The 55,221-nt window shown below is 67.0% G+C and carries 61 protein-coding genes and 2 pseudogenes (1 of these 63 only partly in view); 15 read left to right on the top strand and 48 right to left on the bottom strand.

Translation table 11 applies throughout. The features are described 5' to 3' along the window. Positions 1–331 carry the 3' end of an MmgE/PrpD family protein gene (locus tag ACFE87_RS03580; protein ID WP_375458241.1) on the top strand. The gene continues 968 nt to the left of window position 1, outside the view, so the window shows 331 of its 1,299 coding nt (coding positions 969–1,299); its start codon lies off the left edge, out of view; the stop codon is at positions 329–331. A gap of 280 nt (positions 332–611) precedes the next feature. Here the strand turns inward: ACFE87_RS03580 and ACFE87_RS03575 are convergent, their stop codons facing one another. After that, positions 612–2,015 (bottom strand): amidase family protein, encoded by a 1,404-nt coding sequence (locus tag ACFE87_RS03575; protein ID WP_375458240.1) that lies wholly within the window; start codon positions 2,013–2,015, stop codon positions 612–614. Between the two features lie 12 nt (positions 2,016–2,027). After that, entirely contained in the window at positions 2,028–4,061 is a 2,034-nt protein-coding gene (locus ACFE87_RS03570; protein WP_375458239.1) for a molybdopterin-dependent oxidoreductase, read from the bottom strand. Between the two features lie 297 nt (positions 4,062–4,358). On the opposite strand from ACFE87_RS03570, the gene ACFE87_RS03565 reads away from it, so the two are divergent. Further along, positions 4,359–4,664, top strand: coding sequence for a hypothetical protein (locus tag ACFE87_RS03565; protein ID WP_375458238.1), 306 nt, complete (start codon positions 4,359–4,361; stop codon positions 4,662–4,664). Positions 4,665–4,707: 43 nt separating this feature from the next. Here ACFE87_RS03565 and ACFE87_RS03560 read toward each other — a convergent pair whose 3' ends face one another. The 7 genes from ACFE87_RS03560 to ACFE87_RS03530 all read right to left on the bottom strand — a co-directional run bounded on the left by ACFE87_RS03560 (position 4,708) and on the right by ACFE87_RS03530 (position 11,114). Beyond that, positions 4,708–4,950, bottom strand: a complete 243-nt coding sequence (locus tag ACFE87_RS03560) for a hypothetical protein (protein ID WP_375458354.1) — start codon at positions 4,948–4,950, stop codon at positions 4,708–4,710. Between the two features lie 56 nt (positions 4,951–5,006). Further along, positions 5,007–6,527 (bottom strand): Asp-tRNA(Asn)/Glu-tRNA(Gln) amidotransferase subunit GatA, encoded by a 1,521-nt coding sequence (gatA, locus tag ACFE87_RS03555; RefSeq protein WP_375458237.1) that lies wholly within the window; start codon positions 6,525–6,527, stop codon positions 5,007–5,009. Positions 6,528–6,568: 41 nt separating this feature from the next. Next, a complete protein-coding gene (locus tag ACFE87_RS03550; RefSeq protein WP_375458236.1) occupies positions 6,569–7,978 on the bottom strand; it encodes a serine hydrolase domain-containing protein in 1,410 nt (469 codons plus the stop codon). Between the two features lie 11 nt (positions 7,979–7,989). Continuing rightward, positions 7,990–8,277: an Asp-tRNA(Asn)/Glu-tRNA(Gln) amidotransferase subunit GatC gene (gene gatC / locus ACFE87_RS03545; RefSeq protein WP_375458235.1), complete on the bottom strand. Its 288-nt coding sequence runs from the start codon at positions 8,275–8,277 to the stop codon at positions 7,990–7,992. A gap of 168 nt (positions 8,278–8,445) precedes the next feature. Next, positions 8,446–9,597: a hypothetical protein gene (locus ACFE87_RS03540; protein WP_375458234.1), complete on the bottom strand. Its 1,152-nt coding sequence runs from the start codon at positions 9,595–9,597 to the stop codon at positions 8,446–8,448. Positions 9,598–9,813: 216 nt separating this feature from the next. After that, complete coding sequence (locus tag ACFE87_RS03535) at positions 9,814–10,128, bottom strand: hypothetical protein (RefSeq protein WP_375458233.1); 315 nt, start codon at positions 10,126–10,128, stop codon at positions 9,814–9,816. A gap of 287 nt (positions 10,129–10,415) precedes the next feature. Then, the gene (locus ACFE87_RS03530) at positions 10,416–11,114 is read right to left on the bottom strand and encodes a metal-dependent hydrolase (RefSeq protein ID WP_375458232.1); all 699 of its coding nucleotides are present in this window, start codon (positions 11,112–11,114) and stop codon (positions 10,416–10,418) included. A gap of 77 nt (positions 11,115–11,191) precedes the next feature. Between ACFE87_RS03530 and ruvX the strand changes: the two genes are divergently transcribed. Both ruvX and ACFE87_RS03520 read left to right on the top strand, forming a co-directional pair. Beyond that, positions 11,192–11,671, top strand: a complete 480-nt coding sequence (ruvX, locus tag ACFE87_RS03525) for a Holliday junction resolvase RuvX (RefSeq protein ID WP_375458231.1) — start codon at positions 11,192–11,194, stop codon at positions 11,669–11,671. A 72-nt stretch (positions 11,672–11,743) separates the two neighbouring features. Continuing rightward, on the top strand, positions 11,744–11,992 hold the full coding sequence (locus tag ACFE87_RS03520) for a hypothetical protein (protein WP_375458230.1): 249 nt from the start codon (positions 11,744–11,746) through the stop codon (positions 11,990–11,992). 15 nt (positions 11,993–12,007) lie between these two features. Here ACFE87_RS03520 and dprA read toward each other — a convergent pair whose 3' ends face one another. The 6 genes from dprA to ACFE87_RS03490 all read right to left on the bottom strand — a co-directional run bounded on the left by dprA (position 12,008) and on the right by ACFE87_RS03490 (position 16,644). Continuing rightward, positions 12,008–13,210, bottom strand: coding sequence for a DNA-processing protein DprA (dprA, locus tag ACFE87_RS03515; RefSeq protein WP_375458353.1), 1,203 nt, complete (start codon positions 13,208–13,210; stop codon positions 12,008–12,010). Positions 13,211–13,215: 5 nt separating this feature from the next. Further along, complete coding sequence (gene plsY, locus ACFE87_RS03510) at positions 13,216–13,818, bottom strand: glycerol-3-phosphate 1-O-acyltransferase PlsY (protein WP_375458229.1); 603 nt, start codon at positions 13,816–13,818, stop codon at positions 13,216–13,218. Further along, positions 13,815–15,131, bottom strand: a complete 1,317-nt coding sequence (locus tag ACFE87_RS03505) for a dihydroorotase (protein ID WP_375458228.1) — start codon at positions 15,129–15,131, stop codon at positions 13,815–13,817. Before ACFE87_RS03505 ends, plsY begins: the two co-directional genes overlap by 4 nt. Beyond that, positions 15,128–15,397, bottom strand: coding sequence for a type II toxin-antitoxin system RelE/ParE family toxin (locus ACFE87_RS03500; protein ID WP_375458227.1), 270 nt, complete (start codon positions 15,395–15,397; stop codon positions 15,128–15,130). The genes ACFE87_RS03505 and ACFE87_RS03500 overlap by 4 nt, the downstream gene beginning before the upstream one ends. After that, positions 15,381–15,605: a CopG family transcriptional regulator gene (locus tag ACFE87_RS03495; protein WP_375458226.1), complete on the bottom strand. Its 225-nt coding sequence runs from the start codon at positions 15,603–15,605 to the stop codon at positions 15,381–15,383. Before ACFE87_RS03495 ends, ACFE87_RS03500 begins: the two co-directional genes overlap by 17 nt. Before the next feature lie 100 nt (positions 15,606–15,705). Beyond that, entirely contained in the window at positions 15,706–16,644 is a 939-nt protein-coding gene (locus tag ACFE87_RS03490; protein WP_375458225.1) for an aspartate carbamoyltransferase catalytic subunit, read from the bottom strand. A gap of 177 nt (positions 16,645–16,821) precedes the next feature. On the opposite strand from ACFE87_RS03490, the gene topA reads away from it, so the two are divergent. From topA to parE, 3 genes are all read left to right on the top strand, one after another. Next, positions 16,822–19,506 carry a type I DNA topoisomerase gene (gene topA, locus ACFE87_RS03485; RefSeq protein WP_375458224.1) on the top strand — a complete coding sequence of 895 codons (2,685 nt, stop codon included), beginning with the start codon at positions 16,822–16,824 and terminating at the stop codon, positions 19,504–19,506. A gap of 10 nt (positions 19,507–19,516) precedes the next feature. Next, on the top strand, positions 19,517–20,305 hold the full coding sequence (locus ACFE87_RS03480; protein ID WP_375458223.1) for an enoyl-CoA hydratase/isomerase family protein: 789 nt from the start codon (positions 19,517–19,519) through the stop codon (positions 20,303–20,305). A gap of 104 nt (positions 20,306–20,409) precedes the next feature. Next, on the top strand, positions 20,410–22,473 hold the full coding sequence (parE, locus tag ACFE87_RS03475; RefSeq protein WP_375458222.1) for a DNA topoisomerase IV subunit B: 2,064 nt from the start codon (positions 20,410–20,412) through the stop codon (positions 22,471–22,473). On the opposite strand, the gene ACFE87_RS03470 is transcribed toward parE, so the two are convergent. Beyond that, the gene (locus ACFE87_RS03470) at positions 22,470–22,958 is read right to left on the bottom strand and encodes a GNAT family N-acetyltransferase (protein WP_375458221.1); all 489 of its coding nucleotides are present in this window, start codon (positions 22,956–22,958) and stop codon (positions 22,470–22,472) included. The genes parE and ACFE87_RS03470 overlap by 4 nt on opposite strands. 87 nt (positions 22,959–23,045) lie before the next feature. Then, the gene (locus ACFE87_RS03465) at positions 23,046–23,816 is read right to left on the bottom strand and encodes an outer membrane protein (protein ID WP_375458220.1); all 771 of its coding nucleotides are present in this window, start codon (positions 23,814–23,816) and stop codon (positions 23,046–23,048) included. Between the two features lie 266 nt (positions 23,817–24,082). Here ACFE87_RS03465 and ACFE87_RS03460 point away from each other — a divergent pair, with 266 nt between their 5' ends. From ACFE87_RS03460 to ACFE87_RS03435, 6 genes are all read left to right on the top strand, one after another. Then, positions 24,083–24,328 carry a hypothetical protein gene (locus ACFE87_RS03460; RefSeq protein ID WP_375458219.1) on the top strand — a complete coding sequence of 82 codons (246 nt, stop codon included), beginning with the start codon at positions 24,083–24,085 and terminating at the stop codon, positions 24,326–24,328. Positions 24,329–24,526: 198 nt separating this feature from the next. Beyond that, a complete protein-coding gene (ileS, locus tag ACFE87_RS03455; protein ID WP_375458218.1) occupies positions 24,527–27,505 on the top strand; it encodes an isoleucine--tRNA ligase in 2,979 nt (992 codons plus the stop codon). Positions 27,506–27,520: 15 nt separating this feature from the next. Then, the gene (lspA, locus tag ACFE87_RS03450; protein ID WP_375458217.1) at positions 27,521–28,006 is read left to right on the top strand and encodes a signal peptidase II; all 486 of its coding nucleotides are present in this window, start codon (positions 27,521–27,523) and stop codon (positions 28,004–28,006) included. 89 nt (positions 28,007–28,095) lie between these two features. Further along, positions 28,096–28,767, top strand: coding sequence for a hypothetical protein (locus ACFE87_RS03445; RefSeq protein ID WP_375458216.1), 672 nt, complete (start codon positions 28,096–28,098; stop codon positions 28,765–28,767). Continuing rightward, positions 28,757–30,133, top strand: coding sequence for a M16 family metallopeptidase (locus ACFE87_RS03440; protein ID WP_375458352.1), 1,377 nt, complete (start codon positions 28,757–28,759; stop codon positions 30,131–30,133). Before ACFE87_RS03445 ends, ACFE87_RS03440 begins: the two co-directional genes overlap by 11 nt. Positions 30,134–30,161: 28 nt before the next feature. Further along, positions 30,162–31,436 carry a M16 family metallopeptidase gene (locus ACFE87_RS03435; protein ID WP_375458215.1) on the top strand — a complete coding sequence of 425 codons (1,275 nt, stop codon included), beginning with the start codon at positions 30,162–30,164 and terminating at the stop codon, positions 31,434–31,436. Positions 31,437–32,699: 1,263 nt separating this feature from the next. Here the strand turns inward: ACFE87_RS03435 and ACFE87_RS03430 are convergent. Together ACFE87_RS03430 and ettA are read right to left on the bottom strand one after the other, a co-directional pair. Further along, positions 32,700–33,221: a hypothetical protein gene (locus tag ACFE87_RS03430; RefSeq protein ID WP_375458214.1), complete on the bottom strand. Its 522-nt coding sequence runs from the start codon at positions 33,219–33,221 to the stop codon at positions 32,700–32,702. Between the two features lie 774 nt (positions 33,222–33,995). After that, positions 33,996–35,648 carry an energy-dependent translational throttle protein EttA gene (ettA, locus tag ACFE87_RS03425; RefSeq protein ID WP_375458213.1) on the bottom strand — a complete coding sequence of 551 codons (1,653 nt, stop codon included), beginning with the start codon at positions 35,646–35,648 and terminating at the stop codon, positions 33,996–33,998. A 210-nt stretch (positions 35,649–35,858) separates the two neighbouring features. On the opposite strand from ettA, the gene ACFE87_RS03420 reads away from it, so the two are divergent. Both ACFE87_RS03420 and ACFE87_RS03415 read left to right on the top strand, forming a co-directional pair. Beyond that, entirely contained in the window at positions 35,859–36,317 is a 459-nt protein-coding gene (locus tag ACFE87_RS03420; RefSeq protein ID WP_375458212.1) for a hypothetical protein, read from the top strand. A gap of 358 nt (positions 36,318–36,675) precedes the next feature. Next, the gene (locus ACFE87_RS03415) at positions 36,676–37,347 is read left to right on the top strand and encodes a nitroreductase (RefSeq protein ID WP_375458211.1); all 672 of its coding nucleotides are present in this window, start codon (positions 36,676–36,678) and stop codon (positions 37,345–37,347) included. Between the two features lie 9 nt (positions 37,348–37,356). Here the strand turns inward: ACFE87_RS03415 and ACFE87_RS03410 are convergent, their stop codons facing one another. From ACFE87_RS03410 to ACFE87_RS03270, 29 genes and pseudogenes are all read right to left on the bottom strand, one after another. Next, the gene (locus ACFE87_RS03410) at positions 37,357–37,851 is read right to left on the bottom strand and encodes a carboxypeptidase regulatory-like domain-containing protein (RefSeq protein WP_375458210.1); all 495 of its coding nucleotides are present in this window, start codon (positions 37,849–37,851) and stop codon (positions 37,357–37,359) included. A gap of 52 nt (positions 37,852–37,903) precedes the next feature. Then, entirely contained in the window at positions 37,904–38,494 is a 591-nt protein-coding gene (locus tag ACFE87_RS03405; protein WP_375458209.1) for an adenylate kinase, read from the bottom strand. 44 nt (positions 38,495–38,538) lie between these two features. Beyond that, the gene (gene secY, locus ACFE87_RS03400) at positions 38,539–39,876 is read right to left on the bottom strand and encodes a preprotein translocase subunit SecY (RefSeq protein WP_375458208.1); all 1,338 of its coding nucleotides are present in this window, start codon (positions 39,874–39,876) and stop codon (positions 38,539–38,541) included. A 122-nt stretch (positions 39,877–39,998) separates the two neighbouring features. After that, a complete protein-coding gene (rplO, locus tag ACFE87_RS03395; RefSeq protein ID WP_375458207.1) occupies positions 39,999–40,496 on the bottom strand; it encodes a 50S ribosomal protein L15 in 498 nt (165 codons plus the stop codon). Then, entirely contained in the window at positions 40,496–40,714 is a 219-nt protein-coding gene (rpmD, locus tag ACFE87_RS03390; RefSeq protein WP_375458206.1) for a 50S ribosomal protein L30, read from the bottom strand. Before rpmD ends, rplO begins: the two co-directional genes overlap by 1 nt. Before the next feature lie 11 nt (positions 40,715–40,725). Next, positions 40,726–41,325 carry a 30S ribosomal protein S5 gene (rpsE, locus tag ACFE87_RS03385; protein WP_375458205.1) on the bottom strand — a complete coding sequence of 200 codons (600 nt, stop codon included), beginning with the start codon at positions 41,323–41,325 and terminating at the stop codon, positions 40,726–40,728. A 71-nt stretch (positions 41,326–41,396) separates the two neighbouring features. Continuing rightward, the gene (gene rplR, locus ACFE87_RS03380) at positions 41,397–41,759 is read right to left on the bottom strand and encodes a 50S ribosomal protein L18 (RefSeq protein ID WP_375458204.1); all 363 of its coding nucleotides are present in this window, start codon (positions 41,757–41,759) and stop codon (positions 41,397–41,399) included. A gap of 11 nt (positions 41,760–41,770) precedes the next feature. After that, positions 41,771–42,304 carry a 50S ribosomal protein L6 gene (gene rplF, locus ACFE87_RS03375; protein ID WP_375458203.1) on the bottom strand — a complete coding sequence of 178 codons (534 nt, stop codon included), beginning with the start codon at positions 42,302–42,304 and terminating at the stop codon, positions 41,771–41,773. A gap of 33 nt (positions 42,305–42,337) precedes the next feature. After that, positions 42,338–42,736 (bottom strand): 30S ribosomal protein S8, encoded by a 399-nt coding sequence (rpsH, locus tag ACFE87_RS03370; RefSeq protein WP_375458202.1) that lies wholly within the window; start codon positions 42,734–42,736, stop codon positions 42,338–42,340. A gap of 12 nt (positions 42,737–42,748) precedes the next feature. Beyond that, positions 42,749–43,054, bottom strand: a complete 306-nt coding sequence (gene rpsN, locus ACFE87_RS03365) for a 30S ribosomal protein S14 (protein WP_375458201.1) — start codon at positions 43,052–43,054, stop codon at positions 42,749–42,751. A 51-nt stretch (positions 43,055–43,105) separates the two neighbouring features. Further along, complete coding sequence (gene rplE, locus ACFE87_RS03360; protein WP_375458351.1) at positions 43,106–43,636, bottom strand: 50S ribosomal protein L5; 531 nt, start codon at positions 43,634–43,636, stop codon at positions 43,106–43,108. A gap of 82 nt (positions 43,637–43,718) precedes the next feature. Beyond that, a complete protein-coding gene (rplX, locus tag ACFE87_RS03355; RefSeq protein ID WP_375458200.1) occupies positions 43,719–44,036 on the bottom strand; it encodes a 50S ribosomal protein L24 in 318 nt (105 codons plus the stop codon). Next, a complete protein-coding gene (gene rplN / locus ACFE87_RS03350; protein WP_375458199.1) occupies positions 44,036–44,404 on the bottom strand; it encodes a 50S ribosomal protein L14 in 369 nt (122 codons plus the stop codon). The genes rplX and rplN overlap by 1 nt, the downstream gene beginning before the upstream one ends. Before the next feature lie 221 nt (positions 44,405–44,625). Beyond that, positions 44,626–44,880 (bottom strand): annotated as a pseudogene (gene rpsQ, locus ACFE87_RS03345) (30S ribosomal protein S17); the annotation flags it as partial. A gap of 11 nt (positions 44,881–44,891) precedes the next feature. Then, positions 44,892–45,131, bottom strand: coding sequence for a 50S ribosomal protein L29 (gene rpmC / locus ACFE87_RS03340; RefSeq protein ID WP_375458198.1), 240 nt, complete (start codon positions 45,129–45,131; stop codon positions 44,892–44,894). Positions 45,132–45,136: 5 nt separating this feature from the next. Further along, the gene (rplP, locus tag ACFE87_RS03335; protein WP_375458197.1) at positions 45,137–45,550 is read right to left on the bottom strand and encodes a 50S ribosomal protein L16; all 414 of its coding nucleotides are present in this window, start codon (positions 45,548–45,550) and stop codon (positions 45,137–45,139) included. 30 nt (positions 45,551–45,580) lie between these two features. Further along, entirely contained in the window at positions 45,581–46,294 is a 714-nt protein-coding gene (rpsC, locus tag ACFE87_RS03330; RefSeq protein ID WP_375458196.1) for a 30S ribosomal protein S3, read from the bottom strand. Positions 46,295–46,301: 7 nt separating this feature from the next. After that, positions 46,302–46,685: a 50S ribosomal protein L22 gene (gene rplV, locus ACFE87_RS03325; protein ID WP_375458195.1), complete on the bottom strand. Its 384-nt coding sequence runs from the start codon at positions 46,683–46,685 to the stop codon at positions 46,302–46,304. A gap of 1 nt (position 46,686) precedes the next feature. Further along, positions 46,687–46,965 (bottom strand): 30S ribosomal protein S19, encoded by a 279-nt coding sequence (rpsS, locus tag ACFE87_RS03320; protein WP_375458194.1) that lies wholly within the window; start codon positions 46,963–46,965, stop codon positions 46,687–46,689. Between the two features lie 7 nt (positions 46,966–46,972). After that, positions 46,973–47,815, bottom strand: coding sequence for a 50S ribosomal protein L2 (gene rplB, locus ACFE87_RS03315; protein ID WP_375458193.1), 843 nt, complete (start codon positions 47,813–47,815; stop codon positions 46,973–46,975). Positions 47,816–47,833: 18 nt separating this feature from the next. Continuing rightward, positions 47,834–48,130: a 50S ribosomal protein L23 gene (locus ACFE87_RS03310; protein WP_375458192.1), complete on the bottom strand. Its 297-nt coding sequence runs from the start codon at positions 48,128–48,130 to the stop codon at positions 47,834–47,836. A gap of 2 nt (positions 48,131–48,132) precedes the next feature. Next, complete coding sequence (gene rplD, locus ACFE87_RS03305; protein ID WP_375458191.1) at positions 48,133–48,780, bottom strand: 50S ribosomal protein L4; 648 nt, start codon at positions 48,778–48,780, stop codon at positions 48,133–48,135. Next, positions 48,777–49,529, bottom strand: a complete 753-nt coding sequence (rplC, locus tag ACFE87_RS03300) for a 50S ribosomal protein L3 (RefSeq protein WP_375458190.1) — start codon at positions 49,527–49,529, stop codon at positions 48,777–48,779. Before rplC ends, rplD begins: the two co-directional genes overlap by 4 nt. A gap of 46 nt (positions 49,530–49,575) precedes the next feature. Then, entirely contained in the window at positions 49,576–49,884 is a 309-nt protein-coding gene (gene rpsJ / locus ACFE87_RS03295) for a 30S ribosomal protein S10 (RefSeq protein WP_375458350.1), read from the bottom strand. A 99-nt stretch (positions 49,885–49,983) separates the two neighbouring features. Continuing rightward, positions 49,984–51,174, bottom strand: a complete 1,191-nt coding sequence (gene tuf / locus ACFE87_RS03290; protein ID WP_375458189.1) for an elongation factor Tu — start codon at positions 51,172–51,174, stop codon at positions 49,984–49,986. 74 nt (positions 51,175–51,248) lie between these two features. Next, positions 51,249–53,324: an elongation factor G gene (fusA, locus tag ACFE87_RS03285; RefSeq protein WP_375458188.1), complete on the bottom strand. Its 2,076-nt coding sequence runs from the start codon at positions 53,322–53,324 to the stop codon at positions 51,249–51,251. Between the two features lie 27 nt (positions 53,325–53,351). Beyond that, positions 53,352–53,822 (bottom strand): 30S ribosomal protein S7, encoded by a 471-nt coding sequence (gene rpsG / locus ACFE87_RS03280; RefSeq protein ID WP_375458187.1) that lies wholly within the window; start codon positions 53,820–53,822, stop codon positions 53,352–53,354. A 115-nt stretch (positions 53,823–53,937) separates the two neighbouring features. Then, positions 53,938–54,309, bottom strand: coding sequence for a 30S ribosomal protein S12 (gene rpsL / locus ACFE87_RS03275; protein ID WP_375458186.1), 372 nt, complete (start codon positions 54,307–54,309; stop codon positions 53,938–53,940). Between the two features lie 357 nt (positions 54,310–54,666). Continuing rightward, positions 54,667–55,221 (bottom strand): annotated as a pseudogene (locus ACFE87_RS03270) (DNA-directed RNA polymerase subunit beta'); the annotation flags it as partial.

Here is a 55,221-nt window from a genome sequence, read left to right as displayed (position 1 = left end):
GGCCGGCGTGAGGGAATTCGAGGCCGCCTGCGCGATGGCGCCCGAGACGGTGGCCTTCCGGTCGAAGGTTCGTGGCGAGGTCGACTCATCGCTCCCGCCCGGAGCCGCGACGGTCGAGGTCACGCTGCGAGACGGCCAAACTCAAAGCGCGACCGTGCTGCATGCCCGCGGCAGCATCGAGCGCCCGATGAGCGACGCGGATCTCGAAGCCAAGCTCCGCGCCCTCGCAGGCGGGAACGGCTACGACGCGGCCGAGATCATCGTCCAGGTCTGGGCGCTCGATGGCCCCGACAGCCTGGGCGCGCTGATGGGCGCGGCTTCGGGCCGTTAAGGTGTGATTTGGGGCTGGTGTGTGCTTCGAGGCCCGGCTCAGCAGAGGGAGTTCGCAGGGGCTCTTTCCCTCCCCGGAGGGGAGGGCCGAGTCGGCGAAGCCGAACCGGGGTGGGGACAGTCCGGCCCCATGACCCCACCCCGGTTCGAAGCTTCGCTTCGACTCGCCCCCCCCTCCGAGGAGGGAGAACGCGTCCAGCGTGAGGACCATCGGGAGCGACCACCCACATCCTCATGCTGAGGTGCCGGCCGAAGGCCGGCCTCGAAGCACGCACGACGCGTCAGCCGGCCCAGACCCGCTCGTAGCCGAAGGGCCGGGCGGCCAGGAAAGCCTTTGCGGCCCGCATCACGAGCGCGTCCGCGTGGCGCGGCCCGACGATCTGCAGCCCGACCGGAAGCCCGTCCGGGGTCAGTCCGCAGGGGACCGAGACCGCCGGGCTGTGGGACAGGTTGAATGGGTAGGAGAATTCCGCCCAGGCGAGCCAATCCCATCCCGGCGGCGCCCAATGGTCGGGGCGCTGCTGCCCGACCGGGAAGCTCGCGACCGAGGCCGACGGCGTGACGAGGAGGTCCCAGCCGCCGTCGAACCAGGTGCCGACCTCGCCCGCATAGGCGAGGCGTCGACCCTGGACCGCGTTCAGCTCCGACGGCGAGAGGCGCGGCCCGGTCTTGAGGCAGGCGAGGAAATCCGGGTCGAGCGCGGCCTCGCCGGCCTCGTCCTTCGGCAGGTAGGGCAGCAGAGGCGCGACCCAGAGGCCGCGGATGAGGTCGGGCCCGGCCGGACCCCAGGGCGGCGTCACGGTCTCGACCGACGCCCCGAGACCCTCGAGCACCTTCGCCCCCGCCGCCACGAGATCGGCGACCGCCGGGTCGACGCGGGCATGGCCGAGATCGGGGCTGAAGGCGATCCGGAGACCGCGCACGCCATCGCCTGCCGGCGCGGGCCGGTAGCGGCCCGGCAGCGTCGTGTAATCGGCCGGGTGGGCGCCGGACATCACCTCCAGCATCAGCTCGGCATCGGCCACGTCGCGGGCGATCGGGCCGATATGCGACAGCGAGCCGTTATTCGGCACCGGCACATAGGGCACGGTGCCGAAGGTCGGCTTGAATCCGACGGCGCCGCAGAAATGGGACGGCAGCCGCACCGAGCCGGCGCCGTCGGTGCCGAGATGCAGCGGGCCGCAGCCGGATGCAGCGAGCGCGGCGGCCCCGCAGGAGGATCCGCCTGAGGTGAAGCCATGCCGCCAGGGATTGTGGGTGGCGCCGGTGAGCGGGTTGTGGCTCACGGCCGTCCAGCCATGCTCCGTCGTCGTCGTCTTGCCGAGGATCACGGCCCCGCTCGCCCGCAGGCGCGCCACGGCCGGGGCATCCGCCGCCGCCGGCGCCGGGTCGCTCAGGCGCGAGCCGCGCCGGGTCGGGAGCCCGCGCACCGCCTGCACGTCCTTGATCGTGATCGGGACGCCGTGCAGCGGCCCGAGCGGATCGCCGCGCCCGACGGCCTCGTCCGCGGCGCGGGCGGCCTCGCGCGCGCCTTCGGGATCGAGCCGGACGAAGGCGTTGAGCCGTGGCTCCCACCTCTCCATCCGGGCGAGCACCGCCTCCGTCACCTCGACGGCGGACGCCTGCCGGCTCCGGACGAGCGCGGCCATCTCCCGGGCCGTGAGGGTGGCGAGGTCCTGGCTCATGAGCGGCGCGCCTCAGGCATGAGCCGTCCAGGCTTCCACGTCCAGGAAGGTGCTCTGGTAGCAGGCGCCCTCCCCCATATCGGTCAGGCGGTCCGAGCAGAGCATGTTCACGGTGCCCTGCGCGCCCTCCGCGCCGGGCCGCTGGCCCGGGACCAGGATCACGCCCGGCTGGATCTCGTCCGTCACCCGCAGCACGAGCCCGATCGCCGCCCGGTCGTTGTAGAGTTTCACCCGCTGGCCGGCGGCGAGCCCGCGTTTCGCGGCGTCCTCCGGATGGAGCACGCAGAAGGGCTCTCCCTCGCGCTTGCGCAGGAAGCCGACGCCCGAGAAGGCCGTATGCGGCTGGAAGAAGGACGGCGCGGTGAGGAGGCGCAAGGGCCAGCGCGCCTGGTCTTGCACCTCCTCGGGATCGGGCTCCCAATCCGGCATCGGCGACACGCCCTGCTGGGCCAGTTGCTCCGAATAGATCTCGAGCTTTCCTGAGGCGGTCTTGAACGTCTGGCCCGGAGGGGGCGCGGCCTTCACGGGCCTGCCGTCGAGGAGGCTCGCCGGGTCGACTTGGCCCACCGCGCCGGTCGAGCCCGCGAAGAAGGTCGGCATGATCTCGGCCTCCTCCATGCGGAAGATCGGGTCCGGCACGCCCATGCGGGCGGCGAGCGCCTGGGCGAGCTTCACGTTCGACCAGGCCTCGCCGCGGGGCGACACGGCCGCGGGCGCGAATTGCATGTAGTAGCTGCCGTAGCTCCGGTAGAAGTCGCGCGTCTCGAGATAGGTCGTGGCCGGCAGGACGATGTCGGCATATCGAGCCGTGTCCGTCATGAAAGGGTCGTGCACGACCGTGAACAGGTCCTCGCGGGCGAGGCCCTCGCGGACCTTGCCGGCCTCCGGGCAGGTCACGGCGGGATTGTTCGCCGCGACGAAGAGCGCCCGGAGGGGAGGGTCGCGCATCTCCAGGAGCTCGCGCCCGAGCAGGCTGTGGTTGACGAGCCGGCTCGCGGCCGGTCCGGACGGCGGCTTCTTCAGGGTCGAGAAGTCGAAATCCATCGAGCCGGCCGTGAGCAGGAGCGCACCGCCGCCGCGTCGGCCATAGGCGCCCGTGAGCGCCGGAAGGATCGCGACCGCCCGCAGCGCCTGGCCGCCGCGAGCGAGCCGCGTCATGCCCTCGCCGATGCGGATGAAGGAGCGCTTCGCGGCGCCATACATCGCCGCGAGCCGCTCGATATCGGCGACCGGAAGCCCGGTGATCGACGACACCGTCTCGGGCGGAAAACGCGGCAGGACCTCCTCCGCCCAGCGGTCGAAGCCGAGCGTCTCGGCCGCCAGATAGGCGCGGTCGCAGAGGCCGTCCCGCAGCAGGATATGGGCGAGGCCCAGCGCGAGCGCGGCGTCGGTCCCGATCCGGATCGGCAGGTGCCAGTCGGCGGCGGCGGCCGTGCGGCTCCGGCGCGGGTCGATGACGACGACCTTCACGCCGGCCTTCCGCACCGCGTCGAGCTTCGCCCAGAAATGGACGTTGACCGTCATCAGGTCGCAGCCCCAGGCGACCACGAGGTCGGACTCGACCACGGATTCCGGATCGGCGCCGCCGACCGGGCCGAGCGTCATGTCCCAGGCGGTCTCGCAGCAGGTGTCGCAGACCGTGCCGGCCTGGAGGCGGCTCGCGCCGAGCGCGTAGAAGAGCGCGTTCACGAGGTGCCGATTCATCTGCCCCTGATGGGCGGAATAGGCGTAGCCGAGCAAAGCCTGCGGCCCGGATTCGGCGATGATCGACGTCCAGCGCGCCGTGATCTCGTCCAGCGCCGCGTCCCAGGTGATCGGCGCGAAGGCGCCGGAGCCTTTCGGCCCGACCCGGCGGAGCGGCGTCGCGATCCGCTCGGGCGAATGGACCAGTTCCGCGTCGCGGTTGACCTTCGCGCAGGCGAAGCCGGCCGTGTAGGGCTGGTCCGGATCACCCTCGATCCGCATGACGGTGTCGTTCTCGACATGCGCCAGCAGCGAGCACATGTCGGGGCAATCATGCGCGCATGCGACGCGAACGGTTTCCATCGGATGTTCCCCGCAGGCTGACCGGCTGATCATGGCAGATGTCCGGGCTTATCCAACCCGGTTCCTGCTTGCTCTCGGCTCTTGACGTGCGAAAGCCGCAGATCAGCTTCCGCAAGATCGGCACCACCCGGCCTTCCACGCTGCCGACAGGCAGCATCCAGGCAAGTTCGGGCAGCGCGGGCTCGAGCTCGGCTCTAACGGATCGTCGCAACTGAGACGACGTCATGAACCGGGAAGTGAAACCAAGTGCCGGGGCACGCGTTCACTCGGCAACGGACCCCAGACGGAGCATCCATCATGGCGCTCACCACGAACCCGCCCCACGATCTAGTTCACGACAGGATCGTGGCTCGGTCCGACGATCACTTCGTCGACGTCGATACGGCCGATGATGCCGGGCGATCGAATTTCGCCGCGTTCCTGCTGGGAGGCGTGGTCATCGCCGGTGGCATGCTGGCCTTCCTGTATTACGACACCGACAATCTCGGCCGTGGCCAGGACATCACGACCGGCAGCATCGGCAGGATCGAGATGCAGGGCGCGCCGCTCGCACCGAACCTTCTGGTTCCCGCCCAGTCCCCGAAGGCGGCGAACCCTCGCTAAGCTGAGCTGAGCTGACCAGGAGGCCGGGCCATATGCCCGGCCTTCATTTTGCCGAGGGCGCGAGGACCCGGTGGGCACCGTAGCCGGCCACCGCCCAGAGAAGCGCCGCCACGCTCCGGACCGGCAGGAGCATGGGGCCTTCGCGCGAGAGCGGAGCGACCCACGGGATGCCCAGCGCCGTCACGAGCGCGTCGAACAGGAGCGCGATCCCGAGCGCCGCGATGGCCGCGATGAAGACCTTGCCGAATTGGTCGGCGCGCCAGCCCAGATAGACAGCGATTCCGATGAGAACCGGATCAAACGCGGCCCAGATCCAGATCGAGACCGGAACGGACGGGGCAGTCACGACGACCACCACGTCCTGGGCAGCGTCACCCGTCCGGCCGCATCCTCGATGACCTGGCCTGCCGCGAAGAGCGTCTCCTCGTCGAACGGTCGTCCGATCAGTTGCAGCCCGAGCGGCAGGCCCTCGCCGTCATATCCGGCAGGCACGGCGATCCCGGGCAGCCCGGCCATGTTCACCGTCACCGTGAAGACGTCGTTCAGATACATCTCGACGGGATCGTCGGAGCCTTTCTGGCCGATGCCGAAGGCGGCGGACGGCGTCGCCGGCGTCAGGATCGCGTCGACGCCCCGGGCGTAGGCCTGTTCGAAATCCTGCTTGATCAGGGTCCTGATCTTCTGGGCGCGGACGTAATAGGCGTCGTAATAGCCGGCCGAGAGCACGTAGGTGCCGATCATGATGCGGCGCTGCACCTCGCGGCCGAACCCTTCGGCGCGGGTCTTCTCGTACATGGCCGCGATGTCGGAGCCCGGCACCCGCAACCCGTAGCGGACGCCGTCGTAGCGGGCGAGATTCGACGAGGCCTCGGCCGGGGCCACGATGTAATAGGCCGGCAGCGCGTATTTCGTGTGCGGGAGCGAGATGTCGACGACCGTCGCGCCCGCCTCGCGCAGCCAGGCCGAGCCCTGCTCCCAGAGCGCCTCGATCTCCCCCGGCATGCCGGCGATCCGGTATTCCTTCGGGATGCCGATCGTCAGTCCCCGCACGCCGCGCCGGATCGCGGCCGCGAAGTCGGGCACGGGCAGGTCTGCGGAGGTCGTGTCCTTGGGATCGTGCCCCGCCATGGAGCGGAGCAGGATCGCGCAATCCTCGACGTTGCGGGCGATCGGCCCGGCCTGGTCGAGCGAGGACGCGAAGGCGACGATGCCCCAGCGCGAGCAGCGCCCGTAGGTCGGCTTGATCCCGACCGTCCCGGTAAAGGCGGCCGGCTGGCGGATCGATCCGCCTGTATCGGTCGCGGTGGCGCCGAGGCAGAGACGGGCCGCGACCGCCGCGGCGGACCCGCCCGACGAGCCGCCGGGCACGAGATGCGTGCCGGCGATCGCGCCCCCGCTGCCGGCGGCGTGGACATTCGATCCAGCCCTGCGCCAGGGCGAGACGACCGGGCCGAAGCAGGAGGTCTCGTTCGACGAGCCCATCGCGAATTCGTCGTTGTTGAGCTTGCCCAGCATCACGGCGCCGTCGCGCCAGAGCTGCGACGTCACGGTGGATTCGTAGGGCGGGACGAAATTGCCGAGGATCCGGCTGCAGGCCGTCGTCCTGACGCCCTCGGTGCAGAACAGGTCCTTGATGCCGAGCGGCACGCCTTCGAGCGGCCCGCCCTCCCCCTTTGCCAGCCGGCCGTCGCTCGCCGCCGCCATGGCGAGCGCCTTTTCGGGCGTCTCGAGCACGAAGGCGTTCAGCGCCCGCGCCTTTGCGGCGGCGTCGAGATAGGCCCCGGTCAACTCGACGGAGGTGAAGGTCTTGGAGCGAAGGCCATGGGCGGCCTCGGCCAATGTCAGATGGAGGAGATCGGTCATGCTGTTCGGGAAAGGATCGCCATCGGGCGTCGTCCCGCGTCTCACATCGTGATGGCGCCGACAACCCCGAGGGGCGGCGGCGCGTAACGCTCCTCCATCTCGCGAACGAGGTCGCTCTCGAGGCTGAGGAAGGCCCCGCCGAGCTGCAGCTCGCGCGGAGCGCCGTCCTCGCCCCGGATCACCCTCACGGCCTCGCCAGGCGAGCCGAAGCCCTGTGATTTGACGATACGGCCCTCGTCGGGGCCGGTGACCTCGATCTCCGCGGCATCGGCGAAGGGGAGGAAAAGCGCCGGATACGCCGCCAGCACCCGCTGTCCGACGGGCACGAGATCGACGGCACCCCAGATCGACCACCAGCGACCGCGCCACGCCGCCAGTCCCTCGGCCGTCGGATCCGCCTCCTTGAACCGGCGCAGGATGTGGACCAGGCCGTCGACCCAGCCATGGGCCGGGCCATCGATCGCATTGGTCAGGACGGAGATCGCGAGGCGAGGCTCAGGGACGACGAGGGTGCGGCTGATGAAGCCCTGGAGGCCGCCGGAATGGCCGAAGGTCGCCCATGATCCGGGCGCGCTCACCTCGAGGCCGAGGCCGTAATGGCGCTCGAGGCTCGCCCCGTCGTCGCGCCAATGCCGCCGCGTCATCTCGCGCCGGCTTGCGGCGGACAGGATGCTCGTCGGCGCGGCCGGATCGAGCTGCCCGAAGAAGCGCGCGAGATCGGCTGCGGTGCTGACGAAGCCTCCCGCCGGCGCGATGGCATGGGTTGGATTGTGGCCGGGAATGACGACCCGGCGCCCGAGCGGGCGCTTGCCGCTATGACCGCTGGCGAGGCGCGCCGAGCCGGCGAAGGCCGCGTCCGGCACCGTTTCCGTGAGCCCGGCCGGACGGATGACCCGCTCCGCGATCCAGTCCGGATAGGGCTGCCCCGTCACGGCCTCGATCACGAGACCAAGGAGCCCGTAGCCGTGGTTCGAGTATTTCAGCCGCAGACCCGTCTCGACCGGCGAGGGCTCGGCGAGGTCCGCCAGCAATTCGGCCCGGCCACGATACGGGATGCGGTCGACGAACTGGCTCGAATCGGGCCCGTCCCGGACGATGCCGCCGCTATGCGACAGGAGCTGGCCGATCGTCGCCACGGCGACGCTCGGATGCAGGCCGGAGACGTGGGTCCCGCAGCGATCGTCCAGCCGCAGCTTTCCCTCGTCGAGAAGGCACAGGATGCCGGCCGCCGTGAACGACTTGGATTGCGACGCGACCCGCATACGGTGCCGCGGGGTGAGCGGTTCGCCGGTCGCGAGGTCGGCACAGCCGAAGGCCCGCTCGAAGACGATCTCGCCCTCATGGGCGACCGCAACGGCGACGCCGGGCTGTTCGTGGACGCGGAGCTGGATGGCGAGCCAGCTCTCGGCATAGGCGAGCGCGCCGTCGAGCCAGGCCGGCCTGTCGGCCACGCCCGGCGGGCCTATTCCACGACCTTGGGAACGAGGAAGAAGCCGTCCTCGGTCGCCGGCGCATTCGCCATGATCCGGTCGACGGCGCCGCCCTCGGTGACGACGTCGTGCCGCTTCTTCATCCGCATCGGCGTCACCGAGCTCATCGGCTCGACCCCCGTGACATCGACCTCGTTCAGCTGCTCGACGAAGGCCAGGATCGCGTTCAGCTCGCCCTTCATGCGGGGGATGTCGGCATCCTCGATGGCGATGCGTGACAGGTGAGCGACCCGCTTAACGGTAGCCTCGTCGACCGACATGAAACCGTGCTCCCGCGCCCGACCGGGGAGCTACATGATCCACCGGCGAGCGGCAACGCCCGGTCCTGCGTCACACGCGAGGGCTGTCGAAACATCGCTTCGGATGACCGCGGTACCGCATGCGGCCGGGCTCGATGGCCCCGGCAGTCGGAGCCGGAGCGCACGCGCTCAGCTTCCCGACCCCTGGCGGGGTATCCAGCCCGGTCTGCCGAGAAGATAGTCGACCATCCGGGGCGGGATGGTCCGCTCGCGTGCGATGTCACGGGGATCGTGCGGAAGCTGCGTTGCGATCGCCGCCTCGTCGCCCGTCTGCACCTTCACCAACCAGTCCGGATCGACCAGAGCCGCGCGGCCGACGGCCACGAGGTCCGCCCCGGCCGCGAGTGCGAGACCTGCGTCGGCTTCCGTCCTGATGCCGCCGCATGCGACGACGGCGCAACGTCCGGCCACGACCTCAGCGATGGCGGTGATCGCACTGCGGCCGTCACCGCGCGGTTGGCTCTGGACCGTATAGCTTCGGTCTTCCCTCTGGGGCGACTGCGAACGGAAGTCGTCGAGCGAGATATGCAGGTAGTCGATCCGCAGATCGGCGAGCCGATCGGCCAGGACGATGGCATCGTCGAGCCCATAGCCATCCGGCTCGGCCTCGAACGGCGTCAGCCGGTAGCCCACCACCATCGTGGATCCCACGCCCTCACGCACAGCCTCGGCAACCGCCAGAGGAAAGCGCATTCGCCTGTCCAGATCGCCACCCCAACCATCCTGTCTCTGGTTGGCCCGCGGCGAGAAGAATTGGTGCATGAGATAGTGGTTGGCACCATGCAGCTCGATCCCGTCGAACCCCGCATCCTGGGCGCGTCGGGCAGCTGTTCGGAAGCTCTCGATCAGATGCTCCAGCTCCGCGACCGTCATCTCGCGCGGCGTGAGCGCCCCGGGCCTGAGTGATGCGATCGCGGATGGCGCCCGCAGTCGATCGTCGCCGACGAGGCTCGCCCTCGCGATCCGTCCGCCATCGTAGAGCTGGAGGATCGCGACGCCCCCGGCGACTTGGAATTCCCGTGCGAGACGGGCGAGACTGGCCACGTGCTCAGCGCGCGCCGCGCCGATCCCGTTCCAGGACCTGCCATCGTCATGGACATAGGCGCAGGCGGTGATCGCCGTACCGAAACCCGAGGCGCATCGTCGGCGCGCGTATGCCAGTTCCTCCGGCGTCACGCTCCCGTCCGGACTAGAGGCATCCGTCGTCATCGGTGCGAGCACGAACCTGTTCTTCGCGATCGCACCACTCTGAAACCGAAAGCTGGACCACGGAGCTACCATCGTTTGCGTCTCACGTGGCGAGGCTTCGACGGAGCGAGGGTGCGCCTCGCCCGCAAACCGTTACGCGAACGGGCTCCGCAGCATATGCGGCCAAGTTCTCGGCCGGTACGCGCGTCGGCGTCCTTCCGTGGCGCCAGGGTGTCTGGACATCAACGAACGTTCGCGTTCGGGAACGGCGCCGGCGCTCCATTCGAACCGACGGACCACCAACGCCCGTCAGGTGACGCGGGAATGATCGCTCGTGGGACCCGGGACGCTGATGACGGTCACGGCCGAGGTCAGCCGGCCGATGTAATAGGTCCCGGCCAGCGTCGCCGCGAAGATGAGGAGGAAGATGATCTCCCGGAGCAGCGATCGGGTGGCCGGAACCGGGAGCGGGGAGGCATTGTCGTTGGCGCCTTCCGCCGGTCCCTCCAGCATCAGCTGGGCCCGGGACGGGGGCGGCAGCATCCGGGGCGCGATCGGCACGAAGGCATCCAGCGGAACCCTCACTTGCCGCGAGCCGAATTTGGTGTCTTGCCGCGCCAGCATCACCTCCGCCCGTCGGAAGGCCGCAGGCACAGCGCCTGCGCGCCTGACACGCACCTGGCCGGACGGCGGCCGCAGCAGAGGGATGACATCGGCCCGCAGTCGACGGCCCGGGATGCGGGCGCCAGCCCCGTCGGCATTCCCGTTGCTGATCTGCGGGAGACCTCCTGGTCGTGGGATCATGGGCTCGCCCCGCCATCGTTAACGATCGGTAAACGAGGTTATGCCACGGGGGCGCCCGGGCCGCCATGCCGGCCAGGCCACCCCTTGGGGACAGCGTTAACGCCGGCTCAGACCGTCACGCCCATGCCGACATGGGGCGTGACGACCTGGATTCCGCTTCCCTCCATGGCCGCCACGAAGGCGTCGGCGGTCTGGTCGATGATGGGGAAGGAGCCGAAATGGCAGGGGATCACGGCGCGGGGCTTGAAGAAGCGCCGGATGGCATAGGCCGCGCCGTCGGCGCCCATGGTGAAGCGGTCGCCGACCGGCACCATGATGATCTCCGGGGCGTAGCGCTCCTGCAAAATCGCCATGTCGCCGAACACGTCCGTGTCGCCCATGTGATAGACGACCGGCTCGCCCGGCGCCGTGACGATGATCCCGTTCGGAAGCCCGAGCGGCGTGAAGACGTCGCCCTCGATCATGGTGGAGGAATGGTCCGCACGCACGAAGGTCACCCGAAAACCGCCCTGGTCGGTCGTGCCGCCCGTATTCATCGGGTCGAGCTTCGTCGCACCGCGCGTGCTCAGCCATTGGCAGAGCTCGAAATTCGCCACGATCGTGGCCCCGGTCCGCTCCGAGATCGCGACCGCGTCGCCGATATGGTCGCCATGCCCGTGCGTGATGAGGACGTGCGTCGCGCCTGCCGACGCCTCGACCGGGTCGCCCGAGAAGCCGGGATTGCCGGTGAGGAACGGATCCAGCAACACGACCTTGTCCCCGAATTCCAGGCGGAACGTGGAATGGCCGTACCAGGTGATGCGCATGCCGAGCCCTCTCCGCTGTCTCCCGCTCCCATAGCGGCCGGGCTCGGGTCGAGGAAGCCCCGCAGGGGCCCGGCGCGGTGAGCGGCAAGGACCTCGACCAGTTCTCGGCCCTGCCGAGGGGGCGGCGCCTGCTCGGCTTCGACCTCGGCACGAAGACGATCGGGCTTGCCCTCTCCGATGTCGAGCTCCGCATCGCGACGCCGTTCGAGACGATCCGGCGCTCGAAATTCACGGCCGAGGCCAACCGGATCCGGGACATCGCGGGGCGCTACGATGTCGGCGGCTTCGTGTTCGGCCTTCCGGTCAACATGGACGGCAGCGAGGGGCCGCGCGCCCAATCGACCCGAGCCTTCGCCCGCAATCTCGCACGCCTCTGCGACCTGCCGTCGACCTTCTGGGACGAACGGCTTTCGACGGCCGCCGTGACCCGCGCCCTCATCGAAGCCGACGCGTCCCGGGCGAAGCGGGCGACGGTCGTCGACCGCATGGCGGCCGCGTATATCCTTCAGGGCGCCCTGGACCGGATCCGGTCGGGAGCCCTGCCGCTACAACTTTAGATGATGATTGTAGGACTTGATTAAACTCAAGGTTTGTCTAGGTTCGCGGACAGTCCTGAGTAACGACGAACGATGGCGGCACGAGTGGCGCACCAATCGGACATCCAGACCGGCGACCAGGAGCCGGGGCGCGTGCCCGGCTCCGTCGGATCACCCGGGAATCCCGCCGATGTCGCGGAGTATGTGGCGGAATTCACCAAGGGCCTCGCCCGGCTGGCGCGCTCGTCGAAGCTCGACCTGCTCGCCTATCTCCTGGACGTGGCGCATCTGGAGGCCCGGACCGTGCTCGGCAATCCCGTCCGGAAGCGGCGCGACGGGTAGGGTCCGGGCAGCGCCCTAGGGACCCGGCCGGAGGAGCGAGACGGCGTTGCCGCCGTGCCGCTCGATGCGTTGCCCGATCTCGAGTTCGACCAGGACCAGTTGCACGGCCCGGACCGGCACGCCCGTTTGCCGCGCCAGATCGTCGACCGAGATCGGGGTCGCGTTCATGGCGGCGATGACCCGCTCCCGCTCGCTTCGAGGGCCGGCCGCCGGCTCGTCTTCGCCCGAGTCCCACATCCCGGCGGCGCCGTCCGAGATGCCGTCGTCGAGTTCGTCCCAGAGCGGGCGGGTGTCCCTCCCGAAACCGTGGGGCTCGGGTTCCCGGTAGAGACCGGGCCCGCCCTCGCCCGCGCCGCCGATCAGGGGTTCGAGCGCGGCGATCACGTGGTCGGCCGAGCCGCACAGTGTGGCGCCGCCCCGGATGAGATCGTTCGTGCCTTCCGCCCGAGGATCGAGCGGCGAACCCGGTACCGCGAAGACCTCGCGGCCCTGCTCCAGCGCGAAGCGCGCCGTGATCAGCGATCCCGATTTCCGCGCCGCCTCGACCACCACCACCCCGAGCGCCAGGCCCGAGACGATCCGGTTGCGGCGCGGGAAGTCGCGTCCCCGCGGCTCCCAGCCGATCGGCATCTCGGAGATCGCCGCACCGCCCTCGGCCACCATGCGCTCGAGAAGCGGTTTGTTCTCATCGGGATAGACGCGGTCATGGCCGCCGGCCAGCACGGCGATCGTGCCGGTCGCGAGTGCCGCCCGGTGGGCGCGCGTGTCGATGCCGCGGGCCAGGCCGGAGGCGATCACGAACTCGGCCCGACCGAGATCCGTCGCGAGCCGCTCGGCGAAGCTCGCCCCGGCTGCCGAGGCGTTGCGCGAGCCGACGATCGCGACCACCGGTCGCGACAGAGCCGCAGACGAACCCCGGACGGCGATCAGCGGGGGCGCGGTGTCGATCGCGAGGAGCGGCCGCGGGTAATCCGGCTCGCCCTGCGCCACGAAGCGCGCGCCGAGGCGCGACGCCGCATACAGCTCGCGCTCCGCCTCGGCCCGGCTGCAGATTCGGAGCGCCGGCCGGCCCGATTGGCGGGCCAGATCCGGCAGGGCCTCCAGGGCGGCGCCCGCGCCACCGAACTGGTTGACCAGCGCCCGAAAGCTGCGCGGGCCGATCCGCTCGCTCCTGATCAGGCGGAGCCAGTCGAGCCGCTGCGCATCGCTGAGGGCGATCGCACTCACGCCTTGCGCCCGATCCGGCTTTCCGTCCCGGCCAGGAGCCTTTCGATATTGGCGTGATGCTTGGCCCAGAGCACGGGCAGGATCAGGCCGAGGACGACCGCAGCCTGGCCATGGCCGAGCCACCAGGCCGCTGCCGGCGGGCCTAGCGAGGCCAGGAGACCGGCCAGCGAGGAGTAGCGGGTCACGGCCGCGACCGCGAGCCAAATCGTGGCGAAGATGAGCACCAGGCGCGAATCGAGCCCGAGCAGGCAGCCGATGAAGGTCGCGACACCCTTGCCGCCGCGAAAGCCGAGCCAGACCGGGAAACAATGGCCGAGGATCGCCCCGAGCGCGGCGGCCAGTCCGGCCTCCGGACCGAGGAGCCGGTCGGCCAGGACGATGGCCGCCGTCGCCTTCAGTGCATCCAGCAGCAAGGTGGAGGCCGCGAGGCCCTTGTGACCCGTCCGCAGAACGTTGGTCGCGCCGATATTGCCGGAGCCGATCGCGCGAACGTCGCCGAGCCCCGCCATGCGGGTGAGGATCAACCCGAACGGGATCGCGCCGAGGAGGTAGCCGAGGGCAAGGCCGCCGAGAATGGCCGGCCAGAAGGATAGCGTCACGCCGCCCTCGCGGGCGCAGCCTCGTCGAGGTCATGCACGATCCGTCCGGCCACGATCGTCCGCCTCACGCGACCGGCGAGCCGGGCCTCGTCGAAGGGGGAGTTCTTGGACCGGGATCGCAGGTCGCGCTTGTCCAGGAGGTAGGGCTCGTCGGGGTCGAGCAGGATGAGGTCCGCCGGCGCGCCACGGGCGAGGCGTCCGGCCGAGAGGCCAAGGATCTCGGCCGGACGGGACGACAGCGCCCGGAGGAGCGCCGGCAGCGCAAGCCGCCCGTCCTGAACGAGGCGGAGCGAAGCGGAGAGGAGCGTCTCGAGGCCGATCGCGCCGTCTGCAGCCTCGGCGAAAGGCAGCCGCTTCGTCTCCACGTCCTGGGGGTTGTGGTCGGAGACGACGACGTCGATGACGCCCTCGGCGAGCGCCTCGATGACGGCCTGCCGGTCGTCCTCGTGCCGAAGCGGCGGAGACAGCTTGCAGAAAGTGCGGTAATGGCCGACGTCGTTCTCGTTCAACGCGAGGTTGTTGACGGAGACCCCGCAGGTCACAGGCAGCCCGTCTGCCTTGGCGTGCCGGATGATGTCGACGGAATCCGCGCATGAGACCATGGCCGCGTGATAGCGCGCGCCGGTGAGCCGCACGAGGCGGAGGTCCCGCTCCAGCATCACGGTCTCGGCCTCGCGCGGGATGCCGGCGAGCCCGAGCCTGGAGGCCAGTTCGCCCTCGTTCATCACGCCGCCGCCGACGAGGCTCGCCTCGGCGAGATGCGGCATGAGGAGGGCGCCGAGGTCGCGCGCATAGGTCAGCGCCCGGCGCATCACGCCGGCCGAGGCGATCGCATGCGCACCGTCCGTGAAGGCGACGGCCCCGGCTTCCTGCAGGAGGCCGAGTTCCGTCATCTCGCGCCCTTCGAGCCGGCGCGTGATGGCGGCCGCCGGGTGAATGTTGACCCGCGAGGTGTCGCGGGCGCGCCGAAGCAGGAAGTCCACGATGGCCGGGTCGTCGACGATCGGGTTCGTGTCCGGCATCGAGACGATCGTCGTCACCCCGCCGGCCGCCGCCGCCTCGCTCGCGCTCTTCAGCGTCTCGCGATGCTCGGCCCCGGGCTCGCCCACGAAGGCCCGCATGTCGACGAGGCCCGGCGCGAGGTGGAGCCCGCGGCCGTCGATCACTTGGGCACCCGCCGGAGCAGCCGGATTTTCACCCCAGGCGACGTCCTCGATGACGCCATCCCGGATGAGAACCGCTCCCCGTCCCTCGCGCCCCGTGGACGGGTCGACGAGGTGGGCATTCGCGAGGAGGAGAGGTCTCGATGTCACCGGTAAATCTCCCGCCGGTGACCGATCTGCACGACGAGCACGCGCAACGCGCCTTCCTCGATGCTGACCACCACCCGGTAGTCGCCAATGCGATAGCGCCAATAATCGCCGAAGCGGCCCCCTTTCAAGGGCTCGCCGAGACGGCGGGGATCGTCGGTCGCGGCGACGCGTGTTCGCAGGAATTCGACGATCCGGCGCGCAACCCCAGGATCGAGCGAATTTAGCTGCTTTCGAGCCCGAGGCGCGAACTCAATCCGCCAGCCCAAGCTCTCGCTCCACCTCCTCCAACGTCGTGGTAGAGCTACGTCCGGCCGCGATCTCAGCAAGGGCGAGGTCAGCCGCATGCACGTCCTCGAGATCCTCGAGATGGGCGAGGACGGCTTCGACGACGAGTTCGGACTTGCTACGGCCGACCCACTCGACCGCTTTGTCGAGGCGGCTCTCCAGATCGGGAGGTATTCGGACCGCCAGCATGTCCTGCCCTCGAACGCATGGCCGGCCGTTCGGCAGTGGCCGACGGGAGCCGTCGATTCACTTTCCCCACCTGAGGGGAGCGGTCAAGCGTCAGTCGTCCTCACCGGTTCGGCAGATGCCCGGCCAGCGCCTCGAGCACCGCCATCCGGACCGCGACCCCCATCTCGACCTGCTCCCGGATCAGGGATTGCGCCCCGTCGGCAACCTCGGAGGAGATCTCGACGCCCCGGTTCATCGGGCCCGGATGCATGACGAGGGCATCGGGCTTGGCGACGGAAAGCTTCTCGGAATCGAGGCCGAAATAGCGGAAATACTCCTTCACGGAGGGCACGAAGGAGCCGTTCATGCGCTCGCGCTGGAGGCGCAGCATCATGACGATGTCGACCCCGGCGAGCCCGGCCCGCATGTCGGTGAACACCTCGACGCCGAACCGGGCGATCCCGGCCGGCATGAGGGTGGAGGGGCCGATCACCCGGACGCGGGCGCCGAGCGCCTGGAGCAGGATGATGTTCGAGCGGGCGACGCGCGAATGCAGGATGTCGCCGCAGATGGCGACCACCAGACCCTCGATCGCGCCCCGGTTGCGCCGGATGGTCAGCGCGTCCAGGAGCGCCTGGGTCGGATGCTCGTGCGCGCCGTCCCCGGCATTCACGACCGAGCAATCCACCTTGCGGGCGAGAAGGTGGACGGCGCCGGCCTCCTGATGGCGGACGACGATGATGTCCGGTCGCATGGCATTCAGGGTCGCGGCCGTGTCGATCAGGGTCTCGCCCTTCTTCACCGCGGAGGACGCGACCGACATGTTCATGACGTCCGCCCCGAGCCGCTTCCCGGCGAGTTCGAAGGAGGATTGCGTTCGGGTCGAGGGTTCGAAGAAGAGGTTGATCTGCGTGCGCCCCCGCAAGGTGGTCTTCTTCTTCTCGATCTGCCGGGAGACCTCGACGGCCTCGTCGGCCTGGTCGAGGAGGATCTCGAGGTCCTGCCGGGACAGGCCTTCGATGCCCAGAAGATGGCGGTGTGGATAGGCGGGACGCGACATGCCGTTCGGGTTATGAGGTCGGGCGGGAAAAGCAAGGCCGGAGGCGCGGCAGCCGGTCTCGAATTGACAGAGCGGCCCGGCTATCCCACCTAACGCCATCCGGGGTCCCGTGCGAGGCACGCCCTCCGCGCTACCGAAACAACCGATCGCCTCGCGACCCGGAGGGCCAGCCTCGGCATGAAAGTCGTCGTCGTCGAATCGCCGGCCAAGGCCAAGACGATCAACAAATATCTGGGTCCGGGCTACGAGGTCCTGGCTTCGTTCGGGCATATCCGCGACCTTCCGGCCAAGGACGGCTCCGTCGATCCCGAGCAGGATTTCCGCATGCTCTGGGAGCTCGACGCCCGGGGCGGCAAGCGCGTCGCCGAGATCGCGAAGGCGGTCCGTGGCGCGGAAAAGCTCATTCTCGCGACCGACCCCGACCGTGAAGGCGAGGCGATCTCCTGGCACGTGGTCGAGGCCTTGCGCGAGAAGCGGGTCCTGAAGGACGTGCCGATCGAGCGCGTCACCTTCAACGCCATCACCAAGGATGCCGTCGACGCGGCCATGCGGGCGCCGCGCCAGATCGACGGCGCGCTGGTCGACGCCTATCTGGCGCGCCGCGCCCTCGACTATCTCGTCGGCTTCACGCTCTCGCCCGTCCTGTGGCGGAAGCTTCCCGGTGCACGCTCCGCCGGCCGGGTTCAGTCGGTCGCGCTCCGCCTCGTCTGCGATCGTGAGAACGAGATCGAGCGGTTCGCACCGCGGGAATACTGGTCGCTCGTGGCGACGCTCGCGACCGGGGACGGCGGCGTCTTCGAGGCGCGGCTGGTCGGCGCGGACGGCAAGCGCATCCAGCGCCTCGATGTCGGGACGGGCGACGAGGCGGAGGCCTTCCGCCGGGATCTCGAGCTCGCGACCTTCAAGGTCTCGACCGTCGAGGCGAAACCCGCCAAGCGGCATCCGCAGCCGCCCTTCACCACCTCGACCCTGCAGCAGGAGGCGTCGCGCAAGCTCGGCTTCGCGCCGGCTCATACGATGCGGGTCGCCCAGCGGCTCTATGAGGGGATCGAGGTCGGCGGCGAGGCCGTCGGCCTCATCACCTATATGCGGACGGACGGCGTCGACATGGCGCCCGAGGCGATCGCCGCGACCCGGCGGGTAATCGGCAAGGAATATGGCGACCGCTACGTCCCGGCGGTCCCGCGCAAATACACCGTCAAGGCGAAGAACGCCCAGGAGGCGCACGAGGCGGTGCGACCGACCGATCTCGGCCGGCTTCCGGCCTCCGTCTCCCGGTCGCTCGATGCCGACCAGGCAAGGCTCTACGAGCTGATCTGGGTCCGGACCGTCGCGAGCCAGATGGAATCGGCCGAGCTTGAGCGGACCAGTGTCGACATCGATGCTGCCGTTGGCCCGCGACACATCCAGCTGCGGGCGACCGGCCAGGTCGTGAAGTTCGACGGCTTCCTGACCCTCTACCGCGAGGGTCGCGACGAGCCGGAGCCGACCGGCGCTGCCGCGGATGCGGAGAGCGACGACGAGCGACGCCTGCCGCCGATGCGGGCCGGCGAGGCGCTGGAGCGCCGGCGCATCGCCTCGACGCAGCATTTCACCGAGCCGCCGCCGCGCTATTCGGAGGCGAGCCTCGTCAAGCGGATGGAGGAGCTCGGCATCGGGCGGCCCTCGACCTATGCGGCCGTGCTCGCGGTCTTGCGCGAGCGGGAATACGTGAAGCTCGACAAGAAGCGGCTCGTTCCGGAGGACAAGGGCCGGCTCGTGGTCGCCTTCCTGGAGAGCTTCTTCCGCCGCTATGTCGAATACGATTTCACCGCCGCGCTCGAAGAGCAGCTCGACCGCGTGTCGAACCACGAGATCGACTGGAAGGACGTGCTGCGCGAGTTCTGGCGCGACTTCTCGGCCGCGGTCGGCGAGACGAAGGACCTGCGGACGACCGAGGTTCTGGATGCGCTGAACGAGCTTCTCGGCTCCCACATCTTCCCGGCCAAGGAAGACGGGTCGAATCCCCGCACCTGCCCGACCTGCGGCAATGGCCAGCTTTCCTTGAAGCTCGGCAAGTTCGGCGCCTTCGTCGGCTGCTCGAACTACCCGGAATGCCGCTACACCCGCCAGCTCGCGGCCGCCGGCGGCGAGGACGGCGACCCGGGAACGCCCGGCATCCGCGCGCTGGGCGAGGATCCCGAGACGGGCCTACCCGTCACGGTTCGGGACGGGCGGTTCGGCCCCTTCATCCAGCTCGGCGAGGGCGAGAAGCCGAAGCGGTCCTCGATCCCGAAGGGAACCGAACCCGCGACGATCGACCTCGAACGGGCGCTGAAGCTGCTGTCGCTGCCGCGCGAGATCGCGAAACACCCGGAGAGCGGCCAGCCGATCCTGGCCGGGATCGGCCGCTACGGACCCTATGTCCAGCACGGCAAGGTCTATGCGAGCCTCAGCCGCGACGACGACGTGCTCGAGATCGGCGGCAACCGGGCGATCGACCTGATCGTGACGAAGGAATCCGGCGGTGGCCGCGGCGGCCGTGTCGTCGATCCGGGACGGCTCATCGGCGATGACCCGGAAACGAAGAAGCCGATCGTCGTGAAGGCGGGAAAGTACGGGGCCTATGTCTCGGATGGCGAGACCAACGCAACGATCCCGCGCGAGACGAGCGCGGATGCCGTGACGCTCGACGAGGCCGTGGCTTTGCTCGTCGCCCGCCGAGCAGCCGGACCTTCGAAGAAGCCGGCACGTGGGCGGGCCGCGGCCCCGAAGAGCAAGGCTGCGAGCACCACGGAGCGCGCCAAGCCCACCAAGAAGAAGGTCGTCCGTAAGGCGCCGAAGAAGGCTGGCAGCCCGAAACGGAAAGCCGCCGAGTCCTAGGGGACGCCGGATGAGCGACATCGAACCCGAACTCGTTCTCCGGACCGACGACGGCCCGGTCACGACCTTGTCGCTGAACGCCGTCGCACGCCGCAACGCGCTGTCGCTCGAGCTTCGAGCCGCGCTGGAGCGCACGCTTCGTGGGGCGATGGCCGATCCCGATTGCCGCGCCATCGTGCTCACGGGCGAGGGCGATCATTTCTGCGCTGGAGGCGACATCGTCGCGATGGCGGGTCTCGACGCGATTTCGGGACGTAACCGGCTCACCAGCGCGCACGACATCGTCCGGCTCCTGGTCGAGGGCGAAAAGCCGGTCGTCGCTGCGATCGAGGGCTACGCCGTCGGGGCCGGCCTTTCGCTGGCGGCGGCTTGCGACATCGTCGTCGCCGGCCGGAGCGCGCGCTTCGCCTGTTCCTTCAACCGGCTCGGCCTCGTCCCGGATTTCGGCATCGCCTTCACGCTGCCGATGCGGGTCGGAATGGGCCGGGCCCGGCGGATCATGCTCGCGGCGGACACCTTCGACGCGGAGGCCGCGGAACGCTGGGGCCTCGTGGATCAGGTCGCCGAGGCCGGGGAGGCGCGAAGGGTCGCCGTCGCGCTTGCGTCTCGCATCGCAGCCGACGCCGCCCCCCTGTCCAACGCCTATGCCAAGCGCCTCCTCGCCCGGATGCCCGGCACGCTGGACGATGTGCTTCGCGCCGAGGCCGATGCCCAATCGATCCTGTATGCGAGCCGCGACTTCGCGGAAGGACGGGCGGCGTTCCTCGGCAAACGGAAGCCGAGCTTCGAGGGGCGCTAAGCGCGAGAGAACCCTCGGTTCTGCACAGACGATAGTACCCTCTTTGTTCTCTTTACCTCTGATTTGCTATGGTGGGGCTCCGGCGAATCAGCGTGTGAGTTCAGATGGCCGAACGGGATCTCTTCGGCGGTGGGGCGGCGCTCAGGAAGAGCGCCGAGCTGCCGCCCTCCCCTGGTGTGAGGACGGCCCGGGCCCGCCCGGCGCTTCAGGCTGTCCCGACGCCGCCGCCGAGCTACGACGCATCCACGATCGAGGTCCTCGAGGGGCTGGAACCCGTCCGCCGCCGCCCGGGCATGTATATCGGGGGCACCGACGAGCGCTCGCTGCATCACCTCTTCGCCGAGGTGATCGACAATGCCATGGACGAGGCCGTGGCCGGCCACGCCACCTTCATCGAGGTCTCGCTCGAGGCCGGCAACTTCCTGACCGTCACGGATAACGGCCGCGGCATCCCGGTCGATAAGCATCCGAAATTCCCGACGAAGTCCGCGCTCGAGGTCATCATGACCACGCTGCATGCGGGCGGGAAGTTCGATTCCAAGGTCTATGAGACCTCTGGCGGCCTGCACGGGGTCGGCATCTCGGTCGTGAACGCGCTGTCCGACGTGCTCGAGGTCGAGGTCGCCCGGAACCAGATCCTGTATCGCCAGGATTATTCGCGCGGATTGCCGCTCGGCCCCCTCTCCGAGATCGGACGCGTTCACAACCGCAAGGGAACGCGCGTCCGTTTCCATCCCGACCCGCAGATTTTCGGCCCGGACCTCACCTTCGAGCCCCGGCGGCTCTTCAAGATGGCCCGCTCCAAGGCCTATCTCTTCGGCGGCGTCGAGATTCGGTGGCGCTGCGACCCTGCGCTCCTGACAGGGCCTGATCCGATCGCGGCTGAGGCCACGTTCCGCTTCCCGGGCGGATTGCGCGACTACCTGCTTCGCGAGATCGAGGGCGCGACCCCGATCGCGGACGGCATCTTCGCCGGCAAGGTGACGAAGCCGGGCGGTCATGGCTCGCTCGAATGGGCGGTCGCCTGGCTCGCCGACGCGGATGGCTTTTCGAGCTCCTATTGCAACACGATCCCGACCCCCGAGGGCGGCACGCATGAGGGCGGGCTCCGGGTCGCGCTGCTGCGGGGCCTGCGCGAGCATGCCGAGCGGGTCGGGCAGGTGAAGCGGATGGCCGCGGTCACGACCGACGACGTCATGGCGCAATGCGCCGCCATGCTGTCGGTCTTCATCCGCGAACCGGAATTCCAGGGCCAGACCAAGGACAAGCTCGCGACGCTCGAAGCGTCCCGGATCGTCGAGGGCGTCATCCGGGACGCCTTCGACCATTGGCTCGCGGCCTCTCCGCTGCAGGCGAACCGGCTGCTCGACTGGGTCGTCGAGCGGGCCGACGAACGCCTCCGCCGCCGGGCCGAGAAGGAGGTCGCCCGCAAGAGCGCGACCCGGAAGCTTCGCCTGCCCGGCAAGCTCGCCGATTGCACCCGCGCCGGGGCGGCCGGATCGGAACTCTTCATCGTCGAGGGCGATTCGGCAGGCGGCAGCGCGAAACAGGCCCGGGACCGGGCGACCCAGGCGATCCTGCCGCTCCGCGGCAAGATCCTGAACGTGGCCTCGGCCGGTCGCGACAAGCTGGTCGCGAACCAGCAGCTCTCGGACCTGACCCAGGCTCTCGGCTGCGGTACGGGCAGCCACTACAAGGATGGCGACCTCCGCTACGAGAAGGTCATCATCATGACGGACGCCGACGTGGACGGCGCCCACATCGCCTCGCTCCTGATCACCTTCTTCTACCGGCAGACGCCCCGCCTGATCGACCGCGGCCACCTCTACCTCGCGATGCCGCCACTCTACCGGCTGACCCAGGGCGCGAAGACCGTCTATGCGCGGGACGAGAAACACCGCGAGGAGCTGCTGCGCACCGCCTTCAAGGGATCGGCGAAGGTCGATGTCGGCCGCTTCAAGGGCCTGGGCGAGATGATGCCGGCGCAGCTGAAGGAGACCACGATGGATCCCCGGAAGCGGACCCTTCTGCGCGTCACCATCGTCGACGCGGACGCCATCGGGACGGGCTATTCGATCGAGCGGCTGATGGGCAACAAGCCCGAGTCGCGCTTCGCCTTCATCCAGGAACGCGCCGCTTTCGCAGACGAGGCGCAGCTCGACATCTAGGCTCTGCCCGGCCCGGCCCGATCGAGGCGGAGCGAGACCACGCCGTCCTCCTCGGCCTCGCCGGTCACCGCAAAGCCGTGCCGGCGGTAGAAAGCGAGCGCGCCCAGGTTGCCCTTGATGACGAAGAGGCGGGTCGTCGTGGCGTCCGGGTGCAGAACGGCAAGTCGGGCGAGTAAAGCGCTCCCGATCCCCTGCTTCTGCTGCTCCCGCTGCACATAGAGCCGGACCACGAACAGCACCGGCGGACGAAAAGCCGAGGCATAGGCGTGCCCGACGATCTGCCCGGTCTCGAATTCCGCGACCAGGAAGGAGGCAGGTGCCGCCACCATCTGTCGAGCCAGCAGCTCCGGCGCGTGCCAGCGCTCGTGCAGGCTAGCGACGCGGTCTCGGCCGATCAGCGGCTCGTAGGTCTCCCGCCACAGCTCGCCCAAAAGCTCGAAAACGGCTGGGGCTTCGTCGGTCCGGGCCGGTCGGATCCTGACCATGCCCCCGAGAGGGTCAAGGAGCGTCCCGGGCATAAAAAAGGCCCGGCGTCGCCGCCGGGCCCTGTGTTCGTCGCTCTAAGCCGAAGCTTAGAAGCCGTTGAACTTGTAGTTGATGCCGGCGCGGACGACGGTGAAGTCGCTCTGGCGGGTGTCGTTGAGGGTCACGATGTTCGCGGCAACGCCCGAATACACCGGGTTCACCCGACGATCCTGGTCCATGCTGACATAAAGGCCCTCGATCTTGCCGGTCAGGCTCGGGGTGAAGGCATATTCGATACCACCACCAGCCGCATAACCATTGCGGTTCTCTTCGTAGGCGAAACCACCGGTGCCGTACACGAGCAGGCGATCGAAGGCGTAACCGAGGCGACCGCGAACGGTGCCGAAGTAATCCGACGAACGATCCCGGAAGGACAAGGTCGCGGCCGGAGCAGCGAACGCCAGGCCGGGGGTGCCGACGAAGGTGTAGTTGCCGGTATTGGCGCGATTGCCACCGAAGTCCTTGTACTGGGCGTCGGCTTCGATACCGAACACGATGTTGCCCATCTGGTAGTTGTAGCCGATCTGGCCGCCACCAGTGAAGCCGTCACGGTTGTTGCCGTTGCCGTTGTCGATCGTGAGCGTGCCGGCGGTGCCGGCCGAATTCACGACCGAGCCCGCGGGCAGGCCGATGGTGCCGTTGTTGTTGTTGTCCGAGAAGCCGTAGCCGGCATTCACACCGAGGTAGAAGCCGGTCCAGGTGAAGACCGGAACGGCGACGTAGGGCGCCGGGGCCATGCGCCGCGACGGGAGGTCGGCAGCCATCGCGCCGGCCGACATCATGGCCAATGCGACGGAAGAGAGCAGGATCTTCTTCATGGATATGTCCGTTGTTGTGGTCAGTGGTCCGAGGTTGGTTCTAGCCCCAACGCGCTTAATCGTCTGTGACTTGGCGGCAACAGCCCCGTGCAACCTGGGGCGCCAGAGGGCCCGAACCCCGATCGGGGCCGCCGCGGCAAGGTGCCGTGTGAGATGATTTCCGAATGGTGTAAAGCACTTATCGGGTTGTCGGTTGTGCGGTAACCCTCCCTTTACCGTGATCTCCGACAGTCTGGACGGCGGGATCACCCGTCGGAGACAGGCGGATGCTCGGCTTTACACAGGAGGACGGTCGCCCGTCCATCATTGCCAGCACGATTAAGTCGGTGGTGATCGTAGGCACGCTCTCTGTCCTGGCCGCCGGCTGGCTCTCGTCCGCGACAGACAACCAGACCCTTTCCCGACTCGCCGCGAATGCGAGCCGCGGCGTGGAGGATCCCCTCACCACGGGCTCGATCTCCTCACGGGCCAATGCCGTGAAGATCGATCCTTGCGGCCCCCCCCGACGCTGAGTCGCGGAGACCCGGGGGCCTCCGAGCCGCCCTTTCGTCGCCTACGGGCTGGTGTTAAGAGGCGAGCTCCCCTTAAGCGGATGGCGAACGGTCGCGTGTGAGGGCCCCAATCCGGGCCACGGCTTCTCCGGATTCGGATGGTCCGAATCGCGTCGCCGACAGCATCTGCCGCCGATCTCTCACACCGGTTCACCTGACATGAGCGAGACCAGAGCCAAGCCGGTTGCCACGTCGGGCCGCGACTATTCCGAGACCCTCTTCCTCCCCCGGACCGATTTCCCGATGCGGGCGGGGCTTCCCCAGCGGGAGCCGCTGCTCCTGGAGCGCTGGGACCGGATCCAGCTCTACCGCCGCCTCCGGGAGGCCTCCGCCGGACGGCGGCGCTTCATTCTTCATGATGGCCCCCCCTACGCCAACGGCAACATCCATATCGGGCATGCGCTGAACAAGATCCTCAAGGACCTCGTCACCCGCACGCAGCAGATGCTCGGTTTCGATTCCAACTACGTGCCCGGCTGGGATTGTCACGGCCTCCCGATCGAATGGAAGATCGAGGAGCAATATCGTGCCGCCGGCCGCAACAAGGACGACGTGCCCGTCGTCGATTTCCGGCGCGAATGCCGCGCCTTCGCGCAACACTGGCTCGAGGTGCAGCGGCAGGAATTCAAGCGCCTGGCCGTCGAAGGCGACTGGGCCCATCCCTACACGACGATGGCCTTCCCGGCCGAGGCGCAGATCGCGCGCGAGATCATGAGCTTCGCCCGGACCGGCCAGCTCTATCGCGGCTCGAAGCCCGTGATGTGGTCGCCTGTCGAGAAGACGGCGCTGGCAGAGGCCGAGGTCGAATACGAGGAGAGGACGAGCCAGACCGTCTGGGTCGCCTTCCCGATCTCGTCCACCCTCGACGGCGATCTCGACGGCGCGGCTGTCGTGATCTGGACGACGACGCCCTGGACGATCCCGGCCAACCGCGGGATCAGCTACGGGGCCGGCATCTCCTACGGCCTCTACCAGGTCACCGAGGCGGCCGGGGAGACCTGGGCCAAGCCGGGCAGCCGCTACGTGCTCGCCGACAAGCTCGCCGCCGAGACCTTCGCGGCGGCCCGGGTCTCGGGCTTCGAGCGGGTCAAGGACGTGCTGCCCGTGATGATCGTCCAATGCAGCCATCCCTTCCGGGGTCTCCCGGGCGCGAATGGCTATTGGGATTTCGACGTGCCGGTACTGCCGGCCGATTACGTGACGGACGATGCCGGCACGGGCTTCGTCCACAGCGCGCCCGGCCATGGCCTCGAGGATTACGGCACCTTCCTCGACCATCGCAACACCTATGCGGAGGCAGGCACGACCGAGGTCCCCCACACCGTCGACGAGGATTCGGCCTATTACCCGACGGTCCCGTTCTTCGCGGGCGAGCGCGTCTTCGACGCCAAGGGCAAGGATGGGCGCGCCAACGCGGTCGTCACCGAGAAGCTCGCGGAGGTCGGCGCACTCGTGGCTCGGGGCCGGCTGAAGCATTCCTACCCGCATTCCTGGCGCTCAAAGGGACCTCTTCTGTTCCGGAACACGCCGCAATGGTTCATCGCGATGGACCGTGAGCTGGGCGACGGGACGACGCTCCGGTCGCGCGCGCTCGACCAGATCCACCATCATGTGCGCTGGGTGCCGGCGGCGGGCGAGAACCGCATCACCGGCATGATCGAGAAACGTCCGGATTGGGTGGTCTCCCGCCAGCGCGCCTGGGGGGTGCCGATCGCCATCTTTGTGCGGCGAGACTCGGACGAGATCCTGGTCGACGAGCGGGTGAACGAGGCGATCGCGGCCGCCTTCGAGGCCGAGGGCGCCGATGCCTGGTTCGAGCCGGGCGCGGCCGAGCGTTTTCTCGCCGCCGGAGGCCATGATCCCGCGGAATGGGACAAGGTCGACGACATCCTCGACGTCTGGTTCGATTCGGGCTCGACCCACGCCTTCACGCTCGAAGACCCGCGTCACTTCCCGGGCCTCGCCGGCACCCGCCGCCAGGTGAATGGCGGCGAGGACACGGTGATGTATCTCGAAGGATCGGACCAGCATCGGGGCTGGTTCCACTCCTCGCTCCTCGAATCCTGCGGCACGCGAGGACGCGCGCCTTTCGACATCGTGCTGACGCACGGCTTCGTGCTCGACGAGCGCGGGGAGAAGATGTCGAAATCGCGCGGCAACGTCACGGCGCCCCAGGAGGTGATCAAGGCGTCCGGTGCGGACATCCTCCGGCTCTGGGTCGCGGCCGCCGACTATTCCGACGACCTCAGAATCGGCCCCGAGATCCTGAAGACCTTCTCGGAGACCTATCGCAAGCTCCGCAACACCATTCGCTGGATGTTGGGAACGCTGGCCCATCACGACGGGGCTGCCCTGCCGCCCCTCGAGCAGCTGCCCGAACTCGAGCGCTGGGTGCTTCATCGCATGGCCGAGCTCGATCGGGAGGTGCGCCAGGCCTATGCCGATTTCGATTTCGGCCGGGTGGTCTCGCTGATGACGCATGCGATGACGGGCGACCTGTCGGCCTTCTATTTCGACATCCGCAAGGACGCCCTCTATTGCGACCCGATCTCGAGCCCGACCCGCCGGGCGGCGCTTGCCGTGATCGACGAGGTGTTCCGCCGGACGGTGACGATGATCGCCCCGATCCTGTCCTTCACGGCCGAGGAGGCCTGGCTCGAACGCTATCCGTCCCAGGACGGCTCCGTGCATCTGGAGACCTTCGCGCCCGTCCCGCCGGAATGGCGGGACGACGCGCTGGCAGCCCGCTGGGCGACGATCCGGCGCGCCCGCCGCGTCGTCACGGGCGCGCTCGAGATCGAGCGGGCCGCGAAGCGCATCGGGGCGAGCCTCGAAGCGGCGCCCGTCGTCTACGTCTCGGACCCGAACATGGCCGCGATCCTGGACGGCGTGGACATGGCCGAAATCTGCATCACGTCAAGCATCAGAATGGTGCGGGGCGAGGCGCCTGCGGAGGCCTTCAGGATCGAGGACGTTGCCGGTATCGGGATCGTGTCGGCGCGAGCCGAGGGCCGCAAATGCGCCCGCTCCTGGAAGATCACGCCCGAGGTGGGAGCGGACCCCGTCTATCCCGACGTCACGCCGCGCGACGCCTCCGCCCTGCGGGAATGGGACGCGATCCGGCCGGCGGCATCCTGACGACGACGGACTGACATGATGCCCGCTCGTCTAGGCCTCGCGGTCGCGCTCGCCGCGCTGACTATCGATCAGGCCTCCAAGCTGTATCTGCTGTTCGAATATGACCTGGGCGCTCATGAGCCGGTACATCTGACATCCTTCGCGACCCTGCTCGTCGTCTGGAACAGAGGCATCTCCTACGGCCTGTTCCAGCAGCACAGCGAGATCGGCCGCTGGTTGCTGATCGGGCTCTCGGCCCTCGCGACTTTGGCGATGGGCTGGTGGATGCTGCGCGCCAGGCAGCGCATCCTCGCGGCATCACTCGGTCTCGTGGTCGGCGGAGCGGTCGGGAACGGCATCGACCGGGTCGCCTACGGCGCCGTGTTCGACTTCATCCATCTGCATTACGGCTCGTTCTCGTGGTACGTATTCAATGTCGCGGATGCGGCGATCGTTGCCGGGGTAGTCGGCCTCGTCTATGACGCTTTCCTCGGGGATCGGCATCGACAGCCTGCGGCCTGACGAAGCTGGATGGACCGCCAGGCACGGACGGCGCCGTCATACGAAAGCCCGAATAGGGGCCGATGGCGGCTAAGGACGGGGGATCAGGGATGACCAACAGAATGTCGGTGCGGCTCGGGTTGATCTGCGGCCTCTCGGCCATGGCGATCGCCGGCCCGGTCCGGGCCGAGGAAGGCGTCGCGATGAAAAGCCTTCTCGGCAATATGGGCCTCATCGCCAGGGAGAAGGACCCGATCCGCTACCGCGAGCGGGCACCGCTCGTCGTGCCCCCGAAGGCCGAACTCAGGACGCCTGTCGGGGTCGAGAGCACCGCGGCGGCGAACCCGCAATGGCCCAACGACCCGGACGTGGCCGCCAAGCGCCGCAGCGCGGAAGACTCTCGACGGCCAGTGACGCAGAGCGACACGCGCCGGATGTCGGACAACAACCCGCGCCTGAGCCCGTCCGAACTGCAATCCGGTCGGATCGCCCGGAGCGAAGCTCCGGACCCGAGAACCCACCGCGGCGACAATGCTCGCGACGTTCTTCTCCTGTCTCCAGACCGCATGCGGGCCAACCCGAAGAGCGATGCGGACGACAAGCTGGACGACCAGGCGCCGGGTCGCCGCGTCCTGACGGAACCGCCGTCGACCCTGCGCAAACCGGCTAGCGGCAGGGGCCTGCCGAACGACTTCACGCCGCGCGCCGACACGCAGAACCAGGAAGCCTCGCCCTTGGGCTGGCTCACGCGGAAATTCAGCAGTGGGGATGATGACGAGTAGCGGGAGGACGTTCGTCCCCGTGTCCCGTCCCCAACTCCAGCATGCGAAACCCTCCTTGGCCCTGAGAACAGACGCCGCACCGTTCGGTCGCCTCGAGGGCAGCGGGCCGGAACTCAGCACCCATCGCCTTGAAAACGGTCTCGACATCGTCGTGATCCCGGATCGGCGCGTGCCGGTCGTGACCCACATGCTGTGGTACCGCAACGGCTCCGCCGACGACCCGCTCGGCCAGTCCGGCATCGCGCATTTCCTCGAACACCTGATGTTCAAGGGAACCGAGCGGCATCCGGCCGGGGAATTTTCGAAGGTCGTCTCGGCGCTGGGCGGCCAGGAAAACGCCTTCACGTCCTACGACTACACGGCCTATTTCCAGCGCGTCGCGCCCGAGCATCTCGGCCGGATGATGGAGTTCGAGGCGGACCGCATGTCCGGCCTTAATTTCGACGATGCCGTCGTCGCCCCCGAACGCGACGTCGTCCTCGAGGAGCGGCGCATGCGGGTCGAGACCGACCCGTCGGCGCAATTGTCCGAGGCCATGGCGGCCTCGCTTTTCGTCCACCATCCCTACGGCATCCCGATCATCGGCTGGATGCACGAGATCGAGACGCTCGATCGCACGAACGCGCTCGATTATTACCGGCGCTTCTACTGCCCGAGCAACGCCGTCCTTGTGGTTGCCGGTGACGTGACCGACCGGGACGTCATCAGGCTCGCCGAAGGAACCTACGGCCGCAATCCGCAATGCACGGATGTCCCCGTCCGCCGGCGGCCGGCGGAACCGGAACCGCGCGCGGCCCGCCACGTTTGCATCGCCGATCCCAAGGTCGAGCAACCGACGCTGCAGCGGCTCTACCTCGTCCCATCGTCCCGCACCGCCACCGGGCTCGCGAGCCATGCGCTCGAGGTTCTGGCCGAGGCGATCGGCGGCGGTCCGACCTCCTACCTGTATCGTCGCCTGGTTCTCGACGGCGGCAAGGCCGTGAATGCCGGCGCCTGGTATATGGGCTCGGCGATCGACGAGTCGCGGTTCTCGATCTATGCGGTTCCGGCCGAAGGGGTCTCGCTGCCCGATCTCGAAACCGAACTCGACCAGGCGATCGGATCGATCAAGGACGGCCTCGACGATGTCGCGATCGAACGCGCCAAGTCGCGACTGATCGCGGAGACGATCTACTCGCTCGACAGCCAGTCCTCGCTCGCCCGGATCTACGGATCGGCGCTCGCCGTCGGCGAGACGCTGGAGGATGTCAGGACCTGGCCCGACCAGATCAGGGCCGTCACGCGCGACGATCTCGTCGCCGCGATCGAGACGTGGCTCACCGAGCGGCGCTCCGTGACCGGCCACCTCGTGAAGGTCCGCGGGTGAGGATCAACGTCGCGAGAGGCGAGGCTTGATGTCAGCGACGTTGCAGGCTCAGAGCGGGCCCCCCGACATCCGGTCGCTGCGCTCGCCGGGCGGGATCGAGGCTTGGCAGGTCCAGTCCGATTTCGTGCCGCTGGTCGCGCTCTCCTTCTGCTTCGAGGGTGGCGCCGCTCAGGACCCACCCGGCAAGGCGGGAACGGCTCAGCTGCTGGCTCGACTGCTCGACGAGGGCGCGGGGACCTTGCGGTCGGACGCGTTCCAGGAGCGGCTCGCCGAGCGCGCGATCGAACTCACCTTCACAGCCGGCCCGGACGCGGTCGGCGGCTCGCTGAAGACGCTCGTGGCCCATGCGGACGAGGCCTTCGAACTGCTCCGCCTCGCGCTCACGGAACCGCGTTTCGACGAGGATGCGGTCGAGCGCGTGCGCGCCCAGACGCTCGCCGGGTTGCGCTACCAGCAGAACGATCCCGGCAACGTCGCGTCCAAGCGCTTCCTGGCCGAGGCCTTTCCTGGCCATCCTTACGGTCATCCAGCCTCCGGCACGCCGGAGACGGTCGCGGCCGTGACAAGGCAGGACATCGTCGACCTGCATCGCCGCATCGTCGCGACGGGCCAGCTCAAGGTGGCGGCCGTGGGCTCGATGGCGCCGGCCGAATTCGCGCGCCGCCTCGACACCACCTTCGGCGGGCTGCCGCGCGAGCCGGACCTGGCCGAAGTGCCGGGCGTCGCATTGTCCGGCCGCGGCCGGCAGGTCGTGGTCGACCTCGACGTGCCGCAATCGGTGATCCGGTTCGGCTATGCGGGCGCCTCCTGGCGCGACCCCGACTTCATTCCGACCTATGTGCTGAACCACATGCTCGGCGGGGGCGCCTTCACGTCGCGGCTCTTCCAGGAGGTGCGGGAACGCCGGGGCCTCGCCTACAGCGTCGGCACCTCGCTCGTGAGCTATCGCCACGCCTCCATGACCTGGGGCTATACGGCCACCAAGAACGAGCGCGTCGCGGAATGCCTCGACGTGATCGGCGCCGAGATCCGGCGCATGCGGGACGAGGGCCCGAGCAAGGACGAACTCGCCAAGGCCAAGGATTACCTCACGGGCTCCTACGCGCTCGGCTTCGACACCTCGACCAAGATCGCCCACCAGCTCGTCCAGATCGCCTTCGAGGACCTCGGCATCGACTATATCCGGCGCCGCAACGCCCTCGTCGCCGCGGTGGGCCGGGAGGACATCATGGCCGCAGCGGAACGAACGCTCGGCGACAGTGCCATGCTGGTCGTGATCGCGGGACGGCCGACGGGATTGTAGCTTCCTCTCGACAGTCCCTTTGTACTTCAAACGTTGCGGCATCCGGGATCGACGGGCAACGATCGGTACGCCGGACCTGGCAAGGATGCGATCCCGCGTCACAAGTACCGGAACGGGCGGCCGGGTGGCCAGCCTTCTGCCCGGGCGGACGAGTCCGCTCCGCGCCCAGATCGACCGTTTAGGCGGTTGGGCAGCGCCTCCGAACTGAACGTTCGAGGCTCTGTCTAATGCTGCCCTGGGAGTTGGCCTTACCAGAGCGCCTTAATGTCGTCTGGTCTGGGAGGCCTTTGTCGCTCAATCAGTGCGCGTAGCAGTATCTCGCGCAGGATCATGTATGAGCTTCGGACATCCTGCATTACCGCTTCCGCACCAGCGTGCGCTGAACTCCCTCGGGCGAAATACAATCGGGTGACCTCCTGATAAAGGCGGTCTCCGGAAGCTCGGTCCCGGCCGATGTATGCGCGAACAGCGCGAGCGAGCGACTTTGTAGTATCACGCCGCCCTGGCCGCATCAAAATCTCGATCACGGTCCAAATCGCGATTAACTGCGCGTCTGGTGCCGGCAGCCACCACAGCCCATCCGCCAAGATGAAAGCTCGCTCTACGTCCGGATCGGATCGCAAAGCTTGAAACTGAGGCAGGATGCGCGCGAGCGACTCAAGCAAAGACTGGGTGAGTTCCACCGGCTGACCCGAAATGACCAACGGATGCTCCAGCCTCCAAACGTGAACTGGTCCGGTGGACTGCCGCGCCTCCGCGAAAGGCACGTTGCAGAGGATCGGCAGACAGACCGGCTGGCTTGAGAGAATGCGGATTGCGGCCGCAACCAGTCTCAAGATTAGCATTCTCGGCACGTCGAGGGGGCGGGCTCCCGCAGCTATGGACACCTCGATCTGAGCTGTCTCAGCCACGAATCCGTTCTCCACGGCATACCACGGCGAGGGATGGACAGCGCTTGGCGCTGACGGTGGGGCCACAGCGACCATCGGGGGCGCAAAGAGGTGAGCATATGTGCGTCGTAGGTGCAGCCCGGGCAGCAGCTCAAACTCGCGCACGTCGAGTGACGCTCGCGACAGCCCAGCGAAGAGAGGTGCGTGAGCGAGGTCAAGAGACGGGGTTCGATCGACCTGGTACGTTCCGTCACTCAGGGCGCGCAAGCGCGCCAGCGCGTCATTCATCTTCTCGGCCATCGGGAGCAGCTTCAAGCCTCAGGGCAGTCGTTAAGCCGGCTCGGCCGTGACGCCTAACGAAGAGCGAACGAGGTCATCTTCCTGGAGCCTTCGGGCGGGCGGCCAGGGTGACAGCTCGGGATTTCGCCCGCCGCTGCGAAGCCTCCTTCTTGACTTGTCGCCTCTCTGCAGTTTTCTTACTTTCGGCAGCGCGGGCTGCAACTCTCTTCTCAAAGTTGTTAATGGCTTCATCAAGCAGCATCTGGCAGTAATCCCAACGCTCCCGAGCTGGCCTCGTTGCTCCCTTATATTTTGGCACCTCCTGCCAGTAGCTAGAGAGCAGGGTTAGTGACGATCGCGCATTTTTTGTGTAGTAATTGAACGTCCACTCAAGAGAGTCTTTGTCCTGGCCGTAACCGATAGCATTATCCTCTATTATCCTTCTCGAGAAATTACGTCCATGCGAAAACACTTCAGATCGTTTTCCAGTCTTTTCTGCTAGGAATGCAGCTCTCCACAACGAGAATGCGACAGCTACTAGATCCTGAGCAGCCTTCGACGCGTCCTTGGTCTTCCAGAAGTTTTCGTGATCCTGAAACAATTTAAAGAGACGCAAGCAGGACCTCTGATTTTTGCTCTACTGTCAATCGCCCACTCCAAGTGCTCAACATTAGCTGTCTTGGTAGCCACGGCCTTCCTCGCTATTATTCTGATCGGCTCGACTCTTCTTAAGAGATCGCAACCGTAGTTCAGGCTCTGCACAGACGCAACGACATTCGCCCAGTGCTCGTCCAAGAGCCGCCGTTCCGCTTCCGACCAGGAGCGGTCGCCCGAAACGTCCCGAGCGGTTTCGGCGCCAGCACCGCCCTTGAACATATTCCTATCATGTGCCACATACCGGCCGTCCCGTCCACGGGGAGGCCGCCGCGTGCACCGGCGCGGTCACCTTTGACGGCGGAGCTCGGCATCGGCCGAGTTCCGACGGCGGACGGGATGCGGTCCGGCGTGCCGGGGTCAGGTGGCCTAGCGCCGGCCACACGCGACGATTGCGTCGTGCCTTTCGGGCGCGGCGTAGGAGCCCTCAAGCGGCGGCTGGCAGCCGCCGTCATCGGCGGGCCTCAAGGCCCGCGGGACCGTCGCCTCGAGAAAGAACCGCCAGGGACGCCGGGCGACCGGCTATAATAAATCAAAAGATGCTGGCCGCTCGGCGTCCCGCTCCCCAGCCTTCCTTCATGCCTCGGGGCGAAACCGCCCGCGAGACCGAGAACGCATGCCTGGACGCTGCCCGGCTCCCGCCCGCGGGAGACATGTCGAGTGAGGTGGACCGGCTCACGTGAAGACGATGCGACCGACACGGACGAGAGACGATTCCGCCGAAGGCGGACCGGCTCTACCGCGCGAATTTCCGGTGCTTCTGCTTGCCGGTGTTCAGGTCCTCGACCCCGAGACGGCGTTTCTTGTCCTCCTCGTAATCGTGGAAGTTGCCCTCGAACCACTCGACATGGCCGTTGCCCTCATAGGCCAGCATGTGGGTCGCGATGCGGTCGAGGAACCAGCGATCGTGGCTGATGATCACGGCGCAGCCCGCGTAATTCTCGAGCGCCTCCTCCAGCGCCCGCAGCGTCTCGACGTCGAGGTCGTTGGTGGGCTCGTCGAGGAGGAGCACGTTGGCGCCCGACTTCAGAATCTTGGCGAGGTGGACGCGGTTGCGCTCACCGCCCGAGAGCTGGCCGACCTTCTTCTGCTGGTCCGGCCCTTTGAAGTTGAAGGCGCCGCAATAGGCGCGCGCGTTCATCTCGCGCTTGCCGAGATAGATGATCTCGTTGCCGCCCGAAATCTCCTCGTAGACGGTCTTGCCGGCCTCGAGCGTATCGCGCGACTGGTCGACATAGCCGAGCTGCACCGTGTCGCCGACCTTGATCGCGCCCTCGTCGGGCGTCTCCTGGCCCGTGATCATTCGGAAGAGCGTGGTCTTGCCGGCGCCGTTCGGACCGATCACCCCGACGATGCCGCCCGGCGGCAGCCGGAAGGACAGGTCGTCGATCAGCTCCTTGTCCTCGTAGGCCTTCGACAGGTGATCGAACTCGATCACGTTGTTGCCGAGCCGCTCCTTGATCGGGATGACGATCTGGGCGGCGCCGGGCCCCTGCTCGGAGGCCTTCGCGACCAGGTCCTCGTAGCGCGAGATGCGGGCCTTCGACTTGGCCTGCCGGGCCTTCGGCGAGGCCGAAACCCATTCGCGCTCCCGCTCGATCGTGCGCTGGCGGGATTCGTCCTCGCTCCGCTCCTGCGCGAGCCGCTTCTGCTTCTGCACGAGCCAGGAGGAGTAGTTGCCCTGGTAGGGGATGCCCTTGCCGCGATCGAGCTCGAGGATCCAGCCGGTCACGTTGTCCAGGAAGTAGCGATCGTGGGTCACGATCAGGATCGCGCCCGGATAGCTCTTGAGATGCTGTTCGAGCCAGGAGGTCGTCTCGGCGTCGAGATGGTTCGTCGGCTCGTCGAGAAGGAGGAGCTCGGGCTGCTCGAGGAGGAGCTTGCACAACGCCACCCGGCGGTTCTCGCCGCCCGACAGGGTGTCGACCGGCCAATCGCCCGGCGGGCAGCCGAGGGCACCCATGGCCTGGTCGACGCGCTGGTCGAGCTCCCACAGGTTCTTCGCGTCGATCTCGTCCTGGAGACGGGTCATCTCGTCCGCCGTCTCGTCGGAATAGTTCATGGCGATCTCGTTATACCGGTCGAGGATCGCCTGGCTCTCGGCCACGCCCAACAGGACATTCTCCCGCACGTTCCTGGTGGGGTCGAGCTGGGGCTCCTGCGGCAAGTAGCCGACGCGCGCGCCCTGGGCGACGAAGCCCTCGCCGTTCCACTCCGTGTCGATCCCGGCCATGATCCGGAGCAGCGTCGACTTGCCCGACCCGTTGATGCCGAGGACGCCGATCTTGGCGTCCGGGTAGAAGGAGAGATGGACGTTGTCCAAGACCTTCTTGCCGTTCGGATAGGTCTTCGTCAGACCCTGCATATGATAGATGAATTCGCGGGCCATCGGGTCCGGATCCTGCTGCGTCGGCGTCGGGGAATGGCGTGAGCCGATAGCAGGAGGCCTGCCGGAGAGCAAGGCGGACACGCTCCAGAACCGCTGGCTCGTGCCCCGAACGGAGACAGTATTCGAACTCTCGAGCATACTCCCGATCGAGCTCGTTAACCCCACCTTAACCACGTCCCTCAAGGGTAGGCGGGGCACAAAGGCGAGAGCATGGATCACGCGCGCAAGTTCAGGGCGGACCTCGAGACGCAGGACCCGATGGCGCGGGTCCGGTCGAGGGTGGAATCCGGTCAGAGCCTCGAAGGGCTGGACAAGATACTGCGCTTCTCGCCCACCTCTCGTGACGCGGAACAGGATGGATCGCGCGAGCGAGGCCCAGGCTTCTCGGCCCGGGACATCGCCCAGGCCATCGACCTCGTCCACGAGGCTGCGCAGAGCATCAGGGTCGCCGAGGACCGCGCTCGCGACGGGGAAGCCCGGACGCAGGCGCTGCTGCAACGCGCGACCGAGGAATTGAAGAGCGCCGAAGCCCGCGTCCAGGCGGCGGAGGCCCGCGCCAGGACGGCCGAAACGCGTAGCCAGGAGGCCGAGGCGCGGCTGCGCGAGGCCGAGGACTGGCTGCGACAGGTCTTCTCGGCCATCTCCGAGGAATTGCCGCTGCGGCGCTGACCAGCGCGTGACTGGTGGGGCTTAGGGCCGTCTAACCCGGTTGCCTATTGTCCTCGGTCCCGCTCTTCCGAGCTTTGGGCCGAGCCCTGGGGAGACGGAGATGCCGGTGAGGCGCCGACAACCGGGCGGTTGTCCCCAAGCGCCAGGTGGTGGCAAGCTGGCGCGTCATCGGCCCGGATCCGCCCAATCCCGGACATCCAGCGCACAGCCCCAGAGCCGCTGAATCGAGGCGGAGCCTCCATAGCTCCCCGCTTTTCCGAAGGTACTCTTCCCGATGCACGACGAGGGTTCAGGTGGCGCGGCACTCGGCCGTCCGACGTCGGGCCATGAGGGGGCCGCTTCGGCGGAGGCCGCCGCCGTGGAGGCCCTGATCGCCGGTCGCCGCAGCGTCCGGGCATTCAGGCCCGATCCGGTGCCGGCCGCCTTGGTCGAGCATCTCCTCGACATCGCGGCGCGGGCGCCGAGCGGAACCAACATGCAGCCGTGGCGCGTCTACGCCTTAGCCGGCCCGCAGCAGTCGGCTCTGGCCGGCGCCCTGCGGCGAGCGCACGACGAGGAGCCCTCGGCCGGGCGGGTGAGCGAATACGATTACTATCCCGTGCCGCTCTTCGAGCCCTATATCGCACGCCGCCGAAAGGTCGGGTTCGACCTCTACGGCCTGCTCGGGATCGGTCGCGGCGATCACGCCCGCATGCATGCCCAGCACGCCCGCAACCTCGACTTCTTCGACGCTCCAGTCGGCCTGATCTTTACGATCCACCGCGACCTGAAGATCGGGAGCTGGCTCGATTACGGCATGTTCCTCGAGAACATCATGATCGTGGCCCGTGCGCACGGGCTCGAGACCTGCGCCCAGGCGGCCTTCGCGCCGTTTCACGGCACTATCCGGCAGCATGTTCCCATTCCGGAGGACGAAGTCGTCGTCTGCGGGATGGCGCTGGGCCACGAGGACCCCGACGCCCCGGAGAACGGGCTCGTGACAGCCCGCGTTCCGGCCCGGGACTTCACGACGTTTCTGGGCTTCGACTAGGCCCAGGCGCTACTTACCCGAGATGATGGCTTCCGTCGTCTCGTCGTTCTTGACCTCGACGATGTCGTAGATCGCGCCCCCGCGGGTGAGATACGAGCTCGGCTCCGTCCAGAACACGCGGGTGGCCACGATGTAGCGCCCGGGCGCAAGCTCCTCGAAGGCGAACTTGCCCCGCATGTCCGCCTTCGTCTCGCGGCGGTACCGGTAATAGCCCTCCGGCGGGTTCTCGACGGCGTTGCCGAAATAGGAGCGCATGTCACCGCCGAACATGCTGTTGAAGCGCTCTACCGTGTAGCTGGTGGCCGGAATGAGAAAGACCCGCTCGCCCGCCGCCGTGACGAGCCTGCCGTAATCCCGCCGGAGGAAAGCCTGGCCGTCGATGCGGCCCTTGCCCTTCTTGAGCGCGAATTCAGCCTGGGCCGGATCGAACTCGGACCTGATCGGCGTCGCCTGGCAGCCCTGCAGTCCTAGGATCGCGAGAGCGACCGCACACGCACGCACCATGGCCACGCAACCCTGACGTTCTCACGTCAGTTTGCCGCAGCCGTGGAGAGCGTCAAGCCACTTCCGCTCCCAGGAGGCGGGTAATGTCGGCCGTAACGGTGTCGATCGGGGCCATTCCGTCGGTGACGCGCAACAGCCCGCGTCCGCGATAGTATTCCGAGAGAGGCGAGGTCTGCTCACGATAGGCGGAGAGCCGGATCTGGAAGGCTTCCGGATTGTCGTCCTTGCGGACGGGCTCGCCGCGGGATGCCGTCTCGGCCGCGCGCTTGGCGATTCGGGCGACCAGTGCCTTCTCGTCCACCTTTAGCTCAATCACGGCATCAAGCCGCATGCCCTTCTCGGCCAGCATATGGTCGAGTGCTTCCGCCTGCGGAACAGTTCGAGGAAAGCCATCGAGAATGAAACCCCGCGCGGCATCGGCCTGTTCGATGCGGTCCGCCACGATACCGATGACGAGCGCGTCCGAGACGAGCTCGCCGCGCGCCATGACGTCCTTCGCCATGACGCCGACGGGCGTGCCGGCCGCGACGGCGGCGCGCAACATGTCGCCCGTCGAGAGTTGCGGGATTCCGAGCCGTTCGACGATCCGCGCCGATTGCGTGCCCTTCCCCGCTCCCGGCGGCCCGAGAAGGATCAGCCTCATGTAACCTCACCCCTCGAGCGCGACCGTTCTGGCCGCCGTGCCGACTAGCGCCGGCGTGCGCCGCGCAACTTGGCCTTCTTGACGAGGCCTTCATACTGGTGGGCGAGCAGATGCCCATGCACCTGCGCCACCGTGTCCATGGTGACAGACACGACGATCAGAAGCGAAGTGCCGCCGAAATAGAAGGGCAGCGCGGCGTATGAAATCAGCAACTCGGGCAGCAGGCAGATAATCGTGAGATACGCGGCCCCGATCACCGTCACTCTCGTCAGCACATAATCGATCTGCTCGGCCGTGCGCTCGCCGGGCCGGATGCCCGGAATGAAGCCGCCATGCTTCTTGAGGTTGTCGGCCGTCTCCTGCGGATTGAACACGATCGCTGTGTAGAAGAAGGCGAAGAAGATGATCAGGGCGGCGTAGAGGAAGATGTAGGCGGGTCGGCCGTGGCCAAGGAACGCGGACAGCGTCTGCACCCAGCCGGACCCGGTCTGGTCGCCAGAGAAGCTCGCGAAGGTCGCCGGCAGCAGCAGAAGGGAGGAGGCGAAAATCGGCGGGATCACGCCCGAAGTGTTGAGCTTCAGCGGCAGGAACGAGGTCTGCCCCTCATACATCCGGTTGCCGACCTGCCGCTTCGGGTAATTGATCAGGAGCCGGCGCTGCGCCCGCTCCATGAAGACGATGAAGGCCGTGACGACGACCGCCATCACGACGACGGCCAGGATGACGAGCGTCGAGATCGCCCCCTGGCGGCCGAGTTCCAGCGTTCCGGCGATCGCGGACGGCAGATGCGCCACGATGCCGGCGAAAATGATGAGCGAGGAGCCGTTGCCGATGCCCCGGCTGGTGATCTGCTCGCCGAGCCACATCAGGAACATGGTCCCGCCCGTGAGCGAGATCACCGTCGAGATGAGGAAGAACGGTCCGGGCTCCTGGACGATGTTGCCGGAGGATTGCAGGCCGACCGCTATGCCCCAGGACTGGAATACGGCCAAGACGACGGTGATGTAGCGCGTATACTGGTTGATCACCTTGCGGCCGGATTCCCCCTCCTTCTTCAAGGCTTCGAGGGTCGGCACGACGGAAGTGAGAAGCTGGACGATGATCGATGCCGAGATATACGGCATGATGTTCAGCGCGAAGATGGCCATGCGCTCGACGGCGCCGCCGGAAAACATGTTGAACAGCCCGAGCACGCCCCCGGACGCCGCCTGGAAGCTCTGCCGAAGCGCCTCGGTGTCGATGCCGGGCAGCGGGATATAGGTGCCAAGCCGGAACACGAGCAGCGCGCCGAGCGTGAACCAAATCCTCTTCTTCAGTTCCTCGGCCTTGCCGATGGCACCGAAATTGAGGTTGGAGGCGAGTTGCTCGGCTGCGGATGCCATCGTGCTGTCCCGAAACGCCGCCGAGAGGCGGCTGCCGGTCACAAGGCCCGAAGGGCCTCATGGCCGGCGAGTATCAAAGTACGATCCCGGAGGCGGTTCTCACACCCCGGACGAGCGCGACCTTACGCCGTCGCCTCGGGAGCGGAGGCTTCGGTGACGCCACCGGCCAGCATGGTGATGGACCCACCGGCCCGGGCGATCGCCTCGGCGGCCGACCGGGACGCTCCGGCCACCTCGAAGACGAGCTTCGTGGTAAGTTCGCCGTTGCCGAGGATTCGCACGCCGTCGCGCGGCTTGGAGACGACGCCGGCCGCCACGAGCGACTCGACCGTCACAGTCGCACCGGTATCCAGCTTGCCGGCATCGATCGCGACCTGGATTCGGCCGAGGTTGACCTCATTATAATCCTTGGCATTCGGCGGCGTGAAGCCGCGCTTGGGCAGGCGACGATGGAGCGGCATCTGACCGCCCTCGAAGCCCTTGATGGCGACGCCGGTCCGGGCCTTCTGACCCTTGACGCCGCGCCCGCCCGTCTTGCCCTTGCCGGAACCGATGCCGCGTCCAACCCGCATCCGGTTCTTGGTCGCGCCTTCGTTGTCGCGGATTTCGTTGAGCTTCATCACGCCCTCCCCTCGGGTGCGTCGACGACGCGAACGAGATGCTTCACGGTCTCGATCATGCCGCGAGTCGCGGAATTGTCGGGAAGCGTGGAGCGGCGGTGCAAGCGGTTCAGGCCGAGACCGATGAGGGTCTGGCGCTGGTTGCCCTGCCGGCGGATGGGCGAACCGATCTGCTCGACCGTGACGGTCCCGCCATTCGTGGTGGTGGTGTCAGCCATGACCGCCCTCCTCACGAATCGGCGCCGGCGCCGTCCGACAGATCGGCGTGACGGCGGCGGGACTGGAGGGTGGAGACCTTGATGCCGCGTCGGGCGGCGACCGCCCGCGGGCTATCCTCGTTCTTCAGGGCGTCGAAGGTCGCCCGGACGAGGTTGTAGGGGTTCGAGGAGCCGAGAGACTTCGCGACGACGTCCTGCATGCCAAGCGTCTCGAAGACGGCGCGCATCGGACCGCCGGCGATGATGCCGGTGCCCTGCGGCGCGGCCCGGAGGATGACCTTGCCGGCGCCGTGGCGTCCGTTGACGTCGTGATGGAGCGTGCGGCCTTCCCGGAGGGCGACGCGGACCAGTCCGCGCTTGGCGGCCTCGGTGGCCTTCCGGATCGCCTCGGGAACCTCACGCGCCTTGCCGTGACCGAAGCCGACGCGGCCCTTCTGATCGCCGACGACGACGAGCGCCGCGAAACCGAAGCGACGGCCACCCTTCACCACCTTGGCGACGCGGTTGATGTGGACGAGCTTGTCGACGAACTCGCTGTCGCGCTCTTCACGATTGTCGCGCCGGTCGCGGTTCGGCCGGCCACCGCCGCCGGAATGAGGTTCTCTTGCCATGATCTATCCCGTCTGAACTTGTGCGCAGGCGGCGGCCCGCTCGCTTTGACGTGTGTTTCGACTGTCCGCCGTCAGAATTCGAGACCGCCCTCGCGGGCAGCGTCAGCCAGGGCCTTGACCCGACCGTGATAGATGTAACCCGAACGGTCGAACACGACCCGGGTGATCCCCGCCGCAGAGGCGCGCTCGGCGACGAGCCGGCCCACTTCCTTCGCCGCTGCAACGTCAGCGCCGGTCTTCAGCGACCCCTTCAGATCCTTCTCCAGGCTCGACGCGGCTGCGACCGTGCGGCCGTTCGCGTCGTCGATCACCTGGGCGTAGATCTGCTTCGACGACCGGAACACCGACAGGCGGGGCCGACCATTCGCGACCTTGCGGATCGCGCGTCGGACACGCGCCTTGCGGCGGTCTTCAGCGCCCTTTTTCTCAGCCATGATGCGCCAACCTACTTCTTCTTGCCTTCCTTGCGGAAGATGAACTCGCCCGCGTATTTCACGCCCTTGCCCTTGTAGGGCTCGGGACCGCGATAATCGCGAATCTCGGCAGCCGTCTGACCGACCTTCTGCCGGTCGATCCCGGCCACGATGACCTCCGTCGGACGGGGCACCGTGATCGTGATCCCGGACGGGATCTCGTAATCGATGTCGTGGCTGTAACCGAGCGACAGCTTCAGCACCTTGCCGGCCAGGGCCGCCCGGTAGCCGACGCCGTTGATCTCGAGCTTCTTCTCGAACCCCTTCGACACGCCCTCGACCAGATTCGCCACCTGTGCCCGGGACATGCCCCAACGCGAGCGCGCAGCCTTCGACTGGTCTCGGGGCGTCACCGTCACGGCGCCGTCGTTCATGGCGACCGTCACCTCCTCCGGGACCCGGAAGAAGAGCTCGCCCTTCGTCCCCTTGACGGTCACGACCTGCCCGTCGACGCTCGCCGTCACACCCGACGGCACGGCGACCGGTTTCTTACCAACGCGAGACATCCTCGCCTCCTGATCTATATGCGGGGCTGCCGGTCAGAAGACCTGGCAGAGCACTTCGCCGCCGACATTCTTGTCCCGGGCTTCGTGATCGGCCATCACGCCCTGCGGCGTGGACACGATCGTGATCCCGAGGCCGTCGGCGACATGCGGCAGCGCATCGACCGAGGCGTAGACGCGACGACCAGGCTTCGACACCCGCGAGATGCGCCGGATGACCGGGTCGCCTTCGTAGTATTTCAGCTCGATCACGAATTCCGAACGGCCGTTGCCGTAGTCGGTCGTGCCATAATCGCGTATGTAGCCCTCGGCCTTCAGCACGTCGAGCACGCGGGCCCTGAGCTTCGAACCGGGAGTCATGACGGAACTCCGCTTGCGCATCTGCGCGTTGCGGATACGGGTCAGCATATCGCCGAGAGGATCGTTCATCGACATCGCTCGTCCTCCCTACCAGCTCGACTTGACGAGGCCGGGGATCAGGCCTTGCGACCCGAGTTCCCGAAGGGCGATGCGCGACATCCCGAGCTTGCGGTAGAAGGCGCGCGGACGGCCGGTCATCTCGCAGCGGTTGCGGATGCGGGTCGGAGCGGAGTTGCGCGGCAGCTCGGCCAGCTTGATCCGCGCCTCGAACCGCTCTTCCATGGACAGCGACTGGTCGTTCGCCGTCTCTCCAAGCAGCTTGCGCTTGGGCGCGTAAGCCGCGACCATCTTGCGCCGCCGCTTGTTCTTCTCGATCGAACTTTTCTTTGCCATGTCTCGATGATCTCCAGTGTCCGCGTCTGACGTTCGCCGATTAAGCGGGCGTCACTGCCGGAACGGGAAGTTGAAATGCTTGAGGAGCGCACGCGCCTCGTCGTCGGTCCGGGCGGACGTCGCGATGACGACGTCCATACCCCAGATCTGCTCGGCCTTGTCATAGTTGATCTCGGGGAACACAAGGTGCTCCTTGATGCCGAGCGCATAATTGCCGTGACCGTCGAACGACCGCGGGTTCAGGCCCCGGAAGTCCCGGACGCGGGGCAGAGCCACGGTCACGAGACGGTCGAGAAACTCGTACATGCGAGCCTTGCGGAGCGTCACCTTGGCGCCGATCGGCATGTTCTCGCGAACCTTGAAGGTCGCGATCGCCTTGCGGGCCCGGGTGATCACCGGCTTCTGACCGGCGATCAGCGCGAGGTCGGCGGCCGCGACCGAGGCCTTCTTCGAATCCGCCGTCGATTCCCCGACGCCCATGTTCAGCACGATCTTCGTGATCTGCGGAACCTGCATCGGGTTCGTGTAGCCGAATTCCTCGGTCAGCTTCGCTCGCACCTCTTCATCGAAGAGCTTGCGCATGCGCGGGACGTAATCGGCCGGCACGTCAGAACCGTTGCTGCCCTCGGGTGCCGCCTGGGCCTCTGCGGAGGCCTTGGGTGCCTTAGCCATCGATCGGATCTCCGGAACGCTTGGCGAACCTGACCTTGCGGCCATCATCGAGTGTGCGGAAGCCGACCCGGGTCGGCTTGCCATCCTTGGGGTCGGCGATGGCCAAATTCGAGAGGTGGATCGTCGCCTCCTTGGAGATGATCCCGCCCTCCTGGTTCATTGTCTGCTTCTGGTGCTTCTTGACGATGTTGACGCCCCGGACGGTGGCGCGGCCGTCCGTCGGAATGACCCGAAGGACCTCCCCGGTGCGACCGCGGTCACGTCCCGTCAGGACGACGACCTTGTCGCCCTTCTTGATCTTTGCCGACATCACAGCACCTCCGGAGCCAGGGAGATGATCTTCATGTGGTTCCGGGCGCGGAGCTCGCGCGGCACGGGACCGAAGATACGGGTGCCGACCGGCTCCTTCTGATTGTTGATCAGGACGGCCGCATTCTTGTCAAAACGGATCACCGAGCCGTCCGGGCGCTTGATATCCTTGGCGGTGCGAACGACGACCGCCTTCATGACGTCGCCCTTCTTGACGCGGCCGCGCGGGATGGCCTCCTTGACGGAGACCACGATGATGTCGCCGACGCCGGCATATTTCCGCTTCGACCCGCCCAACACCTTGATGCACATCACGCGACGGGCGCCGGAATTGTCGGCGACGTCCAGATTTGTCTGCATCTGGATCATGACCTTGAACCTCTCTCTGTCTCAGACGGTTTCCTGTCCATCTCGGACCGGACTGCGCCTGACGGGGATCTGAAGTCCCCAAGTTCACTTCAGCGTCTGCCGGGGCTCGCCAACCGCGAGACCCGAGGTTTCTTGTACGATCTGGGCTACGAGAGCCCGACCGCCGCCTTGACCCGGTCGACGACGCCGCCGACCGTCTCGGCCACACCCGACAGGATGCCGCCAGGCTCGTCGCCCTCGGGAGCGCCTGCCTCGACGAGCTTCCAGGTCTTCGTCTTCGAATAAGGACGGGATTCCTGGATTTGCACGATCTGGCCCGTCTTCGCCACGTTGTTCTCGTCGTGGGCGTGGTAGTTCTTTGTCCGGCGAACCGTCTTCTTCAGGACGGGATGGGTGAAGCGCCGCTCCACCTTGACCACGATGGTCTTGTCCGTCTTGTCGCTGACGACGAGTCCCTGCAATACACGCTTCGGCATAGTCTGTCTCCTCAGGCGCTGGCCGCCTGAGCCTTGGGCTCAGACTGGGCCGCGACGCGCTGCCGACTCTGCAGCGTCTTGATGCGGGCGATGTCGCGGCGGACGATGCGGACACGCGAGGTATTCTCGAGCTGACCCGTCGCCCGCTGGAAGCGCAGGTTGAACTGCTCCTTCTTCAGGGCGAGGAGTTCGTCCTGCAGCTGATCGGCGGACAGCCGGACCAGGTCGTCGAAACGGGCTTTGGACTTCATGGCTCCTACTCCGCGATGCGCTGCACGAAACGCGTGCGCACCGACAGCTTTGCGGCTCCAAGGCGAAGCGCCTCGCGGGCGATGTCCTCGGAGACGCCGTCGATCTCGAACATGATACGGCCGGGCTTCACACGCGCCGCCCAGAATTCCGGCGCGCCCTTGCCCTTGCCCATACGGACTTCGGTCGGCTTCGACGACACCGGAACGTCCGGGAAGATCCGGATCCACACCCGGCCCATCCGCTTCATCTCGCGGGTGATCGCGCGGCGAGCCGCCTCGATCTCACGCGCATTGACGCGCTCCGGCTCCAGGCACTTGAGCCCGTACTGACCGAAATTCAAGTCCGTCCCGCCCTTCGCGGTGCCGTGGATGCGGCCCTTGAACTGCTTGCGGAACTTCGTCTTCTTGGGTTGCAGCATGACAATCTACCTGTTGCTCTGCGGGCGGCCCTAGGCCGCCTGCTCGGCCGAGCGGCGACCGGTCGACCGTGCGCCGGCCTCCTCGTTCATCCGCTTGTCCTGTGCCATCGGGTCGTGTTCGAGGATCTCGCCCTTGCAGATCCACACCTTGATGCCGCAGGTGCCGTAGGTCGTGAACGCCGTCGCGACCCCGTAATCCACGTCCGCCCGCAGGGTATGCAGGGGCACGCGACCTTCGCGGTACCATTCCATGCGGGCGATCTCCGCCCCGCCGAGCCGGCCGGAACAGTTGATCCGGATGCCCTGAGCGCCGAGCCGCATCGCCGACTGCACGGCCCGCTTCATCGCGCGCCGGAAGGCCACGCGACGCTCGAGCTGCTGGGCGATCGAATCCGCGACCAGCATGGCGTCGACCTCGGGCTTGCGCACCTCGACGATGTTGATCGTGACCTCGGCCTTGGTCATCTGGCCGACGAGCTTCCTGAGCTTGTCGATATCGGCGCCCTTCTTGCCGATCACGACTCCCGGCCTGGCCGAGTGGATCGTGACCCGGCATTTCCGGTGCGGCCGCTCGATCACGATCTTCGAGACCGCCGCCTGCTTCAACTGCTTCGTGAGCATGGCCCGGACGGCCACGTCCTCGTGCAGCAGCTTCGCGTAATCGCCCTTCTCGGCGAACCAGCGCGAATCCCAGGTCCGGTTGATGCCGAGCCTGAGTCCGATCGGATTGACTTTCTGACCCATGGTGACCTCAGGCCGCAGCGGCTTGGACTTCGCGAACCACGATCGTCAGGTTCGAGAAGGGTTTCAGGATGCGGGCGCCGCGACCGCGGGCACGCGCATGGAAGCGCTTGAGGACGAGCGCCTTGCCGACGAAGGCCTGCGCCACGACAAGGTCGTCCACGTCGAGATCGTGGTTGTTCTCGGCATTCGCGATCGCGCTCTCGAGGCATTTGCGAACCTCGGTCGAGATCCGCTTGCGCGAGAATTGCAGGTCAGCAAGCGCGGCGGAGACCTTCTTGCCCCGGATCAGCTGAGCCAGAAGGTTCAGCTTCTGCGGCGAGACGCGAAGCATCCGGGCGACGGCCTTGGCCTCGTTCTCCGGCAGCGCGCGGGGGGTTGCGGACTTGCCCATCTCAGCGCCTCTTCGCCTTCTTGTCGGCCGCGTGACCCGTGAAGGTCCGGGTCGGCGAGAACTCGCCGAACTTGTGGCCGACCATCTCCTCCGACACGTAGACGGGGATATGCTTGTGACCGTTATAGACACCGAAGGTGAGCCCCACGAATTGCGGGAGGATCGTGGAGCGACGGCTCCAGATCTTGATCACCTCGTTGCGGGTCGAGCCGCGAGCGGCATCGGCCTTCTTCAAGAGGTAGCCGTCGACGAACGGCCCCTTCCAGATCGAACGTGCCATGACCGGCTCAGCCCTTCTTCTTGCGCTTGTGACGGGAGGCCACGATGAACGTGTCCGTCCGCTTGTTCGAGCGCGTCTTCTTGCCCTTGGTCGGAAGACCCCAGGGTGTCACAGGATGCCGGCCACCCGAGGTGCGGCCTTCGCCGCCGCCATGCGGGTGGTCGATCGGGTTCATCGTCACGCCGCGGTTATGCGGCTTCAGGCCGAGCCACCGATTCCGACCGGCCTTGCCGATCGAGATGTTCATGTGATCGGGATTGGAGACCGCACCCACGGTCGCGTAGCAAAGGCCGTGGATGAGGCGCTGCTCGCCGGACTTCAGGCGCAGGTTCACATAGCCCACGTCGCGCCCGACGATCTGGGCGTAATTGCCGGCCGAACGGGCGAGCGCGCCGCCCTTGCCGATCTTCGTCTCGACATTGTGGACGATGGTGCCGACCGGCATGTTGCCGATGGGCATCGCATTGCCGGGCTTGATGTCGACATTCTCGCCGGCAACCACCGAATCGCCCGGCGAAAGCCGCTGCGGCGCGATGATGTAGGACAGATCACCGTCCGGATATTTCACCAGCGCGATGAAAGCCGTGCGGTTCGGATCATACTCGATCCGCTCCACGCTCGCCGCCTCGCCGGCATGGTCACGCCGCTTGAAGTCGACATAGCGATAGGTCTGCTTGTGCCCGCCGCCACGGAACCGGACCGTGATCCGGCCATGGTTGTTGCGGCCGCCCGAGGAGTGTTTCCCCTCAGTCAGGCTCTTGATGGGCTTGCCCTTGTAGAGCTCGCTCCGGTCGACGAGCACGAGCTGGCGAAGGCCAGGCGTGATCGGCTTGAAGGTCTTGAGTGCCATAACCTCGATCCCTGCCCGTCAGAGCCCGGTCGTCACGTCGATCGACTCGCCTTCGGCGAGCGTCACGATCGCCTTCTTGACGTCGGCGCGACGGCCCTTGCGGCCGCGGAAGAACTTCTCCTTGCCCTTGGTCACGAGCGTGTTCACGGCCGTGACCTTGACCTCGAAGAGCCGCTCGACGGCCTCCTTGATCTGGGGCTTCGTCGCATCCGGGGCGACCCGGAACACGACCTTGTTGTGCTCCGACAGGTTCGTGGCCTTCTCGGTGATCACCGGGCTCACGATCACGTCGTAATGGCGCGGTTCGGCGCTCATGCCTATGCTCCCTGGCTGGCGGACGGCGTCGCCGCGAAGCGTGCCTCCAGCGCGTTCACCGCGGCCCTCGTCAGCACGAGCGTATCGCGACGGAGGATGTCGTAGACGTTGATGCCCTGGACCGGCAGGACGTCGATATTCGGCAGGTTCCGGGCAGCGAGCCCGAAATTGGTGTCGACCTCGGCGCCCGAGATGATCAGCGCATTCGCAAGGCCCATCACGCCGAAGCGCTCCTTGAGCGCGGCCGTCCTCGGCTCAGCCAGCGTCGCGTCGTCAACGACGATCAGGGTCTGCGACTTCGCCTTGGTGGAGAGCGCATGACGAAGCGCCAGCGCCCTTACCTTCTTGGGCAGGTCATGCTCGTGCGACCGGACCTGCGGTCCGAAGGCGCGACCACCGCCCCGGAACTGCGGCACGCGTGCCGAGCCGTGACGCGCGTTGCCCGAGCCCTTCTGCTTGTAGAGCTTCTTGCCGGTGCGCCAGATCTCGGCGCGGTTCTTAACCGCATGCGTGCCGGCGCGGCGCTTGGCGAGCTGCCAGCGCACCATGCGGGCCAGGATGTCGGCACGCGGCTCGAGACCATAAATCTCGTCCGCGAGCTCGACCGAACCCGATGCTTCGCCGCCGAAGGATTGGAGATCGAGTTTCATGACGCGTTCTCCTCGGCGCTCTCGGAGACGGCAGGAGCCACGTCCTCGTCGCTGCTATCCGCAGCAGCGCCGCCGCGGGCCCGGAACTTGCCCGGCATCGGCAGGTCGGCAGGTGCCTTCCGCTTGACCGAGTCCCGGACGAAGATCCAGCCGCCGGCATGACCCGGCACGGCACCTTCGACCAGGATCAGACCGCGCTCGACATCGGTCTGCACGACGCGAAGGTTCTGGGTTGTGACCCGCTCGACACCGAGATGGCCGGCCATCTTCTTGTTCTTGAAGGTCTTGCCAGGATCCTGGCGACCGCCCGTACCGCCGATGGAGCGGTGCGAGACCGAGACACCGTGGGTGGCCCGGAGACCGCCGAAATTCCAGCGCTTCATGCCGCCAGCGAAGCCCTTGCCGAGCGTCGTGCCCGTCACGTCGACGAACTGGCCAGGCAGGAAGTGGTCAGCCGTGATCTCGGCCCCGACCGGGATCATCCCGTCCTCGGACACCCGAAACTCGGCGAGCTTCCGCTTCGGCTCAACCTCGGCGACCGCGAACCGGCCGCGCTCGGCTCGGGACACGTTCTTTACCTTGGCAGTGCCGACGCCGACCTGCAGCGCGACGTAGCCGTTCTTCTCCATGGTCCGGTGGCCGACGACCTGGCAATTGTCGACCTTCAGCACCGTCACGGGGACATGCTCCCCGGCATCCGTAAAGATGCGGGTCATCCCGACCTTCTGTGCAATCACGCCTGAGCGCATCGTCTCGTCCTTTGGGCGTATTCGGGCCAGCTCGAACCGAGACGGCTCAGAGCTTGATTTCGACGTCGACGCCGGCGGCGAGGTCGAGCTTCATCAGGGCGTCCACCGTCTGCGGGGTCGGGTCGACGATATCGAGAACCCGCTTGTGGGTCCGCATTTCGAACTGCTCCCGCGACTTCTTGTCGATATGGGGCGAGCGCAACACCGTGAACTTCTCGATGCGGGTCGGCAGCGGGATCGGCCCGCGCACCTGAGCGCCCGTCCGCTTCGCCGTCGACACGATCTCGCGCGTCGAGGCGTCCAGGACGCGGTGGTCGAAGGCTTTCAGCCGGATGCGGATGTTCTGGTTCATGATCTCATCTTCTCGCGGCGTCATGCCCGGGAATGTCCCGGGCAATCGGCCCTCGCGTCCAACTGAACCCTCGGGACAAGCCCGAGGGTGAAGGCGACGTGACTACTCGACGATCGAAGCCACGACGCCCGCGCCCACGGTCCGGCCACCCTCGCGGATGGCGAAGCGGAGCTTCTCTTCCATGGCGATCGGCACGATCAGCGTGACATCCATGGTCACGTTGTCGCCGGGCATCACCATCTCGGTGCCCTCGGGAAGCGTGCACACGCCGGTCACGTCCGTGGTCCGGAAGTAGAACTGGGGACGATAGTTCGTGAAGAATGGGGTGTGGCGGCCGCCCTCTTCCTTGGTCAAGATGTAGGCCTCGGCCTTGAACTTCGTGTGCGGCTTCACCGAACCCGGCTTGCAGACGACCTGGCCGCGCTCGACATCCTCGCGCTTCGTGCCGCGGAGCAAGACGCCGACATTGTCGCCGGCTTGGCCCTGGTCGAGCAGCTTGCGGAACATCTCGACGCCCGTGACCGTGGTCGTCTGGGTCGCCCGGATGCCGACGATCTCGACCGTCTCGCCGACCTTGACGATGCCACGCTCGACGCGGCCGGTCACGACCGTGCCGCGACCCGAGATCGAGAACACGTCCTCGATCGGCATCAGGAACGGCATGTCAATCGGACGCTCAGGTTGCGGAATGTACTCGTCGACAGTCTTCATGAGCGCGACAACGGCGTCGTGGCCGATCGCCTTGTCGCCGTTGTCGAGCGCAACCTTGGCCGAACCCTTGGTGATCGGGATGTCGTCGCCCGGAAAGTCGTATTTCACGAGGAGCTCGCGCACCTCCATCTCGACGAGTTCGAGAAGCTCGGCGTCGTCGACCAGATCGACCTTGTTCAGGAACACGACGAGCGCCGGCACGCCGACCTGACGGGCGAGCAGGATATGCTCGCGAGTCTGCGGCATCGGGCCGTCGGCGGCCGACACGACCAGGATCGCTCCGTCCATCTGCGCCGCGCCCGTGATCATGTTCTTCACGTAGTCGGCGTGGCCAGGACAGTCGACATGGGCGTAGTGCCGGTTCGCCGTCTCGTACTCGACGTGCGCCGTCGAGATCGTGATGCCGCGCGCCTTCTCTTCCGGAGCCTTGTCGATCTGATCATAGGCCGTGAACGTGGCGCCGCCCGACTCGGCCAGGACCTTGGTGATCGCCGCGGTCAGCGAGGTCTTGCCGTGGTCGACGTGACCAATGGTGCCGATGTTGCAATGCGGCTTGTTGCGCTCGAATTTAGACTTGGCCATGACAGCATCCTACCTTCTAAGTCGGATCGGGTTGGGCCGGGGGGCGATCTGCCGCTCCCGACTGCGTGAATTGATCAGGCGTACTTCGCGACGACCTTCTCAGCTTCGCCGCGCGGCACTTCCTCGTAATGGTCGAACTGCATCGTGAAGGTGGCCCGGCCCTGCGAGAACGACCGGAGCGTGTTCACGTAGCCGAACATGTTGGCGAGCGGCACCATGGCGTTCACGACATTCGCGTTGCCGCGCATGTCCTGACCCTGGATCTGGCCGCGCCGCGAGTTCAAGTCGCCGATGACGCCGCCGGTGTAATCCTCCGGCGTCACGACCTCGACCTTCATCACGGGCTCGAGCAGGACCGAATGGCCCTTCTGCAGCCCTTCCCGCATCGCCGCCCGCGAGGCGATCTCGAAGGCGAGTGCCGACGAGTCGACCTCGTGGTAGGCACCGTCGACGAGCTGGACCTTGACGTCGACCACCGGGAAGCCGGCCAGGATGCCGGCGCCCATCACCGAGTTCAGGCCCTTCTCGACGCCGGGGAGATACTCCTTCGGCACCGACCCGCCGATGACCTTCGACTCGAACTCAAAACCCTTGCCGGGCTCGTTCGGCTCGACGATCAGCTTGACGCGGGCAAACTGGCCCGTGCCGCCGGTCTGCTTCTTGTGCGTGTAATCGATCTCCGCCCGGCGCGTGATCTTCTCGCGATAAGCCACCTGCGGCGCGCCGATATTCGCGTCGACCTTATAGGTGCGGCGCAGGATATCGATCTTGATGTCGAGATGGAGTTCGCCCATCCCCTTAAGGATCGTCTGGCCGCTTTCCTGGTCGGTCGAGACCCGGAAAGACGGATCCTCGGCCGCAAGCTTCGCGAGCGCGAGACCGAGCTTCTCCTGGTCCGCCTTCGACTTCGGCTCGACGGCGATCTCGATGACGGGTTCCGGGAATTCCATCTTCTCGAGGATGACCGGCTTCTGCGCGTCGCAGAGCGTGTCGCCCGTCCGAACTTCCTTGAGGCCGGCGAGCGCAACGATGTCACCCGCGAAAGCCTCCTTGATGTCCTGCCGGTCGTTCGCGTGCATCAGAAGCATGCGGCCGACACGCTCCTTCTTGTCGCGCGTCGAGTTCAGGATGCCCGTGCCGGATTCAACCTTGCCGGAATAGACGCGGCAGAAGGTGATCGTACCGACGAACGGATCATCCATGATCTTGAAGGCGAGCATCGAGAACGGATCGCTGTCGATCGCATGGCGCTCGATCGGCTCCTCGGTGTCCGGGTGGATCCCGGAGATTGACTCGCGATCCGCCGGCGACGGCAGGAAGTCGACGACTGCGTCCAGGAGAGGCTGCACGCCCTTGTTCTTGAAGGCCGAGCCACACAGGACAGGGTGGAAGGCGCGCCGCTGGACGGCAGTACGGACGAGCCGCCGCATCGTCTCGTCGTCCGGCTCTGTGCCGTCGAGATAGGCGGTCATGGCCGCGTCATCCATCTCGACGCAAGCTTCCACAAGCTTCAGCCGGTACTCCGCCGCCTGTTCCTTAAGGTCGTCGGGGATCTCGATCTCTTCGTAATCAGCGCCGAGCGCCTCGCCCGACCAGACCACGCCTTTCATCTTGATGAGATCGACGACGCCCCGGAAAGTGTTCTCGGCGCCGATCGGCAGCTGAAGGCAGACGGGCTTGCCGGCGACACGGTCGATGATGTCGGCGACGCAACGGAAGAAATCCGCGCCGATCTTGTCCATCTTGTTGACGAAGACGACGCGCGGCACGTCGTACTTGTCGGCCTGGCGCCACACAGTCTCGGTCTGAGGCTCGACGCCCTGGTTGCCGTCGAGAACGCAAACAGCGCCGTCGAGCACGCGGAGCGAACGCTCCACCTCGATGGTGAAGTCGACATGGCCGGGCGTGTCAATGATATTCAGGCGCTTGTCGCGCCAGAAGCAGGTCGTCGCAGCCGACGTAATCGTGATTCCGCGCTCCTGCTCCTGCTCCATCCAGTCCATGGTAGCGGCGCCCTCATGGACCTCGCCGATCTTATGGGACTTTCCGGTGTAGTAGAGGATCCGTTCGGTGGTCGTCGTCTTGCCGGCATCAATGTGGGCCATGATGCCGAAGTTACGATAATCCTCGATCGCGTGCGTGCGGGGCATGATGTTCGCTCCTGACCTTCCTCAGCCTTACCAGCGGTAATGCGAGAAGGCGCGGTTGGCCTCGGCCATCCGGTGCGTGTCTTCGCGTTTCTTGACGGCATTGCCGCGGTTGTTCGCGGCATCGAGCAGTTCGGCCGACAACCGGTCCACCATGGTGCGGTCGTTCCGCGACCGGGCGGCCTGGATCAGCCAACGGATGGCGAGCGCCTGACGGCGCTCCGGGCGGACTTCGACCGGCACCTGATAGGTCGCGCCGCCGACGCGGCGGGACCGGACCTCGATCGCGGGAGCGACGTTGTCCAGCGCCGCACGGAACACCTCGATCGGGTTCGCCCGGGCCCTGCCCTCGACGAGCTCGAGAGCGCCATAGACGATCCGCTCGGCCGTCGACTTCTTTCCCTCATACATGATCGAGTTCATGAACTTGGTCACGACGATATCACCGAACTTGGGGTCCGGGATGATCTCGCGCTTTTCGGCCTTATGGCGGCGGGACATGTCCTGCTCCGGTCTTCGCTTCGCTGTGATGGTCGGGCTTGTCCCGGCCATCCCGCTCTAGAAGAGCGCTGCTATTCTCGAGATCCCCGGGACGAACCCGAGGATGACGGCCGAACTACTTCGGCCGCTTCGCACCGTATTTGGAGCGGCGCTGCTTGCGGTTCTTCACGCCCTGAGTGTCGAGGACACCGCGCAGGATGTGGTAGCGCACGCCTGGCAGATCCTTGACGCGGCCGCCGCGGATCATGACCACCGAGTGCTCTTGAAGGTTGTGACCTTCACCCGGGATATAGCCGATGACCTCGTAGCCGTTCGTGAGCCGGACCTTCGCGACCTTGCGGAGCGCTGAGTTCGGCTTCTTCGGCGTCGTCGTGTAGACGCGCGTGCAGACGCCGCGCTTCTGCGGGCAGGCGTCCAGCGCCGGAACCTTGTTGCGGGTCGCCGGCACCGTGCGCGGCTTCCTGATCAATTGGCTGATCGTCGGCATCGAGCCCTCGTTGACGGAGACGTTTGCACGTCTCCTCATTTCGATATGACGTTCGCGAAAGACGAAGCGTCCAAACGAAAAGGCGCGCCACAGGTTCGAAGAACCTCTGCCGCGATGAAATCGCAGAGGACCGCCCCGGCTGCCCGGAAAGGTCTTGCTACCCATGTCGACCCGGAGGCCAACTCGTACCCGCTAAGGACGACAGCGTCTAAGTTCGATGCATCGAACCGTGTCGGTTCGATCCGCGAGACTTACGGCCTGCCGTGGATGGAGGCGTTCTAAGGCCCCCGTCAGAGGTCGTCAACCCGAAAACGGGCGATTGCCTCCTCCGGCCAATGCCGGAGGAGGCGGATCGCACTACTCCGCGGCGGAGGGCAGTTCGGCGATCTGCGCCGCCGCGTTGGCGGCCGCATGCGCGGCCGCTTCCGAGGCCCGCGCCTGGGCCTCGGCGTTGCGCTGGGCGAGGATGAGCTCGTCCCGCTTCGTCGCCACCTGCCGGATCTGCGTGTTCATGGCGCCCGTCCCGGCCGGGATGAGCGAACCTACGATCACGTTCTCCTTCAGGCCTTCGAGCGTGTCGACCTTACCGTTCACGGCGGCCTCCGTCAGCACGCGCGTGGTCTCCTGGAACGAGGCCGCCGAGATGAACGACTTCGTCTGCAGCGAGGCCTTGGTGATCCCGAGCAGCACGGGGACGCCGACGGCCGGCTTCTTCTTCTCGGCGATCAATTGCTCGTTGATCTCCTGGAATTCGAGCCGGTCCATCTGCTCGCCGTTCAGAAGCTCGGAATCACCACCTTCGGTGACCTCGATCTTCTGCAGCATCTGCCTGACGATGACCTCGATATGCTTGTCGTTGATGTTCACGCCCTGGAGCCGGTAGACCTCCTGGATCTCGTTCACGAGATAGGC

It is taken from the genome of uncultured Enterovirga sp. (assembly GCF_964242715.1).
GTDB lineage: Bacteria > Pseudomonadota > Alphaproteobacteria > Rhizobiales > Beijerinckiaceae > Enterovirga.
The sequence above is the reverse complement of the archived record's forward strand: the minus strand, read 5'-3'. Positions and strand labels throughout refer to the sequence as shown.

Coding starts and splice junctions, on each gene's coding strand:
- ACFE87_RS03575 (WP_375458240.1), bottom strand. CDS start 2,015: ATGAGCCAGGACCTCGCCACCCTCACGGCCCGGGAGATGGCCGCGCTC.
- ACFE87_RS03570 (WP_375458239.1), bottom strand. CDS start 4,061: ATGGAAACCGTTCGCGTCGCATGCGCGCATGATTGCCCCGACATGTGC.
- ACFE87_RS03565 (WP_375458238.1), top strand. CDS start 4,359: ATGGCGCTCACCACGAACCCGCCCCACGATCTAGTTCACGACAGGATC.
- gatA (WP_375458237.1), bottom strand. CDS start 6,527: ATGACCGATCTCCTCCATCTGACATTGGCCGAGGCCGCCCATGGCCTT.
- gatC (WP_375458235.1), bottom strand. CDS start 8,277: ATGTCGGTCGACGAGGCTACCGTTAAGCGGGTCGCTCACCTGTCACGC.
- ACFE87_RS03540 (WP_375458234.1), bottom strand. CDS start 9,597: ATGGTAGCTCCGTGGTCCAGCTTTCGGTTTCAGAGTGGTGCGATCGCG.
- ACFE87_RS03535 (WP_375458233.1), bottom strand. CDS start 10,128: ATGCTGGCGCGGCAAGACACCAAATTCGGCTCGCGGCAAGTGAGGGTT.
- ACFE87_RS03530 (WP_375458232.1), bottom strand. CDS start 11,114: ATGCGCATCACCTGGTACGGCCATTCCACGTTCCGCCTGGAATTCGGG.
- ACFE87_RS03520 (WP_375458230.1), top strand. CDS start 11,744: ATGGCGGCACGAGTGGCGCACCAATCGGACATCCAGACCGGCGACCAG.
- ACFE87_RS03495 (WP_375458226.1), bottom strand. CDS start 15,605: ATGCTGGCGGTCCGAATACCTCCCGATCTGGAGAGCCGCCTCGACAAA.
- ACFE87_RS03490 (WP_375458225.1), bottom strand. CDS start 16,644: ATGTCGCGTCCCGCCTATCCACACCGCCATCTTCTGGGCATCGAAGGC.
- topA (WP_375458224.1), top strand. CDS start 16,822: ATGAAAGTCGTCGTCGTCGAATCGCCGGCCAAGGCCAAGACGATCAAC.
- ACFE87_RS03480 (WP_375458223.1), top strand. CDS start 19,517: ATGAGCGACATCGAACCCGAACTCGTTCTCCGGACCGACGACGGCCCG.
- parE (WP_375458222.1), top strand. CDS start 20,410: ATGGCCGAACGGGATCTCTTCGGCGGTGGGGCGGCGCTCAGGAAGAGC.
- ACFE87_RS03470 (WP_375458221.1), bottom strand. CDS start 22,958: ATGGTCAGGATCCGACCGGCCCGGACCGACGAAGCCCCAGCCGTTTTC.
- ACFE87_RS03465 (WP_375458220.1), bottom strand. CDS start 23,816: ATGAAGAAGATCCTGCTCTCTTCCGTCGCATTGGCCATGATGTCGGCC.
- ACFE87_RS03460 (WP_375458219.1), top strand. CDS start 24,083: ATGCTCGGCTTTACACAGGAGGACGGTCGCCCGTCCATCATTGCCAGC.
- ileS (WP_375458218.1), top strand. CDS start 24,527: ATGAGCGAGACCAGAGCCAAGCCGGTTGCCACGTCGGGCCGCGACTAT.
- lspA (WP_375458217.1), top strand. CDS start 27,521: ATGATGCCCGCTCGTCTAGGCCTCGCGGTCGCGCTCGCCGCGCTGACT.
- ACFE87_RS03445 (WP_375458216.1), top strand. CDS start 28,096: ATGACCAACAGAATGTCGGTGCGGCTCGGGTTGATCTGCGGCCTCTCG.
- ACFE87_RS03440 (WP_375458352.1), top strand. CDS start 28,757: ATGACGAGTAGCGGGAGGACGTTCGTCCCCGTGTCCCGTCCCCAACTC.
- ACFE87_RS03435 (WP_375458215.1), top strand. CDS start 30,162: ATGTCAGCGACGTTGCAGGCTCAGAGCGGGCCCCCCGACATCCGGTCG.
- ettA (WP_375458213.1), bottom strand. CDS start 35,648: ATGGCCCGCGAATTCATCTATCATATGCAGGGTCTGACGAAGACCTAT.
- ACFE87_RS03420 (WP_375458212.1), top strand. CDS start 35,859: ATGGATCACGCGCGCAAGTTCAGGGCGGACCTCGAGACGCAGGACCCG.
- ACFE87_RS03410 (WP_375458210.1), bottom strand. CDS start 37,851: ATGGTGCGTGCGTGTGCGGTCGCTCTCGCGATCCTAGGACTGCAGGGC.
- ACFE87_RS03405 (WP_375458209.1), bottom strand. CDS start 38,494: ATGAGGCTGATCCTTCTCGGGCCGCCGGGAGCGGGGAAGGGCACGCAA.
- secY (WP_375458208.1), bottom strand. CDS start 39,876: ATGGCATCCGCAGCCGAGCAACTCGCCTCCAACCTCAATTTCGGTGCC.
- rplO (WP_375458207.1), bottom strand. CDS start 40,496: ATGAAGCTCAACGAAATCCGCGACAACGAAGGCGCGACCAAGAACCGG.
- rpmD (WP_375458206.1), bottom strand. CDS start 40,714: ATGGCTGACACCACCACCACGAATGGCGGGACCGTCACGGTCGAGCAG.
- rpsE (WP_375458205.1), bottom strand. CDS start 41,325: ATGGCAAGAGAACCTCATTCCGGCGGCGGTGGCCGGCCGAACCGCGAC.
- rplR (WP_375458204.1), bottom strand. CDS start 41,759: ATGGCTGAGAAAAAGGGCGCTGAAGACCGCCGCAAGGCGCGTGTCCGA.
- rplF (WP_375458203.1), bottom strand. CDS start 42,304: ATGTCTCGCGTTGGTAAGAAACCGGTCGCCGTGCCGTCGGGTGTGACG.
- rpsH (WP_375458202.1), bottom strand. CDS start 42,736: ATGTCGATGAACGATCCTCTCGGCGATATGCTGACCCGTATCCGCAAC.
- rpsN (WP_375458201.1), bottom strand. CDS start 43,054: ATGGCAAAGAAAAGTTCGATCGAGAAGAACAAGCGGCGGCGCAAGATG.
- rplE (WP_375458351.1), bottom strand. CDS start 43,636: ATGCGCAAGCTCTTCGATGAAGAGGTGCGAGCGAAGCTGACCGAGGAA.
- rplX (WP_375458200.1), bottom strand. CDS start 44,036: ATGTCGGCAAAGATCAAGAAGGGCGACAAGGTCGTCGTCCTGACGGGA.
- rplN (WP_375458199.1), bottom strand. CDS start 44,404: ATGATCCAGATGCAGACAAATCTGGACGTCGCCGACAATTCCGGCGCC.
- rpmC (WP_375458198.1), bottom strand. CDS start 45,131: ATGAAGTCCAAAGCCCGTTTCGACGACCTGGTCCGGCTGTCCGCCGAT.
- rplP (WP_375458197.1), bottom strand. CDS start 45,550: ATGCTGCAACCCAAGAAGACGAAGTTCCGCAAGCAGTTCAAGGGCCGC.
- rpsC (WP_375458196.1), bottom strand. CDS start 46,294: ATGGGTCAGAAAGTCAATCCGATCGGACTCAGGCTCGGCATCAACCGG.
- rplV (WP_375458195.1), bottom strand. CDS start 46,685: ATGGGCAAGTCCGCAACCCCCCGCGCGCTGCCGGAGAACGAGGCCAAG.
- rpsS (WP_375458194.1), bottom strand. CDS start 46,965: ATGGCACGTTCGATCTGGAAGGGGCCGTTCGTCGACGGCTACCTCTTG.
- rplB (WP_375458193.1), bottom strand. CDS start 47,815: ATGGCACTCAAGACCTTCAAGCCGATCACGCCTGGCCTTCGCCAGCTC.
- ACFE87_RS03310 (WP_375458192.1), bottom strand. CDS start 48,130: ATGAGCGCCGAACCGCGCCATTACGACGTGATCGTGAGCCCGGTGATC.
- rplD (WP_375458191.1), bottom strand. CDS start 48,780: ATGAAACTCGATCTCCAATCCTTCGGCGGCGAAGCATCGGGTTCGGTC.
- rplC (WP_375458190.1), bottom strand. CDS start 49,529: ATGCGCTCAGGCGTGATTGCACAGAAGGTCGGGATGACCCGCATCTTT.
- tuf (WP_375458189.1), bottom strand. CDS start 51,174: ATGGCCAAGTCTAAATTCGAGCGCAACAAGCCGCATTGCAACATCGGC.
- fusA (WP_375458188.1), bottom strand. CDS start 53,324: ATGCCCCGCACGCACGCGATCGAGGATTATCGTAACTTCGGCATCATG.
- rpsG (WP_375458187.1), bottom strand. CDS start 53,822: ATGTCCCGCCGCCATAAGGCCGAAAAGCGCGAGATCATCCCGGACCCC.
- rpsL (WP_375458186.1), bottom strand. CDS start 54,309: ATGCCGACGATCAGCCAATTGATCAGGAAGCCGCGCACGGTGCCGGCG.